The sequence below is a fragment of the Rhodospirillum sp. A1_3_36 genome, assembly GCF_047263945.1.
Lineage (GTDB): Bacteria > Pseudomonadota > Alphaproteobacteria > Rhodospirillales > Rhodospirillaceae > Rhodospirillum.
Genome location: NZ_JBLAVB010000002.1, coordinates 629484 through 686123, shown reverse-complemented (window position 1 = coordinate 686123; position 56640 = coordinate 629484). Strand labels below are relative to the sequence as shown.

56 protein-coding genes, 1 pseudogene and 1 riboswitch (2 of these 58 running past the window's edge) are annotated in these 56640 nt (G+C 60.5%); of the genes and pseudogenes, 22 read left to right on the top strand and 35 right to left on the bottom strand.

Going from position 1 to position 56640, the window contains the following annotated elements; genetic code table 11:
- Positions 1–469, bottom strand: partial view of a molecular chaperone HtpG gene (gene htpG, locus ACLIRY_RS07650; RefSeq protein ID WP_413204765.1) — the 5' end (the start) only. The gene continues 1436 nt to the left of window position 1, outside the view; the window shows 469 of its 1905 coding nt (coding positions 1–469); its start codon is at positions 467–469; its stop codon lies beyond the left edge, outside the window.
- A gap of 560 nt (positions 470–1029) precedes the next feature.
- Between htpG and ACLIRY_RS07645 the strand changes: the two genes are divergently transcribed.
- The 4 genes from ACLIRY_RS07645 (at position 1030) to ACLIRY_RS07630 (ending at position 5773) form a co-directional block, all read left to right on the top strand.
- On the top strand, positions 1030–1398 hold the full coding sequence (locus ACLIRY_RS07645) for an HPF/RaiA family ribosome-associated protein (protein ID WP_413204764.1): 369 nt from the start codon (positions 1030–1032) through the stop codon (positions 1396–1398).
- A gap of 262 nt (positions 1399–1660) precedes the next feature.
- The gene (locus ACLIRY_RS07640) at positions 1661–4798 is read left to right on the top strand and encodes a helicase-related protein (protein ID WP_413204763.1); all 3138 of its coding nucleotides are present in this window, start codon (positions 1661–1663) and stop codon (positions 4796–4798) included.
- Positions 4795–5178, top strand: coding sequence for an RNA-binding S4 domain-containing protein (locus tag ACLIRY_RS07635; protein WP_413204762.1), 384 nt, complete (start codon positions 4795–4797; stop codon positions 5176–5178). Before ACLIRY_RS07640 ends, ACLIRY_RS07635 begins: the two co-directional genes overlap by 4 nt.
- A 181-nt stretch (positions 5179–5359) precedes the next feature.
- Positions 5360–5773 carry a DUF4112 domain-containing protein gene (locus ACLIRY_RS07630; RefSeq protein WP_413204761.1) on the top strand — a complete coding sequence of 138 codons (414 nt, stop codon included), beginning with the start codon at positions 5360–5362 and terminating at the stop codon, positions 5771–5773.
- A 169-nt stretch (positions 5774–5942) separates the two neighbouring features.
- Here the strand turns inward: ACLIRY_RS07630 and ACLIRY_RS07625 are convergent, their stop codons facing one another.
- From ACLIRY_RS07625 to ACLIRY_RS07615, 3 genes are all read right to left on the bottom strand, one after another.
- A complete protein-coding gene (locus ACLIRY_RS07625) occupies positions 5943–6440 on the bottom strand; it encodes a CarD family transcriptional regulator (protein WP_413204760.1) in 498 nt (165 codons plus the stop codon).
- 940 nt (positions 6441–7380) lie between these two features.
- Positions 7381–7719, bottom strand: a complete 339-nt coding sequence (fdxA, locus tag ACLIRY_RS07620) for a ferredoxin FdxA (protein ID WP_413204759.1) — start codon at positions 7717–7719, stop codon at positions 7381–7383.
- Positions 7720–7858: 139 nt separating this feature from the next.
- Complete coding sequence (locus ACLIRY_RS07615) at positions 7859–8314, bottom strand: TerB family tellurite resistance protein (protein ID WP_413204758.1); 456 nt, start codon at positions 8312–8314, stop codon at positions 7859–7861.
- 101 nt (positions 8315–8415) lie between these two features.
- Here ACLIRY_RS07615 and ACLIRY_RS07610 point away from each other — a divergent pair, with 101 nt between their 5' ends.
- Positions 8416–9099 carry a DUF938 domain-containing protein gene (locus ACLIRY_RS07610; protein ID WP_413204757.1) on the top strand — a complete coding sequence of 228 codons (684 nt, stop codon included), beginning with the start codon at positions 8416–8418 and terminating at the stop codon, positions 9097–9099.
- Positions 9100–9182: 83 nt separating this feature from the next.
- Here the strand turns inward: ACLIRY_RS07610 and ACLIRY_RS07605 are convergent, their stop codons facing one another.
- From ACLIRY_RS07605 to ACLIRY_RS07575, 7 genes are all read right to left on the bottom strand, one after another.
- Positions 9183–10433, bottom strand: a complete 1251-nt coding sequence (locus ACLIRY_RS07605; RefSeq protein ID WP_413204790.1) for a methyl-accepting chemotaxis protein — start codon at positions 10431–10433, stop codon at positions 9183–9185.
- The gene (locus ACLIRY_RS07600; protein WP_413204756.1) at positions 10372–10917 is read right to left on the bottom strand and encodes a Tar ligand binding domain-containing protein; all 546 of its coding nucleotides are present in this window, start codon (positions 10915–10917) and stop codon (positions 10372–10374) included. The genes ACLIRY_RS07605 and ACLIRY_RS07600 overlap by 62 nt, the downstream gene beginning before the upstream one ends.
- Positions 10918–11285: 368 nt before the next feature.
- Positions 11286–12803: an aminomethyl-transferring glycine dehydrogenase subunit GcvPB gene (gene gcvPB / locus ACLIRY_RS07595; RefSeq protein ID WP_413204755.1), complete on the bottom strand. Its 1518-nt coding sequence runs from the start codon at positions 12801–12803 to the stop codon at positions 11286–11288.
- Positions 12800–14149, bottom strand: coding sequence for an aminomethyl-transferring glycine dehydrogenase subunit GcvPA (gcvPA, locus tag ACLIRY_RS07590; protein WP_413204754.1), 1350 nt, complete (start codon positions 14147–14149; stop codon positions 12800–12802). Before gcvPA ends, gcvPB begins: the two co-directional genes overlap by 4 nt.
- Positions 14150–14367: 218 nt before the next feature.
- Positions 14368–14745, bottom strand: a complete 378-nt coding sequence (gene gcvH / locus ACLIRY_RS07585) for a glycine cleavage system protein GcvH (RefSeq protein WP_413204753.1) — start codon at positions 14743–14745, stop codon at positions 14368–14370.
- Between the two features lie 83 nt (positions 14746–14828).
- Positions 14829–15947, bottom strand: coding sequence for a glycine cleavage system aminomethyltransferase GcvT (gcvT, locus tag ACLIRY_RS07580; protein ID WP_413204752.1), 1119 nt, complete (start codon positions 15945–15947; stop codon positions 14829–14831).
- A 187-nt stretch (positions 15948–16134) separates the two neighbouring features.
- A riboswitch (glycine riboswitch) is annotated at positions 16135–16249 on the bottom strand.
- Between the two features lie 211 nt (positions 16250–16460).
- The gene (locus tag ACLIRY_RS07575; RefSeq protein WP_413204751.1) at positions 16461–17021 is read right to left on the bottom strand and encodes a hypothetical protein; all 561 of its coding nucleotides are present in this window, start codon (positions 17019–17021) and stop codon (positions 16461–16463) included.
- A gap of 202 nt (positions 17022–17223) precedes the next feature.
- On the opposite strand from ACLIRY_RS07575, the gene ACLIRY_RS07570 reads away from it, so the two are divergent.
- Together ACLIRY_RS07570 and rnhA are read left to right on the top strand one after the other, a co-directional pair.
- Positions 17224–18189 carry a homoserine kinase gene (locus ACLIRY_RS07570; protein ID WP_413204750.1) on the top strand — a complete coding sequence of 322 codons (966 nt, stop codon included), beginning with the start codon at positions 17224–17226 and terminating at the stop codon, positions 18187–18189.
- Positions 18186–18644 (top strand): ribonuclease HI, encoded by a 459-nt coding sequence (rnhA, locus tag ACLIRY_RS07565; RefSeq protein ID WP_413204749.1) that lies wholly within the window; start codon positions 18186–18188, stop codon positions 18642–18644. The genes ACLIRY_RS07570 and rnhA overlap by 4 nt, the downstream gene beginning before the upstream one ends.
- 499 nt (positions 18645–19143) lie before the next feature.
- Here rnhA and ACLIRY_RS07560 read toward each other — a convergent pair whose 3' ends face one another.
- From ACLIRY_RS07560 to ACLIRY_RS07515, 10 genes are all read right to left on the bottom strand, one after another.
- Complete coding sequence (locus ACLIRY_RS07560; RefSeq protein ID WP_413204748.1) at positions 19144–19377, bottom strand: FmdB family zinc ribbon protein; 234 nt, start codon at positions 19375–19377, stop codon at positions 19144–19146.
- A 183-nt stretch (positions 19378–19560) separates the two neighbouring features.
- Positions 19561–19974, bottom strand: coding sequence for a helix-turn-helix domain-containing protein (locus ACLIRY_RS07555; protein WP_413204747.1), 414 nt, complete (start codon positions 19972–19974; stop codon positions 19561–19563).
- 1038 nt (positions 19975–21012) lie between these two features.
- Complete coding sequence (locus ACLIRY_RS07550; RefSeq protein ID WP_413204746.1) at positions 21013–21549, bottom strand: F0F1 ATP synthase subunit B; 537 nt, start codon at positions 21547–21549, stop codon at positions 21013–21015.
- Positions 21550–21554: 5 nt separating this feature from the next.
- A complete protein-coding gene (locus ACLIRY_RS07545) occupies positions 21555–22040 on the bottom strand; it encodes a F0F1 ATP synthase subunit B' (protein ID WP_413204745.1) in 486 nt (161 codons plus the stop codon).
- Positions 22041–22245: 205 nt separating this feature from the next.
- Entirely contained in the window at positions 22246–22470 is a 225-nt protein-coding gene (locus tag ACLIRY_RS07540; protein WP_413204744.1) for a F0F1 ATP synthase subunit C, read from the bottom strand.
- A 68-nt stretch (positions 22471–22538) separates the two neighbouring features.
- Positions 22539–23261, bottom strand: a complete 723-nt coding sequence (locus tag ACLIRY_RS07535) for a F0F1 ATP synthase subunit A (protein WP_413204789.1) — start codon at positions 23259–23261, stop codon at positions 22539–22541.
- A 37-nt stretch (positions 23262–23298) separates the two neighbouring features.
- Positions 23299–23682 (bottom strand): AtpZ/AtpI family protein, encoded by a 384-nt coding sequence (locus tag ACLIRY_RS07530; protein WP_413204743.1) that lies wholly within the window; start codon positions 23680–23682, stop codon positions 23299–23301.
- A 263-nt stretch (positions 23683–23945) separates the two neighbouring features.
- Positions 23946–27434, bottom strand: coding sequence for a chromosome segregation protein SMC (gene smc / locus ACLIRY_RS07525; protein ID WP_413204742.1), 3489 nt, complete (start codon positions 27432–27434; stop codon positions 23946–23948).
- A gap of 15 nt (positions 27435–27449) precedes the next feature.
- Complete coding sequence (locus ACLIRY_RS07520; protein ID WP_413204741.1) at positions 27450–28061, bottom strand: DsbA family protein; 612 nt, start codon at positions 28059–28061, stop codon at positions 27450–27452.
- A 333-nt stretch (positions 28062–28394) separates the two neighbouring features.
- Entirely contained in the window at positions 28395–28946 is a 552-nt protein-coding gene (locus tag ACLIRY_RS07515; protein WP_413204740.1) for a DUF721 domain-containing protein, read from the bottom strand.
- A gap of 89 nt (positions 28947–29035) precedes the next feature.
- Between ACLIRY_RS07515 and mutY the strand changes: the two genes are divergently transcribed.
- Positions 29036–30112, top strand: coding sequence for an A/G-specific adenine glycosylase (gene mutY / locus ACLIRY_RS07510; protein WP_413204788.1), 1077 nt, complete (start codon positions 29036–29038; stop codon positions 30110–30112).
- Positions 30113–30246: 134 nt separating this feature from the next.
- Here mutY and ACLIRY_RS07505 read toward each other — a convergent pair whose 3' ends face one another.
- Positions 30247–31002: a DUF3426 domain-containing protein gene (locus tag ACLIRY_RS07505; protein ID WP_413204787.1), complete on the bottom strand. Its 756-nt coding sequence runs from the start codon at positions 31000–31002 to the stop codon at positions 30247–30249.
- Between the two features lie 16 nt (positions 31003–31018).
- On the opposite strand from ACLIRY_RS07505, the gene ACLIRY_RS07500 reads away from it, so the two are divergent.
- The gene (locus ACLIRY_RS07500; RefSeq protein ID WP_413204794.1) at positions 31019–31180 is read left to right on the top strand and encodes a hypothetical protein; all 162 of its coding nucleotides are present in this window, start codon (positions 31019–31021) and stop codon (positions 31178–31180) included.
- A 14-nt stretch (positions 31181–31194) separates the two neighbouring features.
- Here the strand turns inward: ACLIRY_RS07500 and ACLIRY_RS07495 are convergent.
- Positions 31195–31287, bottom strand: a pseudogene (locus ACLIRY_RS07495) (zinc-ribbon domain-containing protein); the annotation flags it as partial.
- 258 nt (positions 31288–31545) lie between these two features.
- On the opposite strand from ACLIRY_RS07495, the gene ftsE reads away from it, so the two are divergent.
- The 5 genes from ftsE to ACLIRY_RS07470 all read left to right on the top strand — a co-directional run bounded on the left by ftsE (position 31546) and on the right by ACLIRY_RS07470 (position 37299).
- A complete protein-coding gene (gene ftsE, locus ACLIRY_RS07490; protein WP_413204739.1) occupies positions 31546–32274 on the top strand; it encodes a cell division ATP-binding protein FtsE in 729 nt (242 codons plus the stop codon).
- On the top strand, positions 32271–33170 hold the full coding sequence (locus ACLIRY_RS07485; protein ID WP_413204738.1) for a cell division protein FtsX: 900 nt from the start codon (positions 32271–32273) through the stop codon (positions 33168–33170). The genes ftsE and ACLIRY_RS07485 overlap by 4 nt, the downstream gene beginning before the upstream one ends.
- 172 nt (positions 33171–33342) lie before the next feature.
- Positions 33343–34035, top strand: a complete 693-nt coding sequence (locus ACLIRY_RS07480; protein WP_413204737.1) for a YdcF family protein — start codon at positions 33343–33345, stop codon at positions 34033–34035.
- Positions 34036–34080: 45 nt separating this feature from the next.
- On the top strand, positions 34081–34845 hold the full coding sequence (locus ACLIRY_RS07475; protein WP_413204736.1) for a lysophospholipid acyltransferase family protein: 765 nt from the start codon (positions 34081–34083) through the stop codon (positions 34843–34845).
- Positions 34846–34944: 99 nt separating this feature from the next.
- The gene (locus ACLIRY_RS07470) at positions 34945–37299 is read left to right on the top strand and encodes an adenosylcobalamin-dependent ribonucleoside-diphosphate reductase (protein ID WP_413204735.1); all 2355 of its coding nucleotides are present in this window, start codon (positions 34945–34947) and stop codon (positions 37297–37299) included.
- A 92-nt stretch (positions 37300–37391) separates the two neighbouring features.
- Here ACLIRY_RS07470 and ACLIRY_RS07465 read toward each other — a convergent pair whose 3' ends face one another.
- A complete protein-coding gene (locus tag ACLIRY_RS07465; protein ID WP_413204734.1) occupies positions 37392–37955 on the bottom strand; it encodes a gamma-glutamylcyclotransferase in 564 nt (187 codons plus the stop codon).
- A 144-nt stretch (positions 37956–38099) separates the two neighbouring features.
- Between ACLIRY_RS07465 and ACLIRY_RS07460 the strand changes: the two genes are divergently transcribed.
- Positions 38100–39488, top strand: a complete 1389-nt coding sequence (locus ACLIRY_RS07460; protein ID WP_413204733.1) for a DUF2125 domain-containing protein — start codon at positions 38100–38102, stop codon at positions 39486–39488.
- 270 nt (positions 39489–39758) lie between these two features.
- Positions 39759–39956, top strand: coding sequence for a hypothetical protein (locus ACLIRY_RS07455; RefSeq protein ID WP_413204732.1), 198 nt, complete (start codon positions 39759–39761; stop codon positions 39954–39956).
- A 246-nt stretch (positions 39957–40202) separates the two neighbouring features.
- On the opposite strand, the gene ACLIRY_RS07450 is transcribed toward ACLIRY_RS07455, so the two are convergent.
- The 3 genes from ACLIRY_RS07450 to pheA form a co-directional block, all read right to left on the bottom strand.
- Entirely contained in the window at positions 40203–41096 is an 894-nt protein-coding gene (locus tag ACLIRY_RS07450; protein WP_413204731.1) for a prephenate/arogenate dehydrogenase family protein, read from the bottom strand.
- Positions 41093–42205 (bottom strand): histidinol-phosphate transaminase, encoded by a 1113-nt coding sequence (gene hisC, locus ACLIRY_RS07445; RefSeq protein WP_413204730.1) that lies wholly within the window; start codon positions 42203–42205, stop codon positions 41093–41095. Before hisC ends, ACLIRY_RS07450 begins: the two co-directional genes overlap by 4 nt.
- A 79-nt stretch (positions 42206–42284) precedes the next feature.
- Positions 42285–43166 (bottom strand): chorismate mutase, encoded by an 882-nt coding sequence (gene pheA / locus ACLIRY_RS07440; protein WP_413204729.1) that lies wholly within the window; start codon positions 43164–43166, stop codon positions 42285–42287.
- A gap of 272 nt (positions 43167–43438) precedes the next feature.
- Here pheA and ACLIRY_RS07435 point away from each other — a divergent pair, with 272 nt between their 5' ends.
- Both ACLIRY_RS07435 and ACLIRY_RS07430 read left to right on the top strand, forming a co-directional pair.
- Positions 43439–43909, top strand: coding sequence for a methionine biosynthesis protein MetW (locus tag ACLIRY_RS07435; protein WP_413204728.1), 471 nt, complete (start codon positions 43439–43441; stop codon positions 43907–43909).
- Positions 43902–44510: a hypothetical protein gene (locus tag ACLIRY_RS07430; RefSeq protein WP_413204727.1), complete on the top strand. Its 609-nt coding sequence runs from the start codon at positions 43902–43904 to the stop codon at positions 44508–44510. The genes ACLIRY_RS07435 and ACLIRY_RS07430 overlap by 8 nt, the downstream gene beginning before the upstream one ends.
- Positions 44511–44520: 10 nt before the next feature.
- Here ACLIRY_RS07430 and ACLIRY_RS07425 read toward each other — a convergent pair whose 3' ends face one another.
- A complete protein-coding gene (locus tag ACLIRY_RS07425) occupies positions 44521–45270 on the bottom strand; it encodes a class I SAM-dependent methyltransferase (RefSeq protein ID WP_413204726.1) in 750 nt (249 codons plus the stop codon).
- A gap of 359 nt (positions 45271–45629) precedes the next feature.
- Here ACLIRY_RS07425 and gloB point away from each other — a divergent pair, with 359 nt between their 5' ends.
- The 3 genes from gloB (at position 45630) to ACLIRY_RS07410 (ending at position 49377) form a co-directional block, all read left to right on the top strand.
- Complete coding sequence (gene gloB / locus ACLIRY_RS07420; RefSeq protein WP_413204725.1) at positions 45630–46400, top strand: hydroxyacylglutathione hydrolase; 771 nt, start codon at positions 45630–45632, stop codon at positions 46398–46400.
- Positions 46401–46402: 2 nt separating this feature from the next.
- Positions 46403–47032 (top strand): glutathione S-transferase, encoded by a 630-nt coding sequence (locus ACLIRY_RS07415; RefSeq protein WP_413204724.1) that lies wholly within the window; start codon positions 46403–46405, stop codon positions 47030–47032.
- Positions 47033–47229: 197 nt separating this feature from the next.
- Positions 47230–49377 carry a protoglobin domain-containing protein gene (locus ACLIRY_RS07410; RefSeq protein WP_413204723.1) on the top strand — a complete coding sequence of 716 codons (2148 nt, stop codon included), beginning with the start codon at positions 47230–47232 and terminating at the stop codon, positions 49375–49377.
- 208 nt (positions 49378–49585) lie between these two features.
- Here the strand turns inward: ACLIRY_RS07410 and ACLIRY_RS07405 are convergent, their stop codons facing one another.
- The 7 genes from ACLIRY_RS07405 to ACLIRY_RS07375 form a co-directional block, all read right to left on the bottom strand.
- Positions 49586–50596: a M48 family metallopeptidase gene (locus ACLIRY_RS07405; RefSeq protein ID WP_413204722.1), complete on the bottom strand. Its 1011-nt coding sequence runs from the start codon at positions 50594–50596 to the stop codon at positions 49586–49588.
- 3 nt (positions 50597–50599) lie between these two features.
- Positions 50600–51691, bottom strand: a complete 1092-nt coding sequence (locus ACLIRY_RS07400; protein ID WP_413204721.1) for a YjgN family protein — start codon at positions 51689–51691, stop codon at positions 50600–50602.
- 910 nt (positions 51692–52601) lie between these two features.
- Positions 52602–53495 carry a cytochrome-c oxidase, cbb3-type subunit III gene (gene ccoP, locus ACLIRY_RS07395; protein WP_413204720.1) on the bottom strand — a complete coding sequence of 298 codons (894 nt, stop codon included), beginning with the start codon at positions 53493–53495 and terminating at the stop codon, positions 52602–52604.
- A gap of 1 nt (position 53496) precedes the next feature.
- On the bottom strand, positions 53497–53664 hold the full coding sequence (locus tag ACLIRY_RS07390) for a cbb3-type cytochrome c oxidase subunit 3 (RefSeq protein ID WP_413204719.1): 168 nt from the start codon (positions 53662–53664) through the stop codon (positions 53497–53499).
- Positions 53665–53699: 35 nt separating this feature from the next.
- On the bottom strand, positions 53700–54437 hold the full coding sequence (gene ccoO / locus ACLIRY_RS07385; RefSeq protein ID WP_413204718.1) for a cytochrome-c oxidase, cbb3-type subunit II: 738 nt from the start codon (positions 54435–54437) through the stop codon (positions 53700–53702).
- A 17-nt stretch (positions 54438–54454) separates the two neighbouring features.
- On the bottom strand, positions 54455–55945 hold the full coding sequence (ccoN, locus tag ACLIRY_RS07380; RefSeq protein ID WP_413204717.1) for a cytochrome-c oxidase, cbb3-type subunit I: 1491 nt from the start codon (positions 55943–55945) through the stop codon (positions 54455–54457).
- Between the two features lie 153 nt (positions 55946–56098).
- On the bottom strand, positions 56099–56317 hold the full coding sequence (locus ACLIRY_RS07375; protein WP_413204716.1) for a hypothetical protein: 219 nt from the start codon (positions 56315–56317) through the stop codon (positions 56099–56101).
- A gap of 71 nt (positions 56318–56388) precedes the next feature.
- Here ACLIRY_RS07375 and ACLIRY_RS07370 point away from each other — a divergent pair, with 71 nt between their 5' ends.
- Positions 56389–56640: the start of a class I SAM-dependent rRNA methyltransferase gene (locus tag ACLIRY_RS07370; RefSeq protein ID WP_413204715.1), read on the top strand. It continues 969 nt past the right edge of the window; the window shows 252 of its 1221 coding nt (coding positions 1–252); it begins with the start codon at positions 56389–56391; its stop codon lies off the right edge, out of view.

Sequence of the window (56640 nt, the reverse complement as noted above, 5' to 3'; positions counted from 1 at the left end):
CGCTGACCCAGGTCCAGCCTTCGGTCTCGCCCGCCTTGCGGGTCGCAACGCTCACGGAATCGGCCACCATGAAGGCCGAGTAGAAACCCACACCGAATTGACCGATCAGCGAGACATCGCCGCTCTTCTTCTCGGTCTGGGCCTTCAGCGCCTCCGAAAAGGCCTGTGTGCCAGAGCGGGCAATTGTGCCCAGGTTATCAATCAGATCCTGGCGGTTCATGCCAATGCCGTTGTCGGCGATGGTCAGCGTTCCCGCTTCCCGATCCACAGACAGGCTAATCTTAAACTCGCCATCGCCTTCCAACAGCGCAGGTTGGGTCAACCCTTCGTAGCGGAGCTTATCGCAGGCGTCCGACGCGTTGGAAATGAGCTCGCGCAGGAAGATCTGCCGGTCCGAATACAAGGAATGGACGACGATATCGAGAAGCTTCGAGACCTCGGCCTGAAAGGACAGCGTTTCCTGGGTCATGCCCGTTTTTACCCCTAAGTTTGGTTGCATCTCTGTCAAAGGGCGCCATAGGCACCACGGCATCAAAGGGCGCCCCTGGCGCCACGGCCCGCGAACCGATGGAACGGGGCGGCGACACATATGAGTCTATTGCCCTCTGCATGCAAGCACCACGCGTGCATAGCCTTGAATTCGGACATTTTTTTTGCGCTGCAGCAGGCGAAAATAGGCGACAGGAGATCATGAACGTGAAACAATTCGATCGTCCGTCCCGTTATGTTGGGGTGGAACCCGCCTGACAGGCCCAGCCCCCAAGGGGAGTATTTCCAAGGTTTCTTGGGCCATACTCCGCAAGGTCCGGCTTCTCCTTTCGCCGTTGAAGGTTGCCCCGTTGGGGTGCCTTTCGCCTCAGTCGAAATGGGGAGGTCGCCTCGGGGCCGAATAGGGCCGCCATTCCCTCGGCGCGGGCTTTTCCTTATCGAGGAAGAGTTCGTTTTTCGACCGGGGGACTTGACCGGACCCTTTGAAATCGGCTTGGCTGGTGGCTGTCCGTCCCTAGTTGGAATTTCAGGGAGAGCTCCATGCAAATTCCCTTGCAGATCGTGTTTCACGGAATCGACCACTCCGATGCAGTGGAAGAGCGCATTAACGAAAAAGTTGCCAAGCTGGAGCAGTTTCACGGCAACATCACCGCCTGTCGCGTGGTGGTGGAAGTGCACCACAAGAACACCTCACATGTTCACAAGAAGGGGGAACCCTTCTGCATCACCGTCCACGTCAGCATTCCCGGTGAGGAACTGACCGCCACCAGCGCCCACGGCAAGGAAACCGAGCTGAAGGCGCACGAGGATGTGGGCATTGCCCTGCGGGACGCCTTCGCGTCCATGGAGCGGCAGTTGCGGGACATCTCCGACCGCAAGAAAGACGAAAAGAAAGCCGCCGCCGTCTAAGTGACGGGGCGCGACCGCCAATTCGTTCGATCATTGGGACCTTGAAACCTCAATGCCCCTTGATCTTTCGGTCGGCGCGCGGGAGGGTGTGCCTGTCATGACGGACTCAGGCACACCGAACCGCCCTCATTCTGGCTCCCCCTCATCGAACGCGCCCGGACACAGCGACCGTCCAGCGCGTGACGAGAAGTCGTATCGCAAGCCCTTTTCGGGCTTCCCGACGGAGGCATTGGACCAAACAACCCCACCGGATGATGTTTCTTTGTCCCGGCCCACCGGAGCCATGCCCACCGTGGCCCTGAGGGGGACCAGCCCAACCGTGGGCTTGAAAGGGTCCCTGGGCACCGCCTCCACCGATTTGGAAGACCGCCTGGGACCTGTGGGGATCTCTGCGGTGCTTGGGCCAACCAACACCGGCAAGACCCATCTGGCCATGGAACGCATGCTCGGCCATCCCACGGGAATGATCGGCTTCCCCCTGCGCCTGCTGGCACGGGAAAACTATGACCGTGTCGTCGCCCGGGTGGGCGTGGGCCGCGTGGCCCTGATCACCGGTGAGGAAAAAATTCTTCCCCCCCGGCCCAGTTATTACATCTGCACCGTGGAAAGTATGCCCGTGGACCAACGGGTGGATTTCCTGGCGGTGGACGAAATCCAACTCTGTGGCGACCCGGACCGGGGGCATGTCTTCACTGACCGCCTGCTACACGCCCGGGGTCGGGTGGAAACCATGTTCATGGGGGCGGAAACCATGACGCCCTTGATCCGGCGGCTGGTTCCGGGCTGCATCTTTGACACGCGCCCCCGCTTTTCCAAGCTGGCCTATGCCGGCCACCGTAAACTGACCCGCCTGCCCCGCCGATCCGCCGTGGTGGCCTTTTCGGCGGACGACGTCTATGCCATCGCCGAATTGACGCGCCGCCAGCGGGGGGGCGCCGCCGTGGTCATGGGGGCTCTCAGCCCGCGGACCCGCAACGCCCAGGTGGCTCTCTACCAATCGGGCGAGGTGGATTATCTGGTGGCGACGGACGCCATCGGCATGGGGTTGAACATGGATGTCGACCATGTGGCCTTCGCTGCCCTGACCAAATTCGACGGCCATGCGACCCGCCATCTGACGGCAGCGGAAGTCGCGCAGATCGCCGGTCGAGCCGGTCGGCACATGAATGATGGGACCTTTGGGGTCACCGCCGACGCCCGAAAAATCGCCGACGACGTGGTCGAATGCGTCGAATCCCATAGCTTCCCGAGTCAAAGACAGATCTTTTGGCGCAACACCCACTATGATTTCCACTCGGTGAACGCACTTTTATCGTCCCTGTTCCTCCCCCCCCCGGACGAGGGTCTGCGCCGCCCCCGATTCGCCAGCGACCAGCACTTTCTGGAGACCCTGTCCCGGGACCCGGAGATAGAGCCGTTAGCCAAGGGAAAGGAGCGGGTTTCCTTGCTTTGGGACGTTTGTCGGGTGCCTGATTTCCGCAAAAGACAGACCGAATCCCACGTTCGTTTACTGTCTCGAATGTACAAATTTCTGACCCAACCCGGGGGCCGTCTACCCGACGAATTCGTTGCCGCAATGACACGCGGACTCGACAGAACGGACGGCGATATACACACGCTTGTTGATCGAATAGCCGCGATCCGGGTATGGACCTACGTGTCCCACCAGGGTCGGTGGCTTTCCGACCCGGGATATTGGCGGGGAGAGACCCGGGCAATTGAAGACCGATTGTCCGATGCCCTCCACGACCGATTGACACAAAGGTTCGTCGATAGACGAACTTCGGTACTCATGCGTCGTCTGGGAGAACGCGCTATGCTCGACGCCCAAGTGGCGGCCTCAGATGGCCGCGTCACCGTGGAAGGTCACGAGGTTGGCCGGCTTGAAGGCTTGACCTTCCACCCCGAAGCAACTGGCGAAAAGGAAAGCGACAAGGCTGTCCTCAACGCCGCCCGGGAAGCTCTCCGTCCGGAGATCGGTCAACGGGTCACCCGTCTCGCCGCAGACGACGATGTTCTGTTCAAGCTCGATGAGCGGGGAACCATCTTCTGGCGCGGCGCCCCTGTGGCGCGCCTGGAGAAGGGATCGGAACCCCTGCGCCCCGGCGTGGCCCTGCCCGGCGGGGACTTCCTCGACGAGGTCTTGGCGGAAAAAGCCCGCACAAGGTTGACCACCTGGCTTGACAGTCAACTGACCAACCGCCTGAAACCCCTGATAGGCCTGCGTGATGCAGATCTGAAAGGGGCGGCCAGGGGGTTGGCCTTCCAGCTCATCGAAGCTCTGGGGACCCTGTCCCGCAGGGGCAATGACGAACAGTTGGACTCCCAGGTTCGAGCCCTGGAAGAAGACGATCGCAAGGCTCTGGCCCGCGTCGGAGTCCGTCTGGGGGTGGAAACCCTGTTCATGCCCGATCTGCTGAAGCCCGATCCCCAACGTCTCCTGGCTGTCCTCTGGCGGCTGTGGAATGACCGCGAAGGGGGGGCCGTGCCTGCGGATGGTCGGGTCTCCTTCCCCGTGGATGCCCGGGCACCTCACGCCTTCTACCGGGCCATCGGCTATCGGGTGGTGGGCAATACCGCCGTGCGGGTGGACATGATCGAACGCTTCGCCGCTGATGTGCGGCGCATGGTGCGCGAGGAAAGTCAGAACCAGAAGGACCAGAGCCAGCAGGAAAGCGCCAAGGCCGCCCTCGCCAAGACGGAAGACGCAAAAACAGAAGACGCCAAAACGGGGGACGCCAAAACGGGGGACGAAAGCGCGGCTGCTCTGGAAGCGCAAACGCCCGCTGCAGACACGCCAATCACCCAAGCGCCTGTGGACGAGACGCCTGTCCTATCTTCCCCCTCCGAGGCACCCAGCGATACACCAGACGAAACGACGGACACAACCGCTTCGGAACAGGCGGCGGAGGAGCCCCCCAAGCCCGAAAAGGTCATTCCCCAAGCACAGCCCGGGGAAGTGCGTTTACCGCCGGACATGTTACCCCCCCTGGGGATAGGCGTGGAAGACGGTGCATCCGTGCTCTCTGCCTTGGGGTATGGCACTCGCCTGGAAGAGGGCGCGCTTTTCCTCAAGCCCCGGCGACGCAAGCAAAGCCGCCAGAACCAGGGTAAGCGAGGTGGCCCCCGCAAATCTGACGATGCCCGTGGCCCCAAATCCGAGGCGGGAAGCGGAGAGACGCGGACCGAAGGCCAGGGCGAGAAGCGCACTAACTATCGGGGGGAGAAACGTACCGAGGGCCGGGGCGAGAAGCGGAGCGACAACCGGTCCGAAGGTCGGGGCAAAAGACCCGATAAGGGAAGCAAGCCCCAGGGCGGCCCCCCCAATCGCAGGCCGAAGGAGCCGGAATACAACCCGGACAGCCCCTTTGCCCGCCTGAGGGAGTTGATGAACAAGTGACCGGCGGCGAAAGCCAACGCCTGGACAAATGGCTTTGGTTCGCCAGATTTTGCAAAACGCGAAGCCTGGCCCAAAAGCTCTGCGAAGGGGGACATGTCAAGCGGGATGGTCAGTCTCTGACCAAACCCGCAACCCCCGTCAAGCCCGGTGACTGCCTGTCGGTGGTACTGGGTCCCGTGCGACGCACGGTCATCGTCCAGGCTCCCGGCCTTCGCCGAGGTCCCGCACCTGAAGCCCAAACCCTCTATACCGAACCCGAACCGCCCGAACGGTTACGGGATCCGGTGATGGAGGGGGGAGCTCTCCTGCGGCCAGCAGGACTGGGCCGTCCCACCAAAAGGGACCGGCGCGCCCTCGAACATTTCAAGGGTCAGGACTAGAGTATTTCGAGATCAAGTTGGGTCGCTTCGCGACCAAACTTGGCCTCGAAGGCACTCTAGAAAAAATGGGGACTTGGGCAATCGCCCAAAAAACATGAAACAGTCTCGTATCCCGTGGCTGTCGGGAACCTTTTGGCGTCACAGCCGTTGATTAGACTGGACAATCACCGGGAGACGCCCTTTGAGCATCATTGACTTGGACACAGACGCCCGTCTGCACCGCCTGGACACTCTGGCCCGATGGATGGACGATCGCTTCCGAGTCCCCGGAACATCCTTCCACTTCGGCTTGGACGGCTTGGTCGGCCTTATCCCCGTCATAGGCGACCTAATCGGTCTTGCGGTGTCCTTACATGTTCTGGCAAGCGCCAAGGACCTGGGAGCCCCGTCGGCCCTATTGCGCCGCATGGGCCTGACCATCGCCCTGGATACCCTGATCGGAAGCATCCCCTTGGCGGGAGACATCTTCGACTTTAGCTACAAGGCCAACAGGCGGAACGTGACCCTTTTGAAACGTCACTTGGGCCAGGATATGCGCCGGGAACGCATTGCCATAAGTGGTCTGACTGTTCGCAAAAGCGCCGCATTGGGATAAAGCCCGACACCATCACCTCCGCTCTTTCAGATCCACGACAATAAAAAATCCCGGGCTCAGAGCCAGGGATTTTTTTTATAGGTTCGATTTTTCATAGATTCAAGGTGACCGCTTGTTTGGAGGGGTCACCTTGATCCACTGTCGCCAAAAACTGCGTCGCCCGTCTGGTTTAGGCAGCGTTCAGCAGCTTCTCAACCTTCTGAGTGGCTGCCATGGCGTCGATATCCTCGATCGCAGCCAATTCGCAGGTGAGTCGCTCCAGGGCCAATTCGTAGATCTGCCGTTCGGAGTACGACTGTTCGGGCTGGGTCGCGGACCGGTAGAGGTCGCGCACCACCTCAGCGATGGACACCGGATCCCCGGAGTTGATCTTCGCTTCGTATTCCTGGGCGCGGCGACTCCACATGGTGCGCTTCACGCGAGCTTTACCCCGCAGGGTCACAAGGGCGCTTTCCATGACTTTTTTGGTAGACAGGCGGCGCAGACCCGAGCCCTTTACCTTGGGCATGGGGATCCGCAGCTTCATGCGTTCGCGCTCAAAGCAAATGACCAGAAGCTCCAAATCATGACCGCCAATGGTCTGCTTCTCAATGGCCACCACCTGACCAACGCCATGGGTCGGGTAAACAACGTAATCTTCGGGAGCGTACTGAACCTGGTTGGACATATTGTCTTATCTCTCCACATCAAGGGTCGACCCCCCCATCGTCCGCGCCGTCGCGGCATTGGGTCCGTGATCGACCTGGATCCCTGGACCCGGGGCGACGGCACTCTGTTCCACGCGGATCCCATCTGGATCCCCGAGGGGCAGCGTTCCGATCACCCGTAGTGGGTCCCGTCCTTTCCCTCCGCGCCCTGAAGCACGGCAAAGCCCTTATTAAGGGGGGACTCTTTTTTCCATGCATCACCCTTACAATGCCCTGAGCGAAGCGCTGCGGTCATCTGAGCGACCCGACCGCTTCATCAGAGTGTAAACCCGAGACCCGCCGGTCGTGACCGATCAGACCCATTCACGGGTTCCAGTGATGGACTGGACGTCCCCTTCCAAAACTCAAACCGTCGGTCCCTGCCAAGCCAGGGGAGTCGCCCTGACCTTGGACGGTCCACTGTCCTTTCCGACGGACGCACCACGTTTGCAATCAGATCGAACCCCGTCCGCTCACTCTCGGAACACGAATCGAACCAAAGCGGCACAAAAGAAATCCGTCAGCGGATTTTTTTGCGACGGACCTGTGATACCTATCACATGTTGGAGAAAAATGACAGGTCAAAGTCCAGACTGTGTCAGATTGCCCAAATAAAACGTCGCGCCCCAAGCCTTGGGGCGCGACGTTTTCCGCGAATCGGCAGGACTCCTTGGAGTCGCTCTTGGATCACGGTTATGAAATCAGGTCTATCCGACCTGATTTCATAACCGTGATCCAAATCTTATGGTTAGAGCGGAATGAGGACGGAAAACCGCTACCCACGTTTCCTCATTCCGCTCTAGAGTGAAACGGGATCAGCTTGAGTCAAGCTGGCCCCGTTTCACTCTCATTCTATAAGTTTTAGAGTATCTTCGAGGCCAAGTTTGGTCGCGAAGCGACCCAACTTGATCTCGGAATACTCTAAGCGTCCCCCTGACCGGGATTTTCGCTCAACATCGCCGCCTTGTTCGGCTTGTCCTTCCACTCGTCGGCGTCGGGCAGAGCATCGCGCTTGCGCGTAATGTTCGGCCAAGTCTCAGCAAATTTGCGGTTGGTCTCCAACCACGCCTCTGCCTGAGGCTCTGAGTCGGGGAGGATCGCTTCGGCCGGGCATTCGGGCTCGCAAACGCCGCAATCGATGCATTCATCGGGGTGGATCACCAGGAAGTTTTCCCCCTCGTAGAAGCAATCCACGGGGCAAACTTCAACACAATCCTGGTATTTGCATTTGATGCAATTTTCAGTAACGACGTAGGGCATGAGGCAGGGCTCCGTCTTTCATGCGACGTTCATTCAATACATGGCCAAGGTTGCGGTCCTGTTCGGACTCACACCGGCGGCGACCACGGTCCCGGGGGCTCCCCACCGGGCGCGACAAGGGGCCAGGGTGGGGGTCATATCATTCCAGGCCCAAATTAGCCATGGCCCGTTTGCGCGCAGCGCTGCTGTCATGGTCCTCGACATAGAGCAGCCCCGCCACTCGACGCATCATATTCGCTTCCAAATGGTCAAGCACGCCGTCGGCGTAGGCCACTTCCCAAAGCATCTCGATCATATCAACTCGCTCATCGTAGTCGAAGGCATCCTTGAGAGTCCGGGACTGTTTATACCACCCCACGGCATCCTCGTGCATGGCTTCGCCTTCCTTGATCAGCTCTTCCACGACCGACGAATTCAGGGAAAAGCGTTGAGTCAGCAGGGCACGAATGCGATCCCGCTCCACCGGATCGAAGTGGCCGTCAATGGTGCCGGCCTCCACCATCAGGAAGGCAGCGGCGCGACTGACGGCGTCGACTCGGCCCACGCTCCCTTCGTCCTTGCCTGCGGACAGCAGGGCGCGCAATTTATCGAACATTCCGTTGGTCCCCTGTTTATACGATCCTTGGAAACCTAAATCCCAAAAGGGAAACCATCAAGGCCAAGCGCTCTTCTGCAGGCCCCAATCAGGAAGAAACCATGTCCAATTCATCCCCGGCCCCCCAGACCTGGAGTCCCGACAAGGCCCCCGGCACGGACAACAAGCGCCACGCCCCCGCGACGGCCCGCAACCGCGAAGCCCTGCTGGAGGTCCTTCTCCGTGTCCTGCCCGAAGGCGACATCCTGGAAATCGCCTGTGGCAGTGGCGAGCATGCCGTCTTTCTGGCCCCTCGCCTTCCGGGCCGTCGCTGGGTCCCGACCGACGCCCATAAGGCCGCCCTGGACAGCACCCGAGCCTGGATCTCCGAGCTTCCCCCCGAAGACGCCGCATCTCTGGCTCCCCCGCAGGCCTTGGACGCCACGGCCCCGGACAGTTGGCCCCTCCCCAGGGCGGACGCCATCCTTTGCGTGAACATGATCCACATCGCCCCCTGGGCCGCCTGCGAGGGCTTGATGACAGGCGCGGGCAGGACCCTCCCGCACGGGGGCCTCCTCGCCCTCTACGGCCCCTTCCTGAGGGCCGACCACCCCACCGCCCCCAGCAACCTGGCTTTCGATGAGACCCTCCGCTCCCAAAACCCCGCCTGGGGCATCCGCTCGCTGGACGCCGTGGCCGCGGAAGCAGCCCGCCATGACTTGATCTTGGAAGAGACCATCGAGATGCCCTCCAACAACCTGACAGTCACCTTCCGGAAAAGCGAGAGTGAAACTGGATCACCTTGAGTCAAGCTGGCCCCGATTCACTTTCATTGTATAGACCTCGGAGCACTCTAGGCCCGACCGAAGACCTCCAACCTCACCGTCCCTTACGCCGCAGCGGATCGAACCCGACCCACGAGCTCAAAGACATGATCGTTCAAAGCATCACTGTCCCGTTCCATGTTCGTGGACGCGGCAAACAGGCGCGATGCCATCTCCTCCGTGTCCTCGGCCACCCGCGCCACCATGGCAATTGCGGTATTGACCGATTGTGTTGAGGCCGCAGCCTCCTGAATATTGCGGGCGATTTCACCGGTCGCAACGGTCTGTTGCTCAATCGCTGCGCCAATGGAATTGCTCGACATGTTCAAGTCTCGAATCACGTTCCCAATCGACTGAATGGCCTGGACCACACCGCCGGTCGCGCCTTGCATCTCCTGCATTTGCTCGGAAATGGATTCGGTTGCCTTCTCGGTTTGGTTGGCCAGGTTCTTCACCTCATGGGCAACAATGGCGAATCCTTTCCCGGCTTCTCCTGCGCGTGCCGCCTCGATCGTCGCGTTCAAGGCAAGCAGATTGGTTTGCTTGGCAATGTTCTGAATCAAGGCAACCACTTCACCCACGCTGTTCGCTGCGACCGACAACCCTTCGGCCTTGGCGTTGGTGGCCTTGAGCTCCTCAATGGCCCGATCGGCCGTTGACGCAGAGACGGAGACTTGCCGGGAGATCTCCATGACGGAAGCGGACAGTTCTTCAACTGCAGTCGCAACGGTCTGAACATTGGCCGAGGTTTGTTCCGAGGCAGAGGACACGCTCATCGATTGTTCCGACGCCTTTTGGGCTTCCCTATTCAAACCCTCTGCGGAGGACTTCACAGCCTCAGACAGACCGTTCATCCGATGGGCCACCAGCCCGATTTCCGCTTCGATATCCCCAGCGACCCGCTGCATCAAGGCCGTACGCTGGGCTTTCCCCTGGCGCTCCGCTTCGTCCTGGGCACTGCGCAGGGCTTTTACCTCGATGGCGTTCTGGCGGAACACCTCCAGGGCGCGGGCCATGGCCCCGATTTCATCCCCTTGCGTGGTGAAGGGAATCTCTTTTTCGGTCTTGTCCTTGGCCAAATCCCCCATGTCTCCAGTCAGAAGCGTGATGGGTTTGATGATGGAGCGCGCCACCGTCCAGGCAGCAACGGCACCAATGAGCGACCCCATCAAGGTCACGAAAATCAGAAGGAAGGCTCCCTGCACCTCAATCCGCTCGGCCCTGAAGGCGGCTGCCTTGATGAAGGCTGCCAGATCACTCTGGGTGGTGACCAGCTTTTTGATGAGAGCCCCTTGCTCTTCCTCCGCAGCGACCATCACCCGTTTGGCCTCCTCCTTGCTTGTCACCACGGGCCAGGGCCGCGAAAGCGGTCTCTCCATAGGTTTCATAGTCGTGGTGAGCACCCTGTATGGAGGTCAATACGTCGAGCAAGCCTTGGAACTTTGCTCGACCCTCCTCGGACCGGCTGCGATCAATGGCCTCGGACAATAGCTGTTCTGCCTGAACGATCTCCTCGTCCACGGTCCGCCCGAGGTCCTGGAACCGGGATCCCAAGGTCTCAATGTCCTGCGCCATCAAATGGGCCAAGCCTTTTTCCAGCAAAATCGCCTGTCGCAATTGGGCGGTCGTAATCTTGGTCACCACCGCATCCAGGGGAATATCCTGCTCGGCGATTTCAGCCACTTCGACACCTATGGAGTTCATTTTGACATATCCGACTCCACCAATAGCTGCACCAACCATCAACAGGACGCCGGCAATTCCATAAATCCGCGTGGAAATCTTCACCTGTCCAAACATTGCGCATTCTCCTGTCCATGGCGCTTTGACCAATACCGGATCGCCAAGGCAACCCAAGCGTTTACGACAGAGCAAATAACGCGCCACGACAATGCAGTGCGTGGACCAGGCCGCAGACCCTATCCATAGGGAGGGCTAACACACTGGCATAAAACAACTTATCCTGGAAAAGCGATGAGCCTTGGTTCGTTGTATCCCAGAGCGCCCAACCCGGCCCCTTCGTCAATCCTTCTCAATATGCAAACCTCAATCGCGACTTACGACGCCATCACCTGCAAAATAAAACTCCCAGTGGGATGCCTGCCACTGGGAGTTTTTCGATGGGTCCGGCCCCATAAACGCGGCGCCAGAGGATTAGGGCCGAGCGCCTACTCCGCAGCCTCCGGAACCGGCTCCTCTGGCCTCCAGCGCAGCACCGGCTTGCGCGCGGCCTGGGTCTCATCCAGACGACGGCGCGGAGTGAGCTGGGGAGCCGCCTTGAAGGCCTCGGCCCCATTCTCCCTGGCCCGGCGGGCGAGGTCCTTCAGGGTTGCCACATAAACGTCCAGGGTTTCCTTGCTCTCCGTCTCCGTCGGTTCCATCAACAGGGCACCATGGACCACCAGGGGGAAGTACATGGTCATGGGGTGATACCCCTCGTCGATCATCGCTTTGGCGAAGTCCAAGGTGCTGACCCCGGTGTCCTTGAGGAACCGGTCGTCGAACAGAGCCTCATGCATGCAAGGCCCTTCGAAGGACGGGGTCAGGGTGTCCTTCAGAGTTTCCAACAGGTAGTTGGCGTTGAGCACCGCGTCGCCACTGGCCTGCCGCAAACCGTCGGCGCCCATGCTCATAATGTAGGAGAGCGCGCGGACGAAGACGCCAAATTGCCCATGGAAGCCCTTCAACCTGCCGAAGGGCTGGGTGCCCTCCGCCTGGGCGTCCAGGTCCGTTTCCACCAGTCGGTACCCCTGATCGTCATGGACCACATAAGGCAGGGGCGCAAAGGGGGCCAAGGCGTCGGACAGGACCGTGGGACCGGCACCGGGACCGCCGCCACCATGGGGAGTGGAGAACGTCTTGTGCAGGTTAATATGCATGGCGTCGGCGCCCAGGTCGGCGATGCGCACCCGACCGACGATGGCGTTGTAGTTCGCCCCGTCCATGTAGAAGAAAGCACCGGCCTCGTGGATGGCCTTGGACAACTCGATGATGTCGGTCTCGAACAGCCCACAGGTGTTCGGGTTGGTCAGCATGACCGCAGCCACGTCCGGACCCAACCGCTCCTTGAAAGCCTTGGTGTCCACCCGGCCCCGGGCATCGCCGGGAATGGCTTCCACCTTGTAGCCGCAAGCCGCAGCCGTCGCCGGGTTGGTGCCATGGGCGCTTTCGGGCACCAGGACCACCGGACGCTTGTCACCCCGGGCCTCCAAGGCCGCGCGGATAGCCAGCATACCGCAGAGCTCGCCTTGGGCGCCCGCAGCGGGGGACATGGCGACCGCAGGCATGCCCGTCAGCTTTTTCAGCCAATCCGCCAGAGTGTCGATCAGCTCCAGCGCGCCCTGCACGGTGGAGACCGGCTGGAACGGATGGATGTCGGAGAAGCCGGGCAAGCGGGCCATGCGCTCGTTCAGGCGCGGGTTATACTTCATGGTACAGGAGCCCAGGGGGTAGAACCCGGCGTCGATGCTATAATTTTTCTGGGACAGCCGCGTGTAATGGCGGATCACCTGGGGCTCGGACAGACCCGGCAAGCCAATGGCCGTTTTCCGTTCCAGGCCGCCCAGTCGGAGCTCGTCGGTTGCCGGATCTGCGACGTCCACACCCGTGGATCCCGGGGTGTCCATTTCGAAAATCAGGGGCTCTTCAAGGCGCAGGCCCTTGTTGCCGGAGAAGGTCTCGGTCATGACAACACCTCTTTCAGGGCCGCAGCGAAAGCCTCCATCTGGGCCTCCGTATTGGTTTCCGTGGCGGTGACCAGCAGCAGGTCCGCCAATTCTTCATAGGTCGGCAGGAAGCGCGAAACGGGCACCCCACCCAGGACCCCCTTGGCAGCCAGGGCTTCCACCACCTCGGCGGCGGGCTTGGAAAGCTTCAGGGAAAACTCGTTGAAAAAGGTCCGGTTGACCACCGTGACGCCCGGAACGGCGGCCAGCTTGTCGGCCAGCAGCACCGCATTGGCATGGTTGACCCGGGCCAGACGGGTAAACCCTTCCTCCCCCAGCATGGTCATATGGATGGTGAAGGCCAGCGCGATCAGCCCGGAATTGGTGCAGATGTTCGACGTGGCCTTTTCCCGGCGGATATGCTGCTCCCGCGTCGACAGAGTCAGCACATAGCCGCGCTTGCCGTCCTCATCCACGGTCTCGCCGCAGAGCCGACCGGGCATCTGCCGCAGATATTTGTCGCGGGTGGCGAACAGGCCCACGCCTGGACCGCCGAAACTGGTCCCGGAGCCGAGCGCATGCCCCTCGGCAACGACGATATCGGCGCCCATCTCGCCCGGAGAGGCCATCAGGCCCAGGGACACCGGCTCGGCCACGGCCACCACCAACAGAGCCCCCGCCTCGTGGCAGGTCGCCGCCAGGGCAGTCAGATCCCGGGGACGGCCAAAGAAATCGGGGTTCTGAACGATGACACAAGCGGTGGTCTTGTCGATGCGACCGGACAGATCTTCGACGCCCAGGGGATCGGGGCCGAGGGTCTCGTACTCCAGACCCAGAGTCCGCATCAGGGTTTCCGTCACCGCCTTATAATGGGGGTGCAGCCCCCCGCTCAGGATCACCGACTTGCGGCGGGTGACCCGGGTCGCCATGCAGGCGGCCTCGGCGCAGGACGTGGCACCGTCGTACATGGAGGCATTGGCCACCTCCATGCCGGTCAGCAATGCCACCTGAGTCTGGAACTCGAACAGGTATTGCAGGGTTCCCTGGCTGATTTCCGGCTGATAGGGGGTGTAGGAGGTGAGGAACTCCCCCCGCTGGATCAGGTAATCTACGGCTGCAGGGACATGGTGACGATAGGCACCAGCGCCCAGGAAGCTCGGCACGGATCCCGCCGTGATGTTGCGGGCGGCCATGGCGTTCAGGCGTTGCTCCACCTCCATCTCGCCCAGTTGGTTGGGTAGATCGCCGAAAGCCTCGGTGTTATAGGCGGCGCGGGGAACGTCGCAATAGAGGTCATCGACTGCGGCAACGCCAATAGTCTTCAGCATCGCGGCGCGGTCGGCCTCGGAATGGGGCAGATAACGCATGGGGGTTCCTGGCTCGTAAGGTGCTGTCGAAGGTGCGACTGGTGTGAACACGATCGGGGGATCCAAGGATCCTCCCGATCGGAACCGAAATGGGCAACCGGACCTTAGATCACGATGGAATCAGGTCTGTTCGACCTGACTTCACAAACGTGATCTAAATCCTATGGTGAGAGCAGAATGAGGACGGAAAACCGGTGCCCACTTTTCCTCATTCCACTCTAGCTGTGGTCAGCCACGAAGGCATCATAGGCCGCCTGATCCATCAAGCCATCGAGCTCGCTGAGGTCGGTCAGTTTGACCTTGAAGAACCAGCCCTCACCCTCGGGGTCTTCGTTGACGGTGCCGGGGGAATCGGGAAGGGCTTCGTTGGACTCGACCACGTCCCCGGTCACCGGGGAGTAGACCTCGCTGGCGGCCTTGACGGATTCGACCACGGCGGCTTCACCGCCCTTCTCCAAGCTGACGCCCACCTCAGGCACCTCGACGAACACCACGTCTCCAAGCTGACTCTGGGCGAAACTGGTGATCCCCACGGTGCCCACGCCATCCTCGACGGCGATCCATTCGTGATCCTCAGTGAAATAGATCGTGCTCATAAAACCTCTCCCAACAGGGGTTGTGTAATGGGGATTTTGGAATCGAATAGGAACAAACGCCCGATCCGGCGCAATCCAGCGAACTAACCGCGGTGGTAGCGGTGGGGCTGGAAGGGCATGGGCACAATGGTCGCAGCCAGGGCCTTGCCCCGGACCATCACCGTGACCTTGGTGCCCTCAGCAGCCAGGGCGGACGGGACATAGCCCATGGCCATGGGGCCTTCCAGACTGGGACCGAAGCCGCCTGAGGTCACCTCACCCACCGCATTGCCGTCCAGGTCCTGGATTTCGGCATGGGCGCGCACGGGGGCGCGGCCTTCGGGTTTCAGGCCAACACGCAGGCGCGGAGCGCCCTCGGCCAGTTGCTTCTGGATGACGGCCGCGCCTGGGAAACCGCCTTCCTCGCGGCGGCGCTTGCCGATGATCCAAGTCAACCCGGCCTCGACCGGAGTGGTGCTGGTGTCGATATCGCTGCCATAAAGGCAAAGTCCCGCTTCCAGGCGCAGGCTGTCCCGGGCACCCAAGCCAATGGCCTCCACGGCCTCGTCAGCCAGCAGACGGCGCGCCAGGGCGTCGGCCTTGTCTGCGGGAACACTGATCTCGTAACCATCCTCCCCAGTGTAACCGGAGCGGGTGACAAAGCAGTCGACCCCATCCAAGGAAAGCCACATACCGGACATGAAGACCATGTCGGCGGCCCGGGCGTCGAGTCCGGAAAGGACCCCGACAGCCGCTGGTCCCTGCAGGGCGACCAGGGCGCGGTCCTCGAGCCGTTCCAAGCTGGCGTCGAAGCCCGCCAAATGGGCGTCGATATGGGCCAGATCGGCGTCCTTGCAGGCGGCATTGACCACCAGGAACAGGTCGTCACCCCGATTGGTGATCATCAGGTCGTCCAGGATCCCACCCGCGTCATTGGTCAGCACGGTGTAACGCTGGCGACCCTCCTTTAGCTTGACCAGTTCGCCGGGGCACAGGGCTTCCAGCGCGGCGATTCGGTCAGGGCCGACCAGCCGCGCCTGCCCCATGTGGGAGACGTCGAACAAACCGGCCTTCTCGCGGGTATGCAGATGTTCCTTGAGCACGCCCAAGGGGTACTGCACGGGCATGTCATAGCCCGCGAAGGGCACCATGCGCGCGCCAAGCTCCACATGGAGGGCGTGCAGGGGCGTAACGAGAGGGGCTGCGGGAGTGGGTGCTGTCACAGGGACGCTCCGAAACTGAACGGTTGGCGAACGCCCTCGTCCCATGGATTGGGATCCGGGTAACGAACGCCCCCCTCTGTCTCGAAACCTGAAAGAGTCACCGGACCGGGTCCGGCTTCCATCTTCGGTGAGGATGTCGCCTTGGCCGCAGAGGCAGCCTGCAACACACCTGCTTTCCAGAGTTCCCATTGCCATCGCGGTCCGGGTGCCTGAGAGTTTCCGGGGGCGGTTGCTCCTTCGGCGCCACTGCGCCCGGATCCCTACGGATGACCCAGGCCACTGGACTCTCCCGCGGTGGTGATCGGGATGTCGTCGATGACCTAGCTTAGCCGGTTGCTTCGAAGGAGGCAACCCGGGCTGGATAGGTCAATTTCTTAGGCAGCATTCACCGCATCTTGAGCGTGACTTCCTATGTAACCTTCAAATTCCGGGTGATAACGCTGACGGCTTGGCCCCGAAGGCGCTCTAATCTCCCGCCAAAGGGGGCTTCACCCGACGGCCCGGAGATGTCCCTTATTGGCCCATGGAATTCACCCTGCCCTTGGTCTGGTTGTAGCGCAATTCTTCGGGGCTGAGCTGGAAGCCCACATAGATCTCGGTCCCTGCGGCGCTCTGGTCTTTTTCCAGGGGGAGGCGAATGCTCACTTCCTCGTCACGGTAGCGCACGCGGCTGACATTAGGGGGGAATTCAGCCTGGGCAGTGTAAACCTGCTTGGCGGCAGGATCCGGGAAGAATTGGGGAATCGCCACAAAATACTGGAACTCCGCCGCACGATCGACCGCGGCTGGTCCCAGGGCCATGGAGAAGGACAGATACATGTCCACGCTCACGCCACTGTCGTCATATTGGCAGGTGCCCTGGAAACCCGCCAGCTCACCGGTTAGGGTGATATCGGTGACATCGCGCCCAGGCCCAGGGCGGAACCGGGTCATATCAGCGGTGGTTGCGTCAATGCGAATCTCGGGGCATTTCCGCTTGTCGTCCGCTTCGAAGGCCCCACAGCCAGAGAGGGTCAAAACCACGGCGGCGGCAAGTGCCGGACTGAGGCGGCGGGTAAAGGCGCGGAGGGTCATGGAAACCTGCCAGGATCGGGGACAGAGGGAGACGGCCCACGCGCAACGCACGCGCCGTGCTGGTGTGATACCCCATCAAAGGAACGGGGGCAACGCGTCGGCACCATTTCCACCCCGCTTCGGCTTCCCTTCCCTACCCTGAACCTGCTAGAGACTGGTGCCATGAACCCTTTCCCGACCTTCCCTCCGGACATCCCTTCCCATGGCCGTTTACACCGACGTTCCCAATGAAGAGCTGGAAGCCTTTCTCCGGCTTTATGACATCGGCTTTCCGAAGGCCTGCAAGGGCATCGCCGAGGGGGTGGAGAACTCCAACTTCCTGCTGGTCACAGACCGGGATACCTTCATTCTCACTCTTTATGAAAAACGAGTGAACCCGGCGGATCTGCCCTTTTTCCTGAACCTGCTGGAACATTTGACCGAGCGGGGCATCCCCTGCCCTCAGCCGGTGGCCGCCCGCGATGGGGGCTTCCTCCAGACCCTATGTGACCGGCCCGCAGCCATTGTCACCTTCCTGGACGGACGCTGGCCCAAGCGCCCGACCGTATCCCATTGTGGCCAATTGGGCGAGGCCATGGCCCTGTTGCACAAGGCTGGCGCCGACTACGACCTGTCCCGCGAAAACGCCCTTGGCGTCATGGATTGGCGCCCCCTGTTCGAAGCGGCCGCAGACCGGGCCGACGAAATCCGCCCGGGTCTGCGGGCCGAAATCGAAAGGGAACTGGACTTTCTGGAGGCCAATTGGCCCAAGGGTTTACCCAAGGGGGTCATCCACGCCGATTTGTTCCCCGACAATGTCTTCTTCCTGAAAGATAGATTGTCCGGGTTGATCGACTTCTATTTCGCCTGCAATGACTTTCTGGTCTACGACTTGGCCATTTGCCTCAATGCGTGGTGCTTCGAAGGCGAGCGGGAGTTCAATGTCACGAAGGCCCAACAAATGCTGACACTCTACCAGCGAACCCGCCCGCTGACCGACGCGGAATTCGCCGCCCTCCCCCTTCTGGCCCGGGGCGCGGCCATGCGGTTTCTGTTGACCCGCCTGTACGACTGGCTGAACACACCCAAGGGCGCCCTGGTCCGACCCAAGGATCCCTTGGAATATTTGCGGAAACTATCCTTCCACAAAAGCGTGACAACCCCCGCTGCCTATGGACTGAATCGATGAGTACACCTGTCAATCTCTTCACCGACGGCGCCTGTTCGGGCAATCCGGGACCCGGCGGCTGGGGCCTGATCCTGCGCTATGGCGAGACGGAAAAGGAAATGTGGGGAGGGGAAAAGGAAACCACCAACAACCGCATGGAGATGATGGCCGTCATTCGCGGATTGGAAACCCTCAACCGTCCCGTGTCCGTGACCATCCATACCGACAGCCGCTATGTGGCCGACGGCATCACCAAGTGGATCCACAACTGGAAGCGCAACGGCTGGAAGACGGCGGCCAAGAAGCCCGTAAAAAACGACGACCTGTGGAAGCGTCTGGACGAGGCCCTGAAACGCCATCAGGTGTCCTGGCAATGGGTCAAGGGGCACGCCGGACACCCGGAAAATGAGCGGGCCGACGAACTGGCCCGCCGGGGCACTGCGGAAGCCAAAGCGGGCGAGGCGTCGTCCTTTTAGAGGCCTCGCCCCATCAAGGTCTTCACCCTTACCCTCCTCAAGCCGCTTTGGTCACACCATTCTCACGGTACACGACAGGGGGTGTTTTTCCGTCACGGGACTTTGCCCCGTCCCCCACTGGGGCCGAAAGGCCCCAGACCCCAAGCTCCTATTTATAAAAGAAAATAGGGTTTGGGGGCACTGCCCCCCTTGAAAGAGGCCAAATGGCCATCGCGCCTTTTGGCGCGATAGAGCCCGCGTGGCGTTTGGGGCGTAGCGGCTCCGTCGACTCCACCGCAAGAAAAGCGGCGAGGGTATCAACCCGCACCGCCTCGTATAAGGACGCTTTCGCAGCGCCCAGTTCATATCGGGGTTGAAGTCAGAACCTGCGCGTCAGGCGTTGGATCTGGCCATCGCCACAGCAAGGGAACTCCGGCCTCTCCTGCCAGATAGAACCGCCTCTCCTAAATAAAACAAAAGCAGAGAGCGGGCTTCCCCTTCACTGTGACCACATCCAGCTCTAGAACTTACCCCGCGTCTCGGATTTGGAATAGTTGCTGAAGTGGCCTTCCTTAGCGGCCTGTGCCCGCCCCTTATTAATCAACCCCTTCATCTTGCCTGCGGGAGCGATCGTACCAAGCATCCGCTCAAGATCCTTGGACTGGCACTTGGGGCATGTGGGGGTATCGCCAAGCCCCACGAGCTGTTCGAATTCATTGGAGCAGGACGTACAGTGGTAGCTGTAGAGCGGCATGGCGTTCCCCCATCATGCGCGGACATTACAAGCCTTAGACCGCTCGTTTCCTGGCATCCGGACCCCTACCCAGACAATCCATGCGGTTAAAGCCCCCTTACTGTTAGCACATGCGGGAAAGAGGCTTCAACACTGATAGAAGCAAAATCCATCAACCGGCGATTGACTCCAGGGAAACTGGACTCACAGATCACCCCGGTGCATGGACTTGAAAAGGGCGATCACGGCGGACCTCATTTCATCCTCCGGCAGAGCCCAAAAGGCCTTTGCCAAATCAATGCTTTGCTCCCGCTTCATCGGATCATCCACACCGGTTTCGTCCTGCGTCACCTCGCGCAGCCCTTCGGCCAATGCTTTATCCTTGTCTGGATCCCGGTTCTCCATTTCCCGAAAGAAAAAGTCGACCGACACACCAAGAGCAGTTGCGATATCATAAAGACGACTCGCGCTAACCCTGTTTGTCCCTCGCTCGTACTTCTGAATCTGTTGAAAAGAAACGCCAACCAACCCTGCAAGGGTGTCTTGGTCCATGCCCAGCGCAATGCGCCGTTGCCGGATCTTTCTCCCAACGTGGGTATCGACCTCATGGATGCTCATGCAAATTCCTACCCCCGATTGTACCGCCGTCCATTCTTCGGGCAACGGAACCCGATACATTTGCGAGACTCATGCCCTAAACACAACCCAACATAAACGCTCCCCCTTTAGATACTCAAAAAACGGGCAAGCGTCGAGCATGTCGATTGTTTTTTCCAAATTTTTACCTATGAGAGCATACTCTACCTATTGGAACTCTCGTCTCAGAATAACGCTAAGGCGAGTAGGTGACGATGAGATCAAGGAAAAGTCGTATTCGAGCTGAGGAATCCGCAGAGACAGATCCTTGCACCAGGACCGGTTTTCCGACGATGTTTCCGGACGTGCGTCCAGGTTGGGATGCCTATACCAATGAAACCGACCAAGTAGCCCCCGCACCACCTGACGGCGTGCAAAAGCCCGCTGGCTTTTGAACGTTGAAAAAAGGGTGTGACGTTAGACGAAAGGAGGCCCCCTCACGGGGCTTTGCCCCGTTCCCCCTCTTTGGCGAGGCTGGGGCCGAAGGACCCCAGACCCCGGGCTCTTATTCGTAAAAGAAAAGGGGGGTTTGGGGGCATTAGCCCCCAAATGGGTTTGGGCTATCGCCCAAAAATGACGAGATGCCGTCGCGTTCCCTGACGGGGCGTCACAAGAGGAACTTGGGGCAGCGACAGGGAGCGGGAGAGGCCGTCCATCGACGCCCCTGCACCACACCCCAACGACAGCGGGTGCCATTTCGCCCTGCGGGGATGAACGCCCATGGACGAACATATGCGACAGAGTCCTCCGGTCGCGCTAAGGCATGCACGTCTCTTTGTGCCGCTCCGTAGTTAAATAATACGGTGTTTTGCTTCGTCATTCCCGCCTGTGCGGAAATGACAAAGTTAAAAAACCTTACAAGTCCCGTCGAAAAATCTCAGCCGCATGAAAAAGGCCCCCGTTCTTGGGAACGGGGGCCTTCGAGGAACCAGCATTCACTGGATCAAGGCAAACCATATCTATGCCAACGGACAAACGCCCGTGGAGCGGACTTCATTCAAATGGAATTGGCGACCGCCTCTAGTGAAGCTTAGAGGGTAATTCTTCGATCGCGGAGTCGATCAACGTGTTTTGCTCGGCGGCAGCCATATTGTCTTTCATCAGCTTTGTAGCCGTCTGGATCGCCACATCAACCGCCGTCGTACGAACCTCTGCCAAAGCTTGCAGCTCAGCCTGTGCGATGCGCTCCAAAGCCTGTTGTTCACGCCGTTTAATCGCCGCTTCCAGGTCCGCTTCGGCCTTGGCGCGCAGACGTGCTGCCTCTTCCTTGGCATGTCGGACGATGTCATCCGCTTCCTTCATGGCATCGCGCTGGCGCCGCTGGTAATCGGCCAGCAAGGCCTGGGCATCCTCGCGCAGCTTGCGGGCTTCGTCGATATTGGACTTGATGCCCGCTGCACGGTCATCAAGCTTGCCAATGATCGTTCCCTTGGCCTTCACCCAGACAAAGGCGACCACGATCACAAAGGCGAGACCGACCCAAAAGGCGGGATCCCCATAGAACGCCCCATGGTCTGTGGCATGTTCGGAGGTGGCGGCTAAAGCTGTCGAGATCATCGGCCTTAATCCTTCATCGCGGAGGCGACGGCGTCGCCAACCTTGGCGTCATCCAGTGACAGACCAGCCAGCTTCGCGACCATATCAGTCGCCGCAGTGGCTGCGATCTCGCGCACATGGGACAAAGCCTCGTCACGGGACTTGGCGATACGGTCCTCGCCGTCCTTGATTTGCTTAGCAACCCGCTCGGAAACCTCGGCGTTTTTCGCCTCCGCTTCCTTAGCGGCGGCTTCGGTTACGGCCTTGATTTCATCATGGGCCTTGGTCCGAGCTTCGGCCAGGGCGGCTTCGTAAGCGGCGATCGCCGCTTCGGTTTCAGCCTTAAGCTTCTCGGCCTGTTCCAGGTCGTCGTCGATCATCTTTTCCCGCTGTTCCAGCACGCTGGCCAAGCGGGGAATCGCCATGCGGGTCATCACGAAGTAAAGGGCCACGATGGTGATCGCGAGCCAGAAGAACTGCGACGGAAAGGACGACGGATCAAATTGAGGCATGGATTGGACTCCCGCGTCGGGCCATGCGAAACGCGCGTCGCAACGGACCACCGGATGAGCGGCCGAAAGCTCCGAGACGTCGCGCTAAAGAAGGAAACGCGAACCGCCCGATTGGCATGGACAGGGCACGAGGAATCGGATCATCAGGGGTCCCGCTGATCCGATTCTTGTCCCGTCCACGGGCGGCTGTGGTTACCGCGTCGGTTTAGACGAACAGCAGGATCAGCGCGACAACCAGGGCGAACAGGGCGATAGCCTCGGTCACCGCGAAGCCGATCCAGCCGTACAGCTCGACGCTGGACTTGGCGGCCGGGTTGCGGCCAACGGTGGCGATCAGATTGGCCCAGATGTTACCCACACCGATACCGGAACCGATCATGCCGATCGCGGCCAAGCCAGCGCCGATCATCTTTGCAGCTTCAGCGTCCATAAGATTACCCTTTCAGAAAAACCGATAGTTTAGTTAGACGGGATTGTACGTGAACGCCCCACCACTCATCAGTGCATGTTGATGGCGTCGTTCAGATAGATGCAGGTCAAGATCGTGAAGACATAGGCCTGCAGGGCGGCGATGAAGAACTCCAGAACGGTGATCCCCAGGACGACCGCAAACGGCAAGACACCGACGACGCCCATAAGAACCACAAACCCCGCCAGAACCTTCAGCATGATATGGCCAACGGTCATGTTCGCAAACAAACGCACAGACAGGCTGAAGGGACGGGAGAGGTAGGAGATCAACTCAATGGGGATGAGCAGGGGCGCCGTCAAGATAGGCGCTCCGTGGGGAAAGAACATCCCGAAATAGTGCGTGCCATGGCGCATGAAGCCGATGATGGTGACCGTGATAAAAATCACGACAGCCAACGCCGCCGTCACCGCAATATGGCTGGTAAAGGTGAAGGAATACGGCAGCATGCCCAGCATGTTGCCTACAAACACGAAGACAAACAGAGTGAAAATATAGGGGAAGTACTTCATCCCCGCAGTCCCCACATTGTCGCGAATCATGTTCGCGATGAACTCATACATCAGCTCGGCGACGCTCTGCAATCGCCCTGGCACCACGGACCGGTGCGCCGTAGCGAACCAGAAAAAGAGGCCAGCCAAACCAACGGCGATGCACATCAGCAGCGCCGAGTTGGTGAAGGAGACGTCCACGCCCCCAATTTCAATGGGAACGATGGACCGCACCTCGAACTGATGCATCGGCGGATGCAGGTCGAATACGCTTTCTTCCACTGCGGGGACCAGTTGTTCAGCCACGATCTTTATTCCCTTCCGCGTTTTCCTTGCGCGCTACCGCGCCACCCAAGCCAACGGACTCATCCAGGCCCTTGACGACACGATAAGCGTTCATCACCCCGGCCGCGCCCCCGAACAAAAGGAACACGATCAGAAATATCGGCATGGTCCCAAGCCAAGTATCGAGTCCATACCCCAGCGCAGTGCCAACCGCCACTGTGGTGACCAGCTCTATGCTGATTCGCATGCCAATACCCAATCCCGACGCCCTCTGGGGACCTGTGGATCCGGCATCTTCATATGCACCACGTCCTGAAGCGGGCCTTAGTTTCCCAAGGCGCTTCGAAATGTCATCCAAGGAGGGTGGGATGTCCCCTGTGGGTCCCCTGTCGGCCATGCGTTAATTCCCCCTATACCAATGGGTTGGACCCCCCGGTCCGCCCCTGGGAACCTTCGCAGGGCGCGGGTCCCTCTCCCCCCGCAGCGAACAGTCCGAAAAGCGCGGGCAAAATACGGAGAGGGGGAGAGGGTGTCAAGGAGGAAAACCCCAGGCCACCGACCGCATCCACCGCGCAAAAATCTCGAATTTCAGGTGGTTAGCACCGGGCATTCACGGCCTTGATCCACACCATGGCGGAAAAGGGACGGCACGACAACCTGTTACACGGTCGCCCCATCACCATCGCGCAGTTCCTCGGCCTGACGCAGATCAACGGAGACGAGGGTCGAAACGCCGCGCTCGGCCATGGTCACGCCGAACAGACGATCCATGCGCGCCATGGTCATGCGGTGATGGGTGACGACCAGGAATCGGGTCTTGCTGATATCGGTCAGGTCCCGCAGCATGCCGCAGAATCGGTCCACGTTGGCATCATCCAGGGGCGCGTCCACCTCATCCAAAACGCAAATTGGCGCCGGATTGGTCAGAAAGACCGCGAACAACAGGGCCGTCGCTGTCAGGGCCTGCTCTCCACCGGACAGCAAACCAAGGCTCTGCAGGCGCTTCCCTGGCGGACTGGCCATGATCTCCAGACCCGCTTCCAAGGGATCGTCAGATTCGATCAAGGTCAAATGGGCCTTGCCGCCACCAAACAGGCGGGAGAACAACACCTGAAAATGCTGATCGACCTTTTTGAAGGACTCCAGCAAGCGCGCCCGTCCCTCTCGGTTCAATTCGTTGATGCCCTGGCGCAGACGCGCAATGGCGGCGGTCAAATCATCGCGCTCCAGGCAGAGACCCGAAATCTGTTCCTCCAACTCCCGGGTCTCCTGTTCGGCGCGCAGATTGACCGGCCCCATGGCGTCTCGCTCCCGGACCAATCGGGTCAAGCGGGCTTCGGCTTCGTCGATGGGAGGAAGGGTGGAGTCGTCCTCAAGCCCGGCGACTTCGGGAAGCTTTTCGGGCGTGCAGTCGAGTTTCTCGGCGATCGATTCCGCGACCGTCCGGCAAGTCGTCCGACATTGCTCGACAGCACCTTCCATCCGCACCCGGGATTCGCGGGTCTGGGCCTCGGCCTTTTCCGCCTCTCTCAGGGTACGGTCCGCTTCACTCAGACGGCGCTCGGCCTGGACAAGGGCATCCGCAGCGGTCCGACGTCCTTCCTCGGCCAGGGCGATCTCGTCCACCAGAAAAGCGCGCTTTTCGGCGATTTCCTCCGGCCGCCCTTCGATCGCCTCCAGTTCATCCAGGGCCGCTTCCGCCCGCTCGGCCAATTCGGCTTCCTGGTCCGCCGCCCGGTCCCGGCGGATGCCCCAAGAGGCCACCTCCTCGCCAATGGTGGACAGGCGGCGGAGACGGTCCTCCGCCTCCCGGGCGATCCGATCATAAGCGGAGCGGGCCTCCACCAGAACGCCCCGCCGGTCCGCCAGATCTCCCTTGAGCTGGGCCACTTGCTCCCGCAGGTCCAGGCCATCACCCATTTCCTCCAAGGCAAGGCGAGATTCGGCCAAGCGTTCACCAACCTCGTCCCAATCGACCCGGGCCTGTTCCAGGGATTGTTCCAGGGACACCAGCCGGGATTCGGCAGCCGCAGCCTCCCGCTCCAACCGTGCACGGTGGTCCCGGGCCTGAGAGAGGGACCGCTCCGCAATTCGGGCGGCCTCCCGAGCCCGGCGCTCCCCTTCTGCGGCCTGAAGTCCGGCAGCACGGGCGGCCTCTGCCGCCTCCTGGGCGACCAGACTGCGTTCCTCCGCCTCGGCGATCTCCTCGCGCAGGGACTCCAGCCGATTCCGCGTTTCCAGGCGGACTGCGGCGGCACCTGCCGTATCCTGCGCCCCGGCGCGACGATACAAGCCATCCCAGCGCCATAGCGCCCCTTCCGAATCCACCAACCGTTGTCCCGGCGCCAGCTTTTCCATCAAACTGTCCGCAAGCGCACCATCGCCAACCAGCCCCACTTGGGACAGGCGACGCGCCAGGGCGGGGGGAGCCTCGACCAGATCAGAGAGGGGTTGGGCACCCTCTGGCAGTTGGGGCGTGACCGGTAACGGTGGCAACGCCTTCCAACGACTGGGAGCGCCACTATCCAGGGAGGCCAGCAGATCATCTCCAAGGGCTCCGGCCAGGGCCTTCTCCCCCCCTTCCCGGACGGTCAAGGCATCGAGGACCGGCGGCCAGTCCCCCTTGGGCGCGGCGCGGGTCAGGGTGGCTTCCAGACCCCGGGCCTCGGCGGAAAGCCGGGTCGCCTCCCCCTCCGCAGCGCGGCGCGCCTCCTCGGCGAGGTCCCGCGCAGCCTGACTTTCGGCCCGGGCCAATTCTCCGGCCTCCAGATCGGCACGACTATCGGCCAGCGCCGCTTCGGCTTCCATTTCCGCCGCCTCGGCCAGCTCCAGGTCCTCCGGCGCGACGGCGGTTCCCTGGGCGGCCTCCCTTTGGCGCTCCAGATCGAGCAACCGTTGCTCAAGGCGGCGCGCCCGCTCTTCGGCCTCGCGCACGGCCCGCTCCTGGGCGGCGCGGGAGGCTTGGAGAGCGGCCAGAACCTCCGTCGCCTTGGTCAACTCGCTTTCTAGGGTATTGGTGGCCTCGGTGGCCAGATAGAGCGCTTCCTGGGCGTCTTCCTTGGCGGCCTCCTCCCCATCCTGGTCGGCTTCCAGACTTTCCCGCTCCGCGTCCAAGCGCGCAATGGCGTCAACGGCGTCCTTGGCCTGTTCGCGCACCCGGTCCATGTCCGCCTTGGCCTGGGCCAACCGGGTGCGATTTTCCTCCCGTGTCTGAGCGAGTTGGCGGTCCTCCGCCTCCAATTGCTCCCGGGCAACGGCCAGACGCTGCACCCGGGCTGCGGCCTCCGCCTCGGCGTCGCGCATGGGGGCCACGGCCGCCGCAGCCTCGGCTTGCTCCCGAGTGATTTGGGCACTGAGAGCCGCCCGGTCGCCCACCAGCCGCTCTGCCTCCTCGAAGGCCCGGCGGGCCTCCTCCAGGGCGCGGATGGCAGTCAGCCACCTTTGGCGCAACAGTTGGGCTTCGGTCAGTCGGACGCGATTGGATAACTCCCGGTAGCGGCTCGCTTGTTTGGACTGGCGTTTCAGTCCGCCCAGTTGGCCATCCAGGGCAACCAGCACATCTTCCAGGCGGGAGAGGTTTCCCTCGGCGGCACGCAGACGCAGTTCCGCCTCGTGACGACGGCTGTACAAACCGCCAATCCCTGCGGCTTCTTCCAACAGGGCACGCCGCTGGCTGGGTTTGGCGTTGATCAGCGCCCCCACCCGTCCCTGACTGACCATCGCCGTGGAGCGCGCACCCGTTGCGGCATCGGCAAAGAGCAATTGGACATCCCGGGCCCGCACGTCCTTGCCATTGACCCGATAGACCGAGCCCCCGCCCCGGGTAATCCGGCGGGTCACCTCCAATTCCTCGGAGTTGTTGAACATGGCCGGGGCCGTGCGTGACCGGTTATCCAGGGACACGGTCACCTCGGCGACGTTGCGGGCCGGGCGGTTGGACGTACCACCAAAAATGACATCGTCCATTTCTCCGCCACGCAATTGCTTGGCGGAGGTTTCACCCATCACCCAACGCAGGGCTTCCACGACATTGGATTTGCCGCAGCCATTTGGCCCGACCACGCCGGTCAGCCCCGGTTCGATCAGCAGTTCGGACGACTCGACAAACGATTTGAAGCCGACAACCCGAAGGCGTGTGAACTGGATCAAAGGGGCGGTCTTCCCTTACTGGCCGAGCAGCGGATCAATGACCTTGCGGAAAGCCTCGATAGACTGACTGCCCACAATCACCGGCTTGCCATTGATGACAAAACTGGGGGTGGAGTTGACACCCAAGGCTTCAGCCTGAGCCTCACCCTCGCGGATCCCGTTGAAGATCGATTCGCTTTCCAGACAGGCCTGCACATCCTCTTTGGACATGCCCACCAGAGCTGTATAGCCCTGAATCGCCGCAAGCGGATCCTTGGCCCGTGCCCAAGTCATCTGGTTCTCGAACAGGGTGTTGATCAGGGGAAAATACTGCTCCTGCGGGGCGCAGCGGGCAATCATCTCGGCACCCAGGGCCAGGGGCTGTCCCAGGGTGTGGTCCTTGAAGACCAGCCGAACCTTACCGGTGTCGATGTATTCCTTCTTCAACTCAGGCAGGGTTTCCTTATGGAAATCCGCGCAGTGGGGGCAAAGCAGCGAGGAATATTCAACAATGGTCACGGGCGCATCGGGGGACCCAATGGACCGTTCCGAATAGACCGGCGCGTCCTGGGCAGCGACAGCGGCGCCGACACCTCCAAGGGTGAAAACGGCCAGGGCGAACGCAAAGCGGCGAATGGTCGGGAACACACTCTTTCTCCTTCGGGGTCGGGAACCGCCATGGGGGCAGTCCGGGACACGGTGCCGCAACACTATAAATGCCCTCACCCCGGCGGCAAGCGTGGGAAGAGCACTCTTCGCCCTGTTTTTCAAGGAATTGGAGCGAAAAAAAGGCATTCGGGTCCATGCGGCCAAAGACAAGCATCGGGTGGATCGGAAAACCGGTCCCCACTTTTCCGCCCGATCAAGCCAAAGACAAGCATCGGGTGGATCGGAAAACCGGTCCCCACTTTTCCGCCCGATCCAGCCAAAGAAAGCATCGGGTGGGTCGGAAAACCGGTCCCCACTTTTCCGCCCGATGCTCTATCCGCGCAATCGCCCGACAGCCTCGCCCAGCCGGGCCAAAGCAGCCCGCAAATCCGGGTCGTCGACCTCGGCCAGTTCAGCCTCCAGAGCGCTCCGCCGTTCGGAGGAGAGGGGGGGAGGGTCCTTAAACTTGCGCCGATTCGGTCGGTGGAGTCGCCCTTGGTGCAGGGTGATCCGGCCAACGGCAGGCCAGCCCAGGTATCCGTTCACGCGCTCGATGATCTGCGGCATACGGTGTTGGATCTCCATGGCAACCGCCCCACCCTCCACTTTCAGATGGAGCACGCAGCCGCCCCCGCCATCCGGCGCATTGCCCTTGCGCGGCCGCTGAAGCCTCTGGGGATGGGAGCGGGAAGCGAGCATGGGGCCGACGATCGCCGCCCAATTGGACAGCAGGGATTCCTCGGCCAATCCCCGGCGGGACAGGACCGGCAAAGCCGCCTTGAAGGTCACCGCCGACAGGGCTTGGGTCTTGCGGCTCCGGCGTGGCGGCGCTGGCGCTATGGTTCCTTTCGCAGCCGTCTCTCCTCCTGGGGGTTTTTTTTCCATGCTCTTCCCGATTCCTGGATATTCGTGCACTAGATGATATGACCGCCTCCCGCCTTCGGGCCAACCCCCAAAACCCCGGCGATTCGTCCATGACCGATTCCCTACCGTCCATCGACCCCGCCCACCTGTCCGCCCGCTTGCTGGAGTGGTATGCCCGAGACGGCCGGACCCTCCCTTGGCGGGCGCCCATGGGCCAGTTGAACGACCCCTACAAGGTCTGGCTTTCGGAGATCATGCTGCAACAAACCACCGTGCGGGCCGTGATTCCCTATTTCGAGGGGTTTCTGGCCCGCTGGCCAACGGTGGTCGACTTGGCCCAGGCCCCCCTGGATGATGTTCTGACCGCTTGGGCCGGCCTCGGGTATTATGCCCGGGCGCGGAACCTCCATGCCTGCGCCCAAACCATAGCGCAATGGCGGGAGGGACGCTTCCCGGAAACCGAAGCGGAACTGCTGGAGCTGCCCGGCGTGGGTGCCTATACCGCCGCCGCCATCGTGGCCATTGCCTTTGGCAAGCGGGCGGTGGTGATGGATGGCAATATCGAACGGGTCATGGCCCGCCTGTTTGCCGAAACCGATCCCTTGCCAGGGGTCAAAAAGACCCTGCGTGCCAGGGCCGAAACCATGACCCCAACGCACTCCTTTGGCGACCATGCCCAAGCCCTGATGGATTTGGGAGCCTCCCTCTGCACCCCCCGCTCCCCGGCCTGCGGATTGTGCCCCTGGCGCGACCCCTGCAGGGGCCGACGCCAGGGAATCGCAGAGTCCCTTCCCGCCAAAGCCCCCAAGAAGGAAAAACCGACCCGCCTGGGAATCGCCTTTTGGGTGGAACGTCCCGATGGGGCCATTCTGCTTCGCCGTCGACCGGAGTCGGGGCTTTTGGGCGGCATGATGGAAGTCCCCTCCACCCCCTGGCGGGAGGATCCCTGGACCCTGGAAGAAGCCCGGGCCGAAGCCCCCCTAACCGCGAATTGGACCCCTTTGAGCGAGGGGATTCGCCATACCTTCACCCACTTTCATCTGGAGCTTTCCGTCGCGCGGGCCAGGGTTTCCACAAGGGATCAAGCCCGGGGACTCTGGGTCAAACCGGCGGACTTCCATGCTCACGCTTTGCCCACAGTCATGCGCAAGATTATCAAATTGGCGCTCCGTTCGAAAATGATGTAACCTTATTATTTATGAGGATATAGAGGTGAAAAAAGCGCGAAACTGGTTTCCCCCGGTTCCGCGCTTTCCTTTCTCGATCTAGCCCTTAAGAGGCTGGCTGCGAGCCAACGACCAAGTCGGCCTCCGTTGACCCCCTACTCTCTTGGAGAAAAGTCCACGTGGAAGCTCTGCCCGAGCTGAGAGGGATTCTCCATCCGCACCTCAAAAGGCACTTTGTCGCCCGGTGCCAGCACCGTCTGGGGCGGCGGTTGAACCACTTGGCTCAACTCCCTGTCATTTTTATCGACCACCACCAATCGAATATTGGGAACTTCCCGCGTCTCTTTCGTGTCATTGGTCAAAAGCCCCCGGACAATCAGAACACGGTCATCCCCTTTTGCCTCTATCGAGCTGACCACGTTCTGGAAGGTCAAATCACTTCGGATCCCCTCCACTTCAATGTTCAAGCTGTCGTATAACGGCGCCGCAACAGGCAGATAGGTAACGATATAATTCCGACCGAAATAGGCACCGGCTCCCAGGATCAACACCACCAACTGCACGATGATAATGCCCTTGAGCACTCCGCCACCCCGTTTTTGGCGACGGGGCCGGGGGCCGGTGAAAACCCGGGGAATGGGATCGGCATCCCCCCCCATCAGATCATCAAATTCGTCTAGGGAATCGTCATCGTCGTCGTTATCGTCTCCACCCATCCCCCGGGACCGGAGGAAATCGCGCAACTCGTCGTCGTCGTCCTCGAAACTGTCGGCCTCGTCCGGCAACGGTTTTTCGTCAAGGACGACACCGCCACCCTTCATTTTCCCGAGGATGTTATCCAGATCCTCCAACTCCGAGTCCACGTCCTGCTTTGACGGACGCGGCTTGGGTGGCGTTCCATCCGGATCCATTTCCAGGGGAAGGTCAATGGGCTTCGCCCTGGCCGCCCGGGGAGGGGGAGGGGTTTCTGGGGGTGGGGGCCTCTCAGCCCGGGCGGCCTTCGGTGTCGAAGCCGCCGCTCGGGAGGAAGCCGCCGCAGCGCGGGGGGATGGTGCCGCCGCCTCGCGGGGGGCGTCAGGAGAGGCCTGATGCCAAGTGTGTCCGCATTTGGCGCACTTCAACTTGCGCCCCTTGGTTCCAAGGGCGCCATCTGGCAAGTTGAACTTGGCCGAACATCGCGGGCATTCAATGATCATGGTTATCGGATCCGCCGGAGTGCTATCCTTTGTTATACGGTCTAGCCCGCCACGGTGACAAGCGACCATAAGAATAAGCGACAAAAGGTTAATTTTGGTTTTTCATCACCAGCCCCCTCGACGTGGGGGCCAAGGTGGGCCAAAACTGGGGCCTTCTAGGCATCAATGCAAGGAGCAGGTGATCGATGAGGAGGCTGGATTATTTTCCGCAAGCAGCGTGATCACCGCGAAGATGCCGTTGCAGCCCGTTTCGACGCGGTGGGCCTACGCTATGGCACCGGACCAGAGATCTTCACAGGCATTCATTTCGAATTGGCCGCAGGATCCTTCCACTTCCTGACCGGAGCCTCAGGCGCGGGCAAATCCTCCCTGCTGAGCCTCCTTTACCTGGCACAGCGGCCGACCCGGGGGTCTATCACCCTGTTCGGCAAGGAAGTCACGACCATTCACCGTCGACAATTACCAGCCCTGCGCCGACGAATCGGCGTCGTTTTCCAGGACTTCCGGTTGCTCGACCACCTGACGACCCTGGATAACGTGGCCTTGCCCTTGCGAGTCGCCGGAGTGACAGAGGAAGAAATCCGCCGCCATGTTCCGGAGCTGCTGTCTTGGGTTGGCCTGAAGGAACAGATGCATGCCAAGCCCCCCACCCTGTCCGGTGGCCAAAAACAAAGGGTGGCCATCGCCCGGGCCGTCATCAGCCGACCAGACCTGCTGTTGGCGGACGAACCCACGGGCAACGTGGATGACCGCATAGCCACCCGCCTGCTTCACCTGTTCATCGAACTCAACAAGCTGGGCACGACCATCCTGATCGCCACCCATAGCGAATCGTTGATCCAACGTTTCCGAATGCCTCGCCTGCACCTGGAGGACGGCGCAATTCAGGTCCTCGACGCCCCTCAGACACCGTCACGCCCCTCCCTTCCCGGCTCTACCTTGAACACGGCAGGGACCTTGGGCTCCCCAGAAAAAGGCGACGCATGAGCTGGCTACCCCATGTCGATTTGCCCGTAGCCGAGGATGGAAACGGTCGTTTCCTACCCATCATGGTGGCCGTCATGGTTTTCCTGGCCTCCCTCGCAATGGCTGGCGCACTCGCCGTTGAAAACGTGGTTGATCGCTGGAACAGGGATGTGACAGGGACATTAACCATCCAAATCATGCCTGCCGAAGGGACTCCGGAAGACAGCGAAAAACGAACCAATGCCCGCCTGGAACAGGCCCTTGGCCTTTTGCGGGCAGAACCCGCCGTCGCCAGCGCCCAGGCTATTCCCATTGCCCGGCTGAAGACCCTGATGGAACCCTGGCTCGGCTCCGCCGACTTGGTGGCAGACCTTCCCATGCCCCGGCTGATCGACGTCTCCCTACGCGACGGTGTCCCCATTGACCTGCATAGCTTGGCCACCCGCCTGGGCGACGCCGTGCCCGGAACCACCCTGGACGACCACCAGCTTTGGCTCTCCAAGCTGGTCGGTTTGGCCCAAGGATTGGGATCCCTGGCCCGGGTCGTCGTCCTTCTGGTCACCTTGGCCACTGCCGTGGCGGTGGTGCAAGCCACCCGATCGGGCTTGGCGACTCACCGACCCGCGATCGAGGTCCTACACTTGATTGGCGCCCAGGATGACTACATCGCCCGGCAATTCGCCACCCGGGCCATGCTGCTGGGGTTGGCCGGGGGTATCCTGGGCCTTTTGTTGGCCCTCCCCGCGATCATTCTTGTTGGTTGGCTTTCAGCGGACATTGAGGGGGGATTCGTACCGAAAATCACCCTGACCACAGCCCATTGGCTTCTTCTTCTCTGCCTGCCGATGGCCGCCAGCGCCGTGGCAATGATCACCACCCGTGTGACCGTTTTACGCGCCCTGGCGCGCATGCTTTAGCACAGACGAAGACGTGAAAGCTGAGAGGAACAAACTGGAGAAATCTTTGGGAGGAGGAAGGAACGGCATTGCAGCCGCATCACCTCGCCAAGCCTCTTCCAAACCAACATCTTGGAATTGATCACCATTATGATATGTGATCCCTGAAGCGGGATAGGATCGTAATGGGTGAATGAGACTGGCGAACCATGGGCGACATGAAGCACGATACGAATGGCGGGAAGGGACGGCGGTGATGATCCCCCTGGCGAAACTGGTCCTCTTGACCGGGACGCTGCTCCTCACCGCTTGGCTGGTGGGGTTGGGCGCCTATACCTCCGCCATGCCCCAAACCCTGCAGGACAAAACCACACAGACCGACGCTATTGTGGTCTTGACCGGCGGCTCAGAACGCCTCGAAGTGGGCTTGGCCCTTTTGGAACGGGGCTTGGCCCAACAGCTTTTTCTGTCCGGTGTCGGTGGAGAGGTGACCTTGGATGACCTGCGGGAAACCGCCCTGGATGTCCCCGACCACCTGATCGACCGAGTGACTTTAGGTCATGCGGCGCTCGACACCGTGGGCAATGCGCGGGAAACCGCAGACTGGATGAAAACCATGGGATTCAAGAGCCTACGCTTGGTCACCGCCGCTTATCACATGCCCCGAGCCTTGCTGGAGCTCCACGCAGCCATGCCAGAGATCCAGATCATCCCCAACCCTGTGTTCCCCAAGACGGTAAAACAAACTGAATGGTGGAAATGGCGGGGAACGGCCCTTCTCATGGCCGAGGAATACACCAAATTCCTGGTAGCTTGGCTCCGAGCAAAGGTTATTCGTCTTTCGAAGCATCTCCCTGGCATCAATTCCGAACAAAACAGTTCGTAAAAACAAGACCGGTTAAAAAGACAACGAAGAGGAGATCCTCACCCCATGGCCACACTTCGTGCCGCCCTGTTCACTCTCTTCCAGTTTTGCTGGACCGGGACCCTGGGCCTGCCCTTTTTGCCCATCCTGGCGATGGACCGGAAGCACTCCCAAGCCCTGGCCCGCGTCTGGCTAGAGGGTATGCTATGGGGTGCCCGGGTTTTCCTGGGGCTGCGTGCGGAGGTGCGAGGATTGGAGAACCTGCCCAAAGGGGGCTGCGTCATCGCGGCCAAACACCAAAGCGCCTTCGAAACCTTCCTGTTCCACACGGTGGTGGAGGATGCAGTCTATGTGTTGAAACATGAACTGGGGCGAATCCCTGTCGTCGGGTGGTATCTGCGTTCTTCCGGACAGGTCTTTGTGGACAGGTCCGCAGGAGGCACAGCCCTGAAATCCATGGTGAAAGAAGTGCGCGTCGCCCTGGACCGAGGCTCCCAAGTGATTATCTTCCCCGAAGGAACCCGCGTCGCACCAGATGACCAGCTTCCCTATCATCCTGGGGTCTCCGCCCTCTATACCCAGCTCCAGGCACCGGTGGTACCCGTGGCCCTCAACTCCGGTCTGTTCTGGCCCCGGAAAGGTTTCGTCAAGAAACCTGGAACGGTGGTGGTGGAGTTCCTCCCCCCCATGCCGCCGAACCTGAACCGCAAGGCCTTCATGGTCGAATTGCAATCCCGGATCGAAACCGCCAGTCGCGCCTTGGCCGGACTACCAGCGCCAGAGGCTTCCGCGCAGGATAGATCAAACCGGCCCAAATCGGAATCGATTTAGGCCGGTTTGATTTAGATTCAACACGTTAAGTATCGAGGGGACCGGAAAACCGGTGCCCATCGATGCTCTAAATCCGCTTCATCGAACTAGGACGCCCCCATGCCCCAACCCATCGTCGAAACCATCTGGCGCGAGAAATACCGGCTCGTCGGTGCCGATGGCACTTCCAGCGAACATAAGCCAGAGGACAGCTTCGCCCGGGTTTGCGCCGGGGTTTATGCCAAGGATCCCGCCAGGGCCACCCACGAGCCCCTGGCGCTGGCCGCCATGACCGCCCGGGAATGGTGCCCGGGCGGACGCATCCACGCCGGGGCCGGCACAGAAAAGCGGGTGACCCTGATCAACTGCTTCGTCAACATGACCCTGCCCGACAGCATGGAGGGCATCATGGCGGCCCTGTCCCGGGCGGCAATGACCATGCAGCAGGGCGGCGGCATCGGTACGGATTTCTCCACCCTGCGCCCCAAGGGAGCGGAAGTGAAGCGCACGGGGTCCATTTCCTCCGGCCCCCTGTCCTTTATGGAAATCTGGCACGCCCTGTGTGGCACGATCATGAGCGGTGGCGCCCGCCGGGGGGCCATGATGGGGACCCTGGCCTGCGACCACCCGGACCTCCCTGCCTTCATCTCCGCCAAGACCGAGGCCGGCCGCCTGACCAACTTCAATGTTTCAGTCCTGGTCACCGATGCGTTCATGGCCGCCGTAGAAGGCGGCGCCCCCTGGGACCTGGGCTTCCCCATCCCCCCTGCGGACCGGAGCCGAATCGTCGAGGTCAAGGAGCGGAACGGCGCCCCTTGGTACGTCTATGATCGCCTGCCCGCCCAAGAGCTCTGGGACCGAATCATCCGAACCACTTATGACCACGCCGAACCGGGGGTGATCTTCATCGACCGGGTGAACAACCAAAATAACCTCGCTTACTGCGAGACCATTTCCTGCACCAACCCCTGTGGGGAACAACCCCTGCCCCCGGACGGCGCCTGCAACCTGGGCTGCGTCAACCTGGCTGCCCTGGTTCTGGACCCCTTCACCAGCCAAGCCCGCCTGGATCTGAACCGCCTGGCCGAGGTGACAGCCATCGGCGTCCGCTTCCTCGATAACGTGCTGGACGTCTCCAACTTTCCCGTCCCCGAACAGGCGGAAGAAGCCCAAGCCAAGCGCCGTCTCGGCCTGGGGATCATGGGGCTTGGCACTGCCCTGCAGATGCTGGGTCTACGCTATGGATCCGAGAGTGCTGTGGTGCAAACCGAGCGGATCATGGAAACCCTGCGCGACGCCGCCTACCGGGCCTCTGTCGCCCTGGCCAAAGAGCGGGGAGCCTTCCCCCTCTGCGATCGGGAAAAGCTTCTGGCCCGCCCGTTCATTGCCGGATTGCCAGAGGATATCCGCCAGGGCATCAGTACCCAAGGGTTGCGCAATGGTGTGTTGATGACCGTCGCTCCGACCGGCACCACGGCCATTTATTTTGACAATGTCTCCAGCGGCCTGGAGCCCACCTTCGGCTGGCGCTATTTCCGCAAGGTTCTGCGCCCCGACGGGGGGCATGACGAATTTCCCGTGCTGGATGCGGGATTCGAGGCCTGGTGCAGGGCCGAGGGTCTGGATCCATCCACGGCGTCCCTGGACAACCTGCCCGACGCCATGGTCTCCGCCCTTGATCTCACCGTGGAGGACCATTTGCGCATGCAGGCGGCCTGCCAGACCCATGTGGATGCTTCCATCAGCAAGACCATCAATTGCCCGCCAGACATGACCTTCGACGCCTTCAAGGAAGTCTACCGCATGGCCTATGACATGGGCTGTAAGGGCTGCACAACCTACCGCCCCTCGGGTATCAGGGGATCGGTTCTCTCCCTAGACTCGGAAACCAAGGCCCCCAGCACCACGCCAGCCCCGCCCCACAAGAGCCCCCCACCCCCAAGGCGTCCAGAATGCCTGGAGGGACGAACCTACAAACTGAGCTGGCCCCTGTCGGACGAGAATTTTTACGTGACCATCAACGACCTGGTGGAACCGGATGGCCATCGCCGTCCCTTCGAACTCTTCATCGCTTCGCGCTCCGCCGAACACGCCGAATTGCTCTCGGCTCTGACCATGACCCTGTCTGCGGTCATGCGGCGCACGGAGAACCCGGCCTTCCTGGTGGAGGATCTGGAACAGGTGCGCGGTGCCCAGGGTGCCTGGATCAAAGGCCAATACGTCAATGGCATCGTCGCCCTCGTGGCCTCGGTCATGCGGCGCCATCTGGCAGATTTGGGGCTTATGGATCCCCCCTTGGAGCGGGTCTCTCCGATGGAGGAGGACGCCATGCCACCCGAACCGAAAGAGCAGAAGCGGGAGTCTGGGCGATCAACCATGGTGGGAGCGATCTGCCCCAAATGCAGCCAGCCGACCTTGTTCCATCAGGAAGGCTGCTCCAAGTGCATCGGATGTGGCCATTCTACCTGTTCGTAAGGACAGGAAAGCCGCCGACACCCTCCACGGCGAGCCAGCGGTTCGAATGAAAAGAGTCGAACCGCTGGGAGGATTTTGATAGATGGCCCCCCCTATCGCGACGCCTGCGCCGCTTCGTCCACGATGGCCAGCAATCGGACGAGATCGACGTCATGGATACCGAGGGCTTCCAGGTGCCCCACCGTATTGGCCAAGTAATCCCGGGCTGGCCCCTCCTGACCGTGACCCGCCAAAATGATTTCGGCGGCCTCGCGATCTGTCAGCGCCCCCCTGTACTGAACGTGGTCCTTATCGGCAATGAAGCCGTAGGTATCCACCACTCGGCCATCTTCCAAAGTAACCGGCAGGGTCCGTTCCAGATAAACTCCGGTCACCAGTTCTCTGTCTTGTAAATAGCGCACCGCGTCCGCGATGTGTTCCGGCGCCACCCGATAAGCCCGCCCCATGCACTCTCCGCCTTCTTCCAGACCGAGAACCAACCCCGGCTTTTCGGGCGTCCCCCGGTAGCGGATAGAGAGAATGCACATGGACCTATGGTATCCTCGAAGCAGGGCCGGTTGGGTTTCCTCATGGGGAAATCCCGGTCTCCACATCAGGGAACCATATCCAAATACCCAAAATTCTTGATCAGTTTCCGATTGCTGGTCTTTTTCCATGACATCCCGTGGTACGGTTTAAAAGGACTAGAGTGCTCTGAGATCACTCTAAACTCACTATCATTAGAGTGAAATGGGGCCATCTTGTTTCAAGCTGATCCCATTTCATTCTAGCGACGGCGCTAAGGAGAACACGAAGTGGCCATGGGAGGAAAGGATAAGCCAGGGGCGAATGCCCGCACAGGTGCGCGCGGCGTTGCGAAAAAGAGCAAAACGAGCGCCAAGGGGAAATACACCAAAGCCGCGACCGACGATCCCTTAGGACGGCCCATCTCTGGTCGGGATCCCCGCTTCCACTCCCCCAATGCCCACAAAAAAAAGAGCCCCCGCAAGCCTAAGAAAAAACCTCTTCTGACCCGCGTCTATGTGTGGGGTCCCATGCTGATGTTGGGCTTTGTTTGCGTCTATATCGGGTTCTGGTTCTATGCCGCCAAGGTGGCCACCCTAGGCCTCACCCAATGGGTCGCCGACCGACGGATGGAAGGCTATACGATCTCCCATGGCCCGATCGACGTGGGGGGCTTCCCCTTGGCAGTGACCGTCACCATCCCCTCTCCCTCGATCACGGCGCCTCCGGATTTTAATGCCTGGTCCTGGTCCACCACCCGACTTTCGGCCCGCATCAATCCTTTCAATCCCAGTGCATTCGTTCTGAACGCCCGGGGCCGCCATGACCTGAACCTGCCCTTGGGACCGGAGGGACGCCTTCTGCCCGTAACGATTTCCGGTCGCGCCATGGGGGGATACATCGACGTGGATTCCACCGGCAATATCTCCGAAACGGACCTGCACTTGACGGGGGTTACTTTGGCTGGTCTGCCCGGTGGGGCAGGCGCCATCAGCTCCCTGAACGTAAAGACCAAGGACAGGGCCCTCTATGGCGACCCGGATGAGAAAAAATATGGCGAGATCTCCTGGAGCATGCAACTTCGGGGATCGGGGATCACGGTGCCTTCGGCCTATAGCCCTGGGTTGAGCAAGGACCTGTCCTCCCTGACCCTCGATATGAATGTCTACAAAAACATCCCCGGGGGTCCCCTCCACGAAGCCCTGAAGACATGGCGGGAGGAGGGGGGCTATATCTCCGTCGACACCCTGTCCCTGGCCTGGCCCCCCCTGACGGCTCGGGGAAGCGGGACCCTGGGCCTGGACGACGAACTCCAACCTGCGGGCAATTTTACGCTCCGAACCCAAGGCCTTTTGACCATGATTGACGGTATGGGACGCCAGGGATGGGCAAATCCCGCAGAAGCCGATATGGCCCGCATGGTGATCTCGGGCATGGCCAAGGACAGCGGGATCAGCACTCCAATCACCATTCGGCGCCGGTCAATCTCCGTCGGCCCGGCGAAACTGGTCGACCTTCCAACAATCTACTGGGGAGGCAAGGGTGCCCGGTCCCTCAACCGGATCGCACCGGGTTTCGAAATCAACCGTGATGGACAAGTCGTCCGCGATGGTCAGGTGGAGACCCGCCCGCTGCCCGATATCCTGGCCCCCATTGGCCGCGACTCAAATCCCGTTCAGAAATAAAACAGGGCAACCTGATACCGCAGACAGAACGTTGAAAAGTCACGGAATTTTAAAATTCCGCACCGTCAGAATCCCTTATACCAAAGTGCGGCGAGGTTGACGCACCGCACATTGGAAGCGGCCAAGTGGCCGCTGCGCTTTCTGGTGCAGTAAAGCCTGGGTGGCATGTGAACGCGAGAAAAGCGGCGTGGGTTTGAACCCCCGCCGCACGGTATTATGGTCGCACTCGGCCTCGATAGTGACCACAGGTCTGATGGAGAAAACGCTACCATGACCCACGAAGACGTGATGGAACTGCAGGATCTGGCGTCCCGGCTACGGGCCTTGGATTGCGAACATCCAGACATCACCATCCTGGGCCATGATCTGGCCCGGCGAATCGAAGGTCATCTGAATAACGAACCGCTGGCCACACGCAGGCCTATCAAGTCGGCCATGCCCCGGTTTTTCTTGGCAACGGTGCTGTAGATCAGAGCGGAATGAGGACGAACACGGGACATGACAGTGTCTCGTCTTTTTTGGGTGATAACCCAAGCCCATATGGCGGCATGTGCCCCCAAACTCCCAGTTTTCTTTTATACACCGTTTCCTCGAAAATCCGGAAAATGTGCTTCGCAGTTGCTGGGCTCTGCCCAGACCCGCAAAGGGTCGCGGACCCTTTGATCCCAAATGGGGGCCTGGAACCTTTCGGCCCCAGTGGGGGACGGGGCAAACTCAAGCCTGTTTGGCGTCAATCACGGCTTGGCGAACGGCGCGGGTCTTGGTGAACAGAGCCTCCAACGTCTCTCCCTCCCCACGCCGGATAGCCCGTTGCAAGGCGGTCAGATCCTCGGTGAAACGCTGGAGGATATCCAGGACCGCTTCCTGATTATTCACGAAGATATCCCGCCACATGATTGGATCGGATCCCGCGATCCGGGTGAAATCCCGGAAGCCGGATGCGGAAAACTTAATCACTTCCCGGTGCAGGTGCTCTTCCAGATCACTGGCTGTTCCCACGATGGTATAGGCAATCAAATGCGGCAGGTGGGAGGTGATGGCCAGCACCCGGTCGTGGTGGGCCGCCTCCATGACCTCAATGATCATCCCCGCCCGACGCCACATCTCCGCAACCCGGTCCAGGGCATCCGGATCGGCGCCCGGGGGTGGGGTCAGGATGCACCACCGCCCCTGGAACAATTCGGCGAAGCCCGATTCCGGTCCACTTTTCTCTGTTCCCGCCACGGGATGCCCTGGAATCAGATGCACGCCCTCGGGCAGGTGAGGGGCGATCATGGCAATCACCCGCTCCTTTATGGACCCCACATCGCTGACAATACAGCCGGGCTTCAGGGCCGGACCAATCGTTTCGGCGATGGCCCCACCAGCCCCCACGGGGGCACAAAGCACCACCAGATCTGCGTCGGCAACTGCGGTGACCAAATCCTCGGTCGCCTCATCCACAATGCCCAGGGCCAAGGCCCGGGCAGCCACCCCCGGTCCCGTATCCCCGGCCACAAGGGTTCCGGCCAAGCCTTCGCGCTTGATGGCTCGGGCCAGGGAGGACCCGATCAACCCGATCCCCAGGATCGCGATCCGGTCGAAGAGAGGCGCGCCGCCTGAAGTCATGTCGCTCCCCCGGTTTCCATGAATTCAGCCAGGGTGCCCATGGCCAGTTCCATGTCGTCGTCTCGCCCGATGGACAGGCGAATGGAATCGGGCAGGCTGTAGCCCGCCACCCGGCGGACGATCACGCCGCGGGAGCGCAGGAAGGCATCGGCCTTGGCTGCGGTCCGCCTCCCCTGAGCCTCGAAGGTAATCAGGGCAAAATTGCAGACGGAATCGGTCACGCTCAGACCCAAGCTGCGGGCCTTTGCCTGAGTCCAATCCAACCAATGGGTATTGTGGCTGCGGCTCAAATCAAGGAACGTCTGGTCGCCAATGGCCACCTCGCCCGCCGCCTGGGCGGGAGCTGACACATTGAATGGGCTGCGCACCCGGTTCAGAACATCGATGATATGGGCCGGACCATAGGCCCACCCCAGCCGGACACCGCCCAGACCGTAGATTTTCGAAAAAGTCCGGAGCATGACCGTATTGGGGTGGCTATCCACCAGGGCCGCGCCCGGGTCATAGTCGTTGCGCAGCACGAATTCGGCGTAGGCGGCATCCAGGACCAGGATGATGTCGTCCCGCAAGCCCTCCCGCAGGCGAATGACCTCGTCGTGGGCGATATAGGTCCCGGTCGGGTTATTCGGATTGGCCAGGAAGACCAGCCGCGTGTTGGGTTGGACGGACGCCAGAATGGCATCCACATCCGCAGTTTTGTCCCGCTCCGGCGCGAGAATCGCCTCAACCCCGCAGCTTTTGGCGTAAATGGCGTACATCAGGAATCCGTGGGCGGTCTGGACAATGGTGTCCCCGGGACCGGCGTAGGCCCGACACAGCAGACCGATCAACTCGTCCGATCCAGCGCCACAGACGATCCGGTCTGGATCCAGGCCCTGGGCCTCACCAATAGCGATCCGCAAGGCCGCCGAGTTGCCATCGGGATAGCGATGGGCCTCCAAAACCGATCGGGCCATGGCTTCGCGTGCACGCGGGCTGGCCCCCAATGCGCCTTCGTTGGAGGAGAGCTTAATCACCCGATCGACACCCGGGACCTTGCTCTCGCCACCGGCGTAAGGGGTGATGTCCATGATGCCCGGTTGAGGCTGGGGAATGATCACGTCGGTCATGATACGGAACTCTTTATCTTGGTCGGTCAAGGACAAGGAAAACGCAGAAAGGCGCCATTGGAGAACATGGACCGGTCAGTCAGCCCCCGGACGGAGCACCATCCATGGATTCGGACGAGAACGGCTGGGCGTAACAGCCCAAAACCACAACCCGGCTAATGGGGCCATGTCCCCCATCTCCCAGACTGCCCAATCGGGTGTCTCCGGCGGGAACGAAACCTATAACTTCCACCAGAGTCAGGCGGACGTCCGGCCCCTGGGGCCGGACGTCCATCACTCCCACAGGATCGAAGCCCGAATCTCTCAGGGCATCAAGCAAGCCGGCCCTGCTCAGGTGCGCACTGGATTCCAGGGCGAGCAGGCCCCGGTCCTCGCCCCCACTGGGTTCCGGATCCAGACAGGCGATAGAAAGGGCTTCCTTGCCGCTCCGACTACCGGCGAAAGGCAGACGAGAAACGATCCGCGGCGTTCCAGCCATTTCCGACATGAGTTGAGGCCACCAAGCCAAGGGATCCTCGGCCGTGGGGAGAGGCAGGACACCAACCGTCGCGCGCCCCTCCACGACCTCTTGTGTCACCTGCCCCAGGGATTGGTGAAGCGTGGCCGGGGTGTGAGAGCCATATTGATCGCGGGCCAATTCCAAATAGCCATCACCGGATTCCGGAACCCAAACCGCAACGGAGAACCGACCCTGCATGGAGACGATCACCGCAAAGATCTCCCGCCAAAGCCGAACCAGGGTCCTCCTGGGGAAGGGACCACCGTGACGCGCAACCAATCGGCGCAGGACCGCCGCTTCCCGCCCAGGTCGGAGGAACACAGCGCCCCCCCCTTCCGCACCCTTTGCCTTGCGAACCCGGTCTGCAATCTGGGCACGCCGCATGATGAGGTCATGGATCGCATCATCGATCCCATCGATTTCCCGCCGAAGGTCGCTGAGCGAAGGAGGTCTGTCGGTCATTGGCACTCCAGGGAAGGTCCCGTCAAGGATCGTCCGGTTCTCGAGACAGGAGAGCATCATTCACAACCAGATTGGTCCCAATCTGATGCAAAAATACTCCAAGCCGCAACACGGCACGGTTATTAAGAGAGGTCGAAAGAATCCCGAACTCTGAACAAGGGGTGACAGGTTTATCCCCAAAGGGCGTCGGAATCAAAGAAATCGTTGACAGGAAACGACCCCCTTTCTAGCTAGTCTGGCCCCGTCTCCTCACCCAACGGACTCTCAAGCAGGTGAGGACGTCGTTCGACGACCGGAGACAGCCCTTGCCCTCGCGATCACCGCCCCTCCATTCGCCGCCCCCCCATTCACCAACGCCGCCCTCCCCACCAGGCGGAGTCGACAGCTTGCGGGAAACAGAGCATCCCCGAGTAATCCTTGAAAACCTGTTGCGTATCGCCGCCCGCGCCATCGCTTCAACTCACAATTTCTCCTGTTGGAAAAAGCGTTTTCAGATTGCGACCCGGAGACGAATGCCGATCAGCGGTGACATTCCCTTGCAATGGGGGACCGCATCCAATTCCCACTTCTGTACCCTTCTCGATTTCCGTCAACTCTGCCAGGATATGGCCAATCGCGTGAAGAAGGGATTGGCCCTGAGCGAACAGGGCCGCCTCCAACAATTCGAAGCCGACGGCCCCCTGCCACCCTTCTGGCGGCTCAACCGGTCTTCCTGCTATCCAAGGAAACACAATCGTGATTAGGCGCACCCGCAAGGTCCTCGCCATTACCGGCGCCCTCGGCCTATTGAGCTTGGTTATGGGGGGATTGGCGCTGGTCCAATTCGCCGATGACCCCCTGGCCCTGGTTCTAGAGAAACGGGAGCGGGTCGTGATTCCCCTGCCCGATTCGACCAGCCGATTGGTCCTTGTCCGACGCACGATCATGTCAGGCTCTCAACGCCGCCATATCGCCCTGGAGCGGGCTGGGCAACCCATTGTGGAAACGGATCTCTTCGAAGCCGCCAACGCAAAGGATGCGATGACCGTGTCCTGGCACGAGGCCTCTCTCGAGACCGGTGGTCCCTATGTGCGTCTGAACGAACCGGGTGGCGAAATCCTGGTCGACTTGGTGAACCCCGCTGTGGTCCGGGTACTGCGCACAGCCGTGGGACCAATCCTGACCTCACCCAAAGGTGATGCCCGGGTCGGCGCCATCATCGGTCCCGACAACACCGTCATCGTCACGGACGGATTGGCCGGGCTGCACCTCCCCACCGGCACCGGACGTCCTCTAGGCCGCGTCGAGCTCGACGAGAATGGCGTCTGGTCCTTCACCTCCGTCGTGCCCTCTTCCCAGGGATAGGACCCTGCCGTCACTCTCCCCGGGTCGCCGGCGAGGGTCCCGAAACCCGGGACGATCTGGGCAAAGCGGCGTAGACCCGACGGCGGGGGGCTTCCCGCAACAAGGGCAAGGCAATTTGTTTGGCACATTCGCTGATCACCACCCCGCCAAAACCCGAAAACCACCGGTTCCCAAGGCGCTCCAATGCGTTGGCCGATCCCTGCACCAAACGCGACCGGGTTGGTGGCATGAACAGGGCGGTGCCAGACCCCAGGGGTGCGAACATGTTGTCCTTCAGCAGCCGGGACAATTGCCCTTCCGAGTAGGGCAAACCGTAGGCGAAGGGCGACCGCTCCAACCGGGCCCAGGCCCCCGCCCGATTGGGAACGACGACAATCATCACCCCACCGTCGGCGAGCACCCGCCAGCATTCCCGCAGAAGAACCCGGGCGTGGTCGGTGAATTCCAAAGCATGAATCAACAACAGGCGATCGAAGGAACGGTCGGGAAAAGGCAGATCGAATTCATCTACCAAGGTGGTCAGGGCCGGTTCCCGCGTCGGCCACCGGGCTGCCCCCATGGGCGCGGGCATGGCGGCAATGACCCGTTCGGCCTCGCCCGTAAATGGCCGCAAATAGGGACTGGCATATCCCAGCCCCAGCACCCGGGCCCCCCTCACATCGGGCCAGCGCTCCCGCAGGGCAGCCAGATTCAAACGCCGGGCCGCGCGCCCCAGACGCTTGCCATAGAATTCCCTCAGGTCGACGACATCGGTCCACATGCAGCCATCCTTTCCAATTTCCAAAAATCAACGGGGTCGGTTCCATCGGACCTGAGTGGAAAGACGAAATGCGACCTTAAGGCCGGTTCCTGCCTTCGCCAGCCTAAGACTGCTTGCGTTGGCGGCTGGCAACCCCACATGGGACAGGGTAAAAAGAATCCGCCGGGTATACCAGCGGCGAAAGCCCAAAGAGAACGGATCGCACGAAGAGAGGGTCGCTCCCTCAGGGGCCGGAGGTCCTAGCCAAACCCAATGGTTTGGAGAGTCCAAGGTCTATAAGCTAAGGACGAGACAATCTCATCCACTCCGTAAAGGCCCGCCGCCCGGCCCGAGAATCCACCGTCCGGGGAGACATCACCTTGAGTAAACTGGACATCCAGCAAATTCCCGTCCTTTCAGACAACTACATCTACTTGGCTCGGTGCAAGGCGACGGGCGCCTGTGCCGTGGTCGATCCAGCGGAAGCCGAACCAGTCCTGGACAAGGCCCGCACGCTCGGCTGGACCATCACCCATATCCTCAACACTCACCACCATTTCGACCATACGGGGGGAAACGAGAGCATAAAGGCAGCCACGGGTGCCCTGATCGTCGGCTACGGTCCGGACGCTGAGCGCATTCCCGGTATCGACCAAACCGTGACCGATGGGGATTACATCAAGATCGGCGAGGCCAAGGCGGAGGTCATCGCAACCCCGGGCCATACCTTGGGCCATGTGTCTTATTGGTTTCCGGACAGCCACGCCCTCTTCTGCGGGGACACCTTGTTTTCTGCTGGCTGCGGCCGCTTGTTCGAGGGAACGGCGGGACAAATGTGGGAGTCCCTGATGCGCCTACGCGACCTCCCCGCCGAAACGCTGATCTTCTGCGCCCATGAATATACCCAGTCCAACATCACCTTTGCCCTGACCGTGGACCCCCGCAATCAAGCCCTGCGCGACCGCGCCGTTGAAGTCGATGCCCTGCGGGCCAAGGGACACCCCACCGTGCCCACGTTCCTGGGCCAGGAGCGAGCCTACAATCCCTTCCTCCGCGCCGATAAAGCGGATTTGCAGGCCGCACTCTCCATGGACGGAGCCGCAGCCGTCGATGTCTTCGCCACCACCCGCCTGAAAAAGGATCGGTTCTGACCATGACTCAAACAAAAATGCGCCTGCGCCACTCCCCGGCCTCGCCCTACGTGCGGAAGGTCATGGTTCTGGCCCATGAAACGGGTCTGATCGACTGCCTAGACCTGATTCCCACCTTGGTCTGGGAGGAAGACACGGATATCCAGGGCGACAACCCCCTGGGCAAGGTCCCGGCTTTGATCCTGCCCGACGGTACGGTTCTGCCCGAAAGCGTGATGATCTGCCTGTACTTGGATGACCTGCATGGGGAGGCCAAGCTTTTCCCCTCTTCTGGCGCGGCGCGCCTGGACGCCCTTCGCTGGCTCGCCCTTGGGGATGGCGTAACCGATGCGGCCCTCGCCCGCACAATCGAGTTCCATCGCCGCCCCGAACACGAACGGGGCACCTGGTGGCCCGAACGCATGAAACGGGCCGTTGATCGCACACTCAAGTTACTGGAAAAAGACGCATCCAAGTTGACGGACAGCTCTTTGACCATCGGTCACATCGCCATTGGTGCGGCTTTGGGATACCTGGACTTCCGCTTCGCCGACGAGTTCTGGCGAGACGATCATCCGGGACTGTCCGCTTGGTACGAGGATTTCGCAAAGCGGCCAAGCATGGTCGCGACAGCCCCCCCGAAAAGCGCGTGATTGTTTTTTCTCCCGTCTCGTCACCCACTTTTTGAATGATGGCTCAATCAAGAATGAAAGATCTAGACGTTTTAGGGCGTTCGCCTTCAGATCGTCAGGAAACTCTTAAGGTCTTTGGCCAACACTCCGAAACGTCGGATTGGGCTAAAGATCTCACCACAATTCCATAAAATCCACTGTTGATCGGGGACTGTTCCATGACGGACACCATCGCCAAGGATCGCGATGCAAGACTCGCCTTTTTAGGCCTCTCCGATCAATCCCGATCGGATCTGCGGGCCGCTTGGTCTCTCGTCCGCCCCCACCTGCCCAGCCTGATCGACGGGTTTTACGCCCATATCACCAGGAATCCAGATCTGGTGGCGATCCTGGACAAGGGACCCGAGATCCCAGTTCTCAAGACCAAGCAGGCAGAACATTGGGAAATCCTATTCAGCGGCTCCTTTGACGGTGATTTCTTCGAGCGGGCCAAACGGATCGGCGACGCCCACGCTCTGATCGGGCTGGACCCCCGCTACTATATCGCTGGCTACACCTTCTTCCTGCAACGGGTGCAAGAGGTCCTGATCCGGGGCAAGCACAAGCCCGAGAGCATGACCCGGCAGTTGAACGCGATTACCTCGGCAATCATGCTCGATATGGATTTGGCAATCAGTGCCTACAACACCAAGGGCGAAGTCGAAAAGGTCAAGGAACAGAGCCTTGCTGTGGTCGAAATGCTGGAACGGGAAATCCAGATGACCGTGGAAGACGTCGCCGCCCAGGCCGCGCATATGTCTGAAATGTCCCGCAGCCTCAAGGACGCGGCCCAGGCGCTGACCCAGCTGGTGGGGGAGGTGCGCGATGCCTCCAACGAAGCATCCGAAAACGTGGGCGCGGTCGCAGCAGCAACGGAGGAACTGAATGCCTCCAGTGCCGAGATCGCCCGTCAGGTCTCCGGTTCAGTACAGGTCACGGCCAAGGCGTCGGACGAGGCACAGGAAGCCCAAGCTCTGGTTGAAGGCCTCTCCGCCGCCGCCCAAAAAATCAGTGGCGTGGTCGACCTGATCAACACCATTGCCACTCAAACCAAAATGCTGGCCTTGAACGCCACCATCGAGGCCGCCCGGGCCGGTGATGCGGGTAAGGGGTTCGCCGTCGTGGCGAGCGAGGTAAAGTCACTGGCCAACCAAACCGAACAAGCCGTAAAGGACGTCAACGATCAGGTCGGGGGTGTCCGCTCCGCCACCGGCAAGGCCAACCAGGCCATCACGTCCATCGCCAAAAAAATCAACGAAGTGGACGATATGTCCGGGTCCATAGCCGCTGCGATCGAGGAGCAAAATGCCGCCACCGGCGAGATTGGCAGGTCCGCCGATCAGGCCTCCTCAGCCACGGGGCACGCTGCGGGATCCATTCAGGATGTGGCCCAGCAGGTCCAACAGTCAGAAGTGACCGCAACCAAGGTGGACGACCTTGCCGAGCTCGTCTCCAAAAGCATCCTGGATATGCGACGGAGGCTTGTCATTGTCGTCAGAAGCTCCTTTACGGGGAACAGACGCACCGAGGACCGCCTTGCCGCCGTGGAAGCCGTCCGTCTTCAATTGGGCGGCAAAACCTTCGACGGGTTCATCGCCGATCTCAGCCAGCGCGGCTGCATGGTGCTCCCGTCCGATCCCAAAATCGACCTGCCCAAAGTCGATCAGGCCATTTTGATCATGAAGGACGGTTTGAGCTTTTCCCTGGCCGTCATGGGCATGACCGAGACGGGTATTCATTGCCGTTTCCAAACCATCGATAAGGCCCAAAGCGACCGCGTTCGCAAAATCATGACAGAGGCCCAGGCCCAGAACGATCGTTACTCCAATCTGTGCCAGACCGCCGCGAACCAAGCAGCGGCCGCCCTTCAAAGCGCCTTGGATCAACGCCGCATTGCGGTTGAAGACCTTTTTGACGCCCAGTACGCGCCCGTTCATGGGTCGGATCCATTGCAGTTCACCACTCGCTACTCGGAGCTGACCGACAGCCTGTTTCCGGCCATTCAGGATCGGACTCTTGCTGCGGACCCGGCGATCCGCATGGTCTGTGCAACGGATCGGAATGGATATATTCCCACGCATAATGCGGCCTTCAGCAAGCCCCAGCGCCCCGGAGAAACGGAATGGAATTTGGCGAACAGCCGGAACCGGCGCATTTTCGACGACCGGCCGGGACTGGTTGCGGCGACCAATCAGCGGCCCATGTTGGTCCAGACCTATCCCCGGGTCTTGGACAGCGGACATATGGAACTGCTGAAGGAAATAGACTGCCCCATTCGGATTAATGATCGCCTTTGGGGCAATATGCGCCTCGCCTTCCTCCCCTAGATCACGTTGGGCCATTTCATGGCCACAGTACACGACAGGGAGAGTCCGTCACGGGGCATAAAAAAAGGGGGGTTTGGGGGCATTGGCCCCCAAATGGGCTTGGGCAATCGCCCAAAAAGACGAGACACTATGGCACTCTAAAGCGAGGTACGATGAAGGGCGCGGGCAGAGTGACCGCGAAGCCAACACCGGCTCATCACCTCTTCACTCAAGGCAACCGTTCGAGACGCTCGGTCATGCCCGGATGTGTGGAAAACCACGTCGTTTCCGCACAGGACCGCCCGCAGGTCTTAGCCAAGCGGGCGAGCATCGCCCCCAACAGCGCCGGATCCCGCCCCGTCTTCCGCAGCAAAGCCACGCCCCCATCATCGGCTTCCCGTTCAAAGTCCCGGGAATAGGCGTGATCCAACAACAAAACCGGAACACCGGCGGCTTCCTCAACGATTCCGCCCATGTCTCCCATCATTAACGTTATCACCACAGATAATCCCAAGGCTCTGGTGACCCTTCGAAGGGAATGGCGCTCCTTCAAATGGGCCACCTCATGGGCCAGCACCGCAATTATTTCATCGTCATTCTCGGTCAATCGCGCCAATTCATCGGTCAAAACAACCGGCCCCCCGGGCAGGGCGAGGGCATTGGGGCCAAATTGCGGCATGGATCGAAAAGCGAGGTCGATGTCCTCAGGCAGCCCTGCAGCGCGCAAAAGGGACCGGAAGCCAGCGGTCAGACGGGCACGCCGAGCCGCAGAGAGGGTCGTGGGCTCCGCAACCGATTGATCGAAGACCATCAGGCTCTGCTCCCCCAACATCCGCTCGAGAGGGAGCGGCACCAAAGAAGCTGCGGCATCCGTCGCCAAGGGAACACCCCACCGCAAGCCCATGACCAGGAATACGAGAAGACCGCCCAGAATAAGGCCGATACGAAAGCGAAACACCTCTGCCCAGGCGATGAGACGGCCCGGTGTCGCCATTCCCCCAGCCCGCAATAAAGCCGTCAGGACCCGACTGTCCGGCGCGAGAAAAACTTGCCCGTCGGGAAGAGTCAGGCGTCGAGGCACACCCGCAATGGGATCGCTCACCCGCGCCCGGGCGGCATCCACCTCCAAACGGCCCTCCGCCCAAACCAGACGGAGACGCCCCCCTTCTTCGGTCAAAGAGGCCGCAATCCCCCTGGCACTGTGCGCCTCCATCAACGTCCCCTGGACAGCCTTTGCCATCTGTTAAAGCCCCAGATCTATTGCGTCCAAAGCGAAGAATTCTGAGCCGAATGCACTTCCCGCGCCCTCCTGCGTGTCGACAAAAGCCTCGATATCCTGCCCGGGCAGAACATGCAGATTTTCCGTAGAATAACGCCAGAGCCGCACTGCGGCCCAGGGGTGCGCCAACCCGAGGGTCAAAGAGGTCGCGAGCGCATTGGTTACGACAATCCAGACGTATCGGCCCGGCCGCAGGGTTGACCGAAACCAGTGACCTCCCTCCAAAGTCAAGCCATTCACCACGATGTTGCGAACATGGGCACTGAAAACGGCTTTGGCCACCAAATACGGGGGGAAGAAAATCAGGAGGAGAAAGAAGAGCAGGAGAAAGAAGGGCTGGGAAAAGATGGGCACGGAGAGGCCGTACAAAGTACCGTACTGCTCCCAATTGCTTGCCAGCAGAGCCGTCCACACCAGCACTCCCCAGGCCACCAGAATCCCCAGAAAGGTGCCAACGGCCCAGCCCATGGCTTTGTAGAAGTCGGACAGCTTGGTTTCCGTTGAAAAGCGGGCCGTACCCAAATCGTGATTATCCGCCCAGAACCGTGCCACCACGCGCAGACCCATCGGAGCCAGGATAAAAAGACTGATCAGGCTCACAAAAGAAAAGATCACATAGGCGATAAAGGCCTGTCCCCACTCTCCGCGAAAATTGAAGCTTACGTTCCGCCAAACCGTATTTCTGGCATTAAACCTCAAAGACCGGCAAACAAGCCAAGGAAGAATGAAGAGATAGACGGTGAATAAGGCGATCCCACCTAGAGGGGAGAACTGCTGAACAACCGAAACAATCACAAAAGCCACAACAACCAGGATCCTGCCTAATAAAATAGCCCACGGAGATGCCGTATAATCAAGAGACCCTCCCAGAATAACTGTGTTTCCATAAAAGTATCGCAGGCGCCGAACTTTGGCCCAAGCGGACCAAATACCCAAAGTCAAGATTGTTAGAAGAATATTAACGATCCAAATCCCGAAGTAATCCTTCGTGTTTCCCGTAAACAGGAAAGTTTCTTTCTTCCGCCTCTCGACAGACTCAACACGGATCCCGTCCATTTCCATTCCCCTTAGAAAGTGCGCCAGATCCCAACTGAATATCGCGCGCGTGGCACGGGATTAAATGCACCTCTGTCAAACATACTAACCTGATTGGATCGTTGGCTCCGCTTAATCTAGATTCAACAAGTGATACCAAGGTGCGGTGAGTTTGACTCACCGCACCTTGGAAGCGACCAAGTGGCCGCAGCCCCTTATGGCGCGTAAAAGCCCGCCTGGCGTTTGAACGCAAGAAAAGCGGCGTGGGTTTAAACCCGCGCCGCTTGGTATTAGGCATCAAGGTCACGACCGATACGTGAAAAGAGTCGTCACTTTGTCACACCCAAGCCAGCGTTTCCTGCGTAAGCTGACAGGAACACAGTGCGAGCAGCTCAAAAAGGTAAGCCAAGTCACGCAAGGGAAGAAGGGATTAGACCATGGAGACACGACGCAGCCGCCCATCCAATGGGACCCATATCAACCCGACAGAAGAGCAAACCGTTACCCTGACTGTCGAGAATAATCGGGAAATTCGGATCCCCAGAGACATCCTTCACCTTTCAGGCAGCCAAGGGTCCTTGATGCGTGATGCATGGGAAACCGGCTTCTGGGATCGCACCGGATTCCATCCCGGACTCTAAGCGGTTTGTCCCACAGTACACGACGGTGTTTCGTGTTTTTTGGGCGATAGCCCAAGCCTATTTGAGGGCAAGTGCCCCCACCCAAACCCCCTTTTTTTAGGCAAAGCCCCGTGACGGGAAAATACCCTCTGTCGTGTACCGTGGGTTTGCCCGGAAAAGATGGCGATGGGTCCCTTGAAGAATCCGCCCCGGATCACGACTGCCCTCCAGATATCTCCGATGACCTAAAACAAACACCCGGCTCCTTTCAGAGCCGGGTGCTTTTGGGTCTCACTGGGATTGGGACGGTCCTACTGGCCGCCACCCAGGCTGTGAACATAAACCGCAACGGACTTGATATCGCTATCCTTCAGGCGACCCGACCAACCCGGCATCACACCGTTTTGGGGAGTCTTCATCTGGGACAGGATCGCCTCCTTATCTCCAAGAGTCCGATGCAAACCACTGTACAGCCAAATCTGGTTGTTCAGTGCCGGCCCACCCATGTCCTGGTTTCCATCCGCAATCGGACCTTCACCGGCCGACGCATGACAAACCGCACAGTTATCGCTGAAGAGAGCAGCGCCCGGGCCGGTGGCCGGACCACCCTGGGAAACGGAGACAATGTAGTCCGCCAGGGTGTTCAACTCGTCGTCCGACAGGTAGTCGAAGGACGGCATCTCGTTAAAGCGCGTATCGTCGTAGTTCACGCTGTCACGAATGCCATACTCAACGGTCTTGTAAATGGCGTCGGCACTACCGCCCCACAACCACTCATCGTCGGCCAAGGTCGGGTAACCATTGGTCCCTGCGCCACCGGACTGATGGCAGGGAGCACAGTTTTCCTTAAAGATCACTTCGCCCGCATGGTAGGCGTAGGTCCGCAAAGTATCGTCAGCCAGGATCGCCGACACATCCATTTTGTTGATCTGCTCGACCTTGTCCGCATGGAAGGTCTTGTAGGCCGCATCCATTTCCTGGACGATTTCGTTGCGGGTATGCCAGCCGAAAATGCCCGGGGTATAGGTGCTGCCCAAGGGAATCGCCGGATAAACCACCATATATCCGATAGCCCAAAGAATACATGCATAGAAGACCCAAACCCACCAACCCGGCAGGGGAGTATTCAATTCTTCAATTCCATCCCACTCGTGGCCAGTGGTCGACTGGCCGGAAATGGCGTCCTTTCTAGGAGTGCCCGCCATCTTATCGCTCCTCGTCTTGGTCGTCCCGCAAAGGGATCTCACCATATTTCTCGAATCGATCCTTATTCTTCGGCCAGAAGGCCCAAAGAATAATCCCCCCGAAAACCAGCATCAGCCACAGGCCCCAGAACTGGCGCAGAAAGTGCGATACGTCCGTGAGAAATTCCATGACCGATGCTTCTTTTCGATATCAAAGGGTTAAGATCAGCGGATCGCGTCAGCTGCGGCCGGATCGAACTTCGTGAAGTCCACCATGGTACCCAGGACCTGAAGGAAGGCGACCAGGGCATCCATTTCGGTGATCTTCTCGGGCTGGCCATCGAAGTCGCCCACGACCGCCTTTGGATAGCGGGCCAAAAGCGCGTCATGGTCGGCATCGGGAGTTGCTTGGGCCACGAAATCGGCCGTCGCGTTCTCCTCTTCCTCCGCAGTATAGGGCACACCCACCAGGGCGAGCGTCTTCATGTGCGCCGCAGCGTCATTGAAGGTCAGCTCAGTCTTCAGCAGATGGGGATACCCGGGCATGATCGACTCGGGAACGACGTCACGCGGATTGACCAAGTGACGGCGGTGCCACTCGTTGGAGTACTTGCCGCCCACCCGCGCCAGATCGGGACCCGTCCGTTTGGAGCTCCACTGGAAGGGGTGGTCGTACATGCTCTCCGCCGCCAGGGAATAGTGACCATACCGCTCCAACTCGTCGCGGAAGGGCCGGATCATCTGGCTGTGGCAGTTGTAACACCCCTCGCGGATATAAATGTTCCGCCCCGCGAGCTCAAGGGGGCTGTAAGGACGAACGCCCTCCACCTCCTCGATGGTGTTTTTGATGGTGAACAACGGAACAATCTCAACGAGACCGCCGATAATCACCGTGACGAAGATCCCCAAGACCAGTAACAGGACATTGGTTTCAATCTTCGCGTGTTGTTTGATGATGCTCATTCTTCACGCCCCCCCGTTTACTGCTGTGCGCCAGCGGCTGAACCAAGATAGGCCGCCTGGGGAGAGTCCTCACGGACATCGCCCTTAATGGTGCGATAGAAGTTGTAAACCATCACCAAAGAACCCAGGACGAACAGCACGCCGCCCGTGGCGCGGATGATGTAATAGGGGTGCATGGCTTCGACGGATTCGATGAAAGAGTACTGGAGGAAGCCCAGCTCATCGTAAGCACGCCACATCAGGCCCTGCATGATACCCGACACCCACATGGAGGTGATGTAGAGCACGATCCCGATGGTGGCGATCCAGAAGTGCAGGGACACCAGCTTCAGGGAGTAGAGAGAGCGACGCTTCCACAGGGCCGGAACCATGTAGTACAGGGCGCCAAAGGAAACGAAAGCCACCCAGCCCAGAGCACCGGAATGCACGTGGCCCACGGTCCAATCCGTGTAGTGGGACAGGGAGTTCACCGCCTTGATGGACATCATCGGACCTTCGAAGGTCGACATGCCGTAGAAGCCGACAGAGACCACCAGGAAGCGCAGAACGGGGTCGGTCCGCAGCTTGTCCCAGGCACCGGACAGGGTCATCAGGCCGTTGATCATGCCACCCCAGGAGGGCATCCACAGCATAATGGAGAAGGCCATACCAAGGGTCTGCGTCCAGTCGGGAAGCGCCGTGTAATGCAGGTGGTGCGGACCAGCCCAGATATACAGGAAGATCAGCGCCCAGAAGTGCACGATGGACAACCGGTAGGAATAGACCGGACGGTTGGCCTGCTTCGGCACGAAGTAGTACATGATACCCAGGAAGCCGGCGGTCAGGAAGAAACCAACGGCGTTGTGGCCATACCACCACTGGGTCATGGCATCCTGCACGCCGGAGAAGAAGCTGTAGCTCTTGATCCAGCTGTCACCGCCCAGCAAGGCGACGGGGATTGCCATGTTGTTGCCCAGGTGCAGCAGGGCAATGGTCACGATGAAAGCGAGGTAGAACCAGTTGGCCACATAGATGTGGGGTTCTTTCCGCTTCAGGATCGTGCCCACGAAGACCGCCAGATACAGCACCCAGACGACGGTCAGGTACAGATCGACGAACCACTCCGGCTCGGCATATTCCCGACCCTGGGTCACGCCCAGGACATATCCCAAGGCCGCCATCACGATGAACAGCTGGTAGCCCCAGAAAACGATGTTCCCCATTACGGGGCCGCCATAAAGGCTCGCCCGGCTGGTGCGCTGGACCACGAACAAAGACGTGCCCAGCAAAATGTTGCCCCCAAAGGCGAAGATCACCGCGGAGGTATGAAGGGGACGCAACCGACCAAAGGTTGTCCACTCCAGATCAAGGTTAAGGGCAGGAAAAGCCAGCTCCCAGGCGATGAAGTCGCCCGCCAAAAAGCCGATCACACCCCAGAAAACCGCCGCGAGGACGAACTTCTTGATCACGCCCTCGACGTAGGGCGTCGTGTCCGTCTGAGCGCCGTGCGCCATGGTCGCCTGCGTCAATGCCGCCTCCTGTATCGACCAATAGGAACCCCGGGGCACCATGCCCCCGGGCTTGTTTCCGCTACGAACGGTGTTTGACAGGAACCAAACCGCCCCAAAATCCGCGATGGGAAAAGTCATCTGGACGGGCATTTGGCCCCGTGAGCACTCCGTTCAAGCAATCCGTTCATCCCCAACGGATCCGGCCAGATCGGCGCGCCCCCCCTTTCTGTCAATCTCCCCCGCTTCAAGGATCAGCTCCGCGCAACGCCATCCCGAGCACCACGCGAAACACACCTGACCGGGGGCCAAGGTGGCGAGACTATGCCCGGCAACCCTCGCCACGCCATTGACATAAATCAAATCGCCGTCACATTTGAGGGAAGAACGCATGAAAAAACCAATTAAACCCAGGGGTTTCCCGCCCAGACTTCGGCGCGAATCCGCCTTATTTCGGAACCACGATGACCTCTCAAAGCCCTTCGGATGCGTCCAACGCCGACCCTCGCCCCATTCTGTCCATCGCTCCGGGACGGTCGAAACGCCTCCGGCAAGGACACCCCTGGCTGTTCTCCAATGAAGTGACCATGACAGCCGAGACCAAGGCCTTGCCCGCTGGATCCCTGGTCACCCTGCAGGATGCGGGCGGCGAGTCCCTTGGGGTGGCGACCTTCAGTCCCCATTCCCTGATTGCCGCCCGGCTTCTGGATGAGCGG

Coding starts and splice junctions, on each gene's coding strand:
- ACLIRY_RS07645 (WP_413204764.1), top strand. CDS start 1,030: ATGCAAATTCCCTTGCAGATCGTGTTTCACGGAATCGACCACTCCGAT.
- ACLIRY_RS07625 (WP_413204760.1), bottom strand. CDS start 6,440: ATGTCCAACCAGGTTCAGTACGCTCCCGAAGATTACGTTGTTTACCCG.
- fdxA (WP_413204759.1), bottom strand. CDS start 7,719: ATGCCCTACGTCGTTACTGAAAATTGCATCAAATGCAAATACCAGGAT.
- ACLIRY_RS07615 (WP_413204758.1), bottom strand. CDS start 8,314: ATGTTCGATAAATTGCGCGCCCTGCTGTCCGCAGGCAAGGACGAAGGG.
- ACLIRY_RS07610 (WP_413204757.1), top strand. CDS start 8,416: ATGTCCAATTCATCCCCGGCCCCCCAGACCTGGAGTCCCGACAAGGCC.
- ACLIRY_RS07605 (WP_413204790.1), bottom strand. CDS start 10,433: ATGGTCGCTGCGGAGGAAGAGCAAGGGGCTCTCATCAAAAAGCTGGTC.
- ACLIRY_RS07600 (WP_413204756.1), bottom strand. CDS start 10,917: ATGTTTGGACAGGTGAAGATTTCCACGCGGATTTATGGAATTGCCGGC.
- gcvPB (WP_413204755.1), bottom strand. CDS start 12,803: ATGACCGAGACCTTCTCCGGCAACAAGGGCCTGCGCCTTGAAGAGCCC.
- gcvPA (WP_413204754.1), bottom strand. CDS start 14,149: ATGCGTTATCTGCCCCATTCCGAGGCCGACCGCGCCGCGATGCTGAAG.
- gcvH (WP_413204753.1), bottom strand. CDS start 14,745: ATGAGCACGATCTATTTCACTGAGGATCACGAATGGATCGCCGTCGAG.
- ACLIRY_RS07575 (WP_413204751.1), bottom strand. CDS start 17,021: ATGACCCTCCGCGCCTTTACCCGCCGCCTCAGTCCGGCACTTGCCGCC.
- ACLIRY_RS07570 (WP_413204750.1), top strand. CDS start 17,224: ATGGCCGTTTACACCGACGTTCCCAATGAAGAGCTGGAAGCCTTTCTC.
- rnhA (WP_413204749.1), top strand. CDS start 18,186: ATGAGTACACCTGTCAATCTCTTCACCGACGGCGCCTGTTCGGGCAAT.
- ACLIRY_RS07560 (WP_413204748.1), bottom strand. CDS start 19,377: ATGCCGCTCTACAGCTACCACTGTACGTCCTGCTCCAATGAATTCGAA.
- ACLIRY_RS07555 (WP_413204747.1), bottom strand. CDS start 19,974: ATGAGCATCCATGAGGTCGATACCCACGTTGGGAGAAAGATCCGGCAA.
- ACLIRY_RS07550 (WP_413204746.1), bottom strand. CDS start 21,549: ATGATCTCGACAGCTTTAGCCGCCACCTCCGAACATGCCACAGACCAT.
- ACLIRY_RS07545 (WP_413204745.1), bottom strand. CDS start 22,040: ATGCCTCAATTTGATCCGTCGTCCTTTCCGTCGCAGTTCTTCTGGCTC.
- ACLIRY_RS07540 (WP_413204744.1), bottom strand. CDS start 22,470: ATGGACGCTGAAGCTGCAAAGATGATCGGCGCTGGCTTGGCCGCGATC.
- ACLIRY_RS07530 (WP_413204743.1), bottom strand. CDS start 23,682: ATGGCCGACAGGGGACCCACAGGGGACATCCCACCCTCCTTGGATGAC.
- ACLIRY_RS07515 (WP_413204740.1), bottom strand. CDS start 28,946: ATGGAAAAAAAACCCCCAGGAGGAGAGACGGCTGCGAAAGGAACCATA.
- mutY (WP_413204788.1), top strand. CDS start 29,036: ATGACCGATTCCCTACCGTCCATCGACCCCGCCCACCTGTCCGCCCGC.
- ACLIRY_RS07505 (WP_413204787.1), bottom strand. CDS start 31,002: ATGGATCCGGATGGAACGCCACCCAAGCCGCGTCCGTCAAAGCAGGAC.
- ACLIRY_RS07500 (WP_413204794.1), top strand. CDS start 31,019: ATGGGCTTCGCCCTGGCCGCCCGGGGAGGGGGAGGGGTTTCTGGGGGT.
- ACLIRY_RS07485 (WP_413204738.1), top strand. CDS start 32,271: ATGAGCTGGCTACCCCATGTCGATTTGCCCGTAGCCGAGGATGGAAAC.
- ACLIRY_RS07480 (WP_413204737.1), top strand. CDS start 33,343: ATGAGACTGGCGAACCATGGGCGACATGAAGCACGATACGAATGGCGG.
- ACLIRY_RS07475 (WP_413204736.1), top strand. CDS start 34,081: ATGGCCACACTTCGTGCCGCCCTGTTCACTCTCTTCCAGTTTTGCTGG.
- ACLIRY_RS07470 (WP_413204735.1), top strand. CDS start 34,945: ATGCCCCAACCCATCGTCGAAACCATCTGGCGCGAGAAATACCGGCTC.
- ACLIRY_RS07465 (WP_413204734.1), bottom strand. CDS start 37,955: ATGGAAAAAGACCAGCAATCGGAAACTGATCAAGAATTTTGGGTATTT.
- ACLIRY_RS07460 (WP_413204733.1), top strand. CDS start 38,100: ATGGGAGGAAAGGATAAGCCAGGGGCGAATGCCCGCACAGGTGCGCGC.
- ACLIRY_RS07455 (WP_413204732.1), top strand. CDS start 39,759: ATGACCCACGAAGACGTGATGGAACTGCAGGATCTGGCGTCCCGGCTA.
- ACLIRY_RS07450 (WP_413204731.1), bottom strand. CDS start 41,096: ATGACTTCAGGCGGCGCGCCTCTCTTCGACCGGATCGCGATCCTGGGG.
- hisC (WP_413204730.1), bottom strand. CDS start 42,205: ATGACCGACGTGATCATTCCCCAGCCTCAACCGGGCATCATGGACATC.
- pheA (WP_413204729.1), bottom strand. CDS start 43,166: ATGACCGACAGACCTCCTTCGCTCAGCGACCTTCGGCGGGAAATCGAT.
- ACLIRY_RS07425 (WP_413204726.1), bottom strand. CDS start 45,270: ATGTGGACCGATGTCGTCGACCTGAGGGAATTCTATGGCAAGCGTCTG.
- ACLIRY_RS07415 (WP_413204724.1), top strand. CDS start 46,403: ATGACTCAAACAAAAATGCGCCTGCGCCACTCCCCGGCCTCGCCCTAC.
- ACLIRY_RS07410 (WP_413204723.1), top strand. CDS start 47,230: ATGACGGACACCATCGCCAAGGATCGCGATGCAAGACTCGCCTTTTTA.
- ACLIRY_RS07405 (WP_413204722.1), bottom strand. CDS start 50,596: ATGGCAAAGGCTGTCCAGGGGACGTTGATGGAGGCGCACAGTGCCAGG.
- ACLIRY_RS07400 (WP_413204721.1), bottom strand. CDS start 51,691: ATGGACGGGATCCGTGTTGAGTCTGTCGAGAGGCGGAAGAAAGAAACT.
- ccoP (WP_413204720.1), bottom strand. CDS start 53,495: ATGGCGGGCACTCCTAGAAAGGACGCCATTTCCGGCCAGTCGACCACT.
- ACLIRY_RS07390 (WP_413204719.1), bottom strand. CDS start 53,664: ATGGAATTTCTCACGGACGTATCGCACTTTCTGCGCCAGTTCTGGGGC.
- ccoO (WP_413204718.1), bottom strand. CDS start 54,437: ATGAGCATCATCAAACAACACGCGAAGATTGAAACCAATGTCCTGTTA.
- ACLIRY_RS07375 (WP_413204716.1), bottom strand. CDS start 56,317: ATGCGTTCTTCCCTCAAATGTGACGGCGATTTGATTTATGTCAATGGC.